Origin of the sequence: Paenarthrobacter nitroguajacolicus, from assembly GCF_031455195.1 — a bacterium.
Lineage (GTDB): Bacteria > Actinomycetota > Actinomycetes > Actinomycetales > Micrococcaceae > Arthrobacter > Arthrobacter nitroguajacolicus_D.
This window is the reverse complement of the sequence record NZ_JAVDSH010000011.1, coordinates 113,180-170,543: the sequence shown is the minus strand read 5'-3', so window position 1 is coordinate 170,543 and position 57,364 is coordinate 113,180. Positions and strand designations below refer to the sequence as shown.

Sequence of the window (57,364 nt, the reverse complement as noted above, 5' to 3'; positions counted from 1 at the left end):
GAGGCAATGTCGCCCAACGCGCCGGAGCCTGCGGTTTCCTTGCGGAGCCGCCAACTCATGGGGGTTTCGGGGTCGGCGAGCCAGTCCTGGAGGTAGGCGGCCCGGATGTGGCGGATGGTGCCGAGGCGGCCTTCGGCGATGAGTTCGCGGGCCAGGCCCAAAGCGGGGACGCGGCGGTAGTTGAAACCGATCATGGACTGGACCCCGCGTTTGCGGGCCTTCGCGGCGGCGGCTGTCATGAGTTCGGCTTCGGCCAGCGTGTTGGCGAGGGGCTTTTCCACCAGGACGTGTTTGCCGGCTTCGAGGGCTGCGATGGCGATTTCGGCGTGCATCCAGCCGGGGGCGCAGATATCGATGATGTCGATGTCTTCGCGTTCAATCACTTCACGCCAGTCGGTGGCGGACTCGGCCCAACCGTACTTACCGGCCGCAAAGGCAACCTGGGTGGCGTCCCGGCCTACGAGCACCTTTTGCTCGAAGGCCGGGACGTCGAAGAAACTTGCCACGTTCCGCCACGCATTCGAGTGGGCTTTGCCCATGAAGGCGTAGCCGATAGCGGCCACACCCAAGGGCCGCGCCGCTGGTGTGTGATTCATGGCTGTCCTAACGGGTGGTTGATGGTGTGGATTCTTACCGGACCCACAAGCCCGGACTTCCGCAATGGCGCATCCGGAAGGAAAATTTCAGACCCAGGTCTTCCGGTGTTGCCCTGCGCGGCGTCACCGGCCAACCTGTTGGACCAGGTGTTGGTGACCTCGATACGGAGACGGTTGACCCCGCTGCGGACGGCATTCGAGGCCCTCACCTGGAAAGGGGACGTCCAAGCTGTGCCCAGGGGTACCTCATTGAGCCAGACTTGGGCGACGTCACGGACTTCGCCCAAGTCGATCACGTACGTCTCCTCAGCGCTGACTGTCGGCAACGCGAAATCGTGGCAATAGCCAGCTGTCCCGGAGAAATACTTGATGTCGCTGTCACCGTGGGTAAACGCGCCTTGGCCGGCCCACGGAGCCACCTGATTCAGGGTCACGGAGCCTGCTTCACGATCGCGGTCAGGAAAGGTCACTTCCCACGGCCCCTGCAGTTCCATTGATGTCAGGAAAGAAGGGGTAGCTCCGGATGCAGGATCGCTGCCAGTTCTGGCATCTTGAGGCCGAAGCAGCACGAAAGCGGAGCCCAACGGAGGCAAATGGATGTCCAACGTCGTGCGGCCTTCCGAGTGGCGTGACGGAAGTGCTGTCCGCACAACTTGGTAGGGGTCCCAGAGTTCTGCGGAACCGGCTCTTGTACGGAAGGAAGCTGTCACTCTTTCAGGACGTTCCAGCTGATTGCTGATGAAATACAATTCCCCGACGGGGGTGGTCCTGTGGATGGTCGGCAAGGAATAGCCGTCGCCGGCGTCAAAGCTCCAGTCAGGGCGCAGGCCGAGTTTCTTCAGAGCGGCAGGCAGCAGGCTGATGTCCTCGAAGGCCCCGCCCTCCAGGAGCCGACTGCGCTTCCCGTTCCAGATTCGGTCCACCGCCTCCCGCCAAGCCAGGGCATCGTCACCATGGCTGGGCGATCCTTCCGGACGCTTTCCGATGACTGTTGCACCGGCGTCGAGCAGTTCCTGTACCCGTCGAAGCATCGCGAGGGTCATCCGCCGGCTGGTACCACCCAGATATAGAACCTTGTAGCGCGTTCCACCGCTGCTGAGCAGCTCGCCCGCAGGTGTAACGTTGATGTGGTTGGTGAGGCCGTCGAGGTTGATGAAGTCGAAGCCATGTCCCTGGGGCACCTCGGCAGGAGAATCACCGAAGACCCCGGTTACGGGCGATTCCTCACCGTAGAAATAGGCGATGTCAGCAACGTAGGTTCCCTGCTGCAGAAGATGGCTGCAGCGTGCCATGTAGTCAATCCACGGACGCGCGGCATGAGCCCAGGTTTCGTTGCGTGAGAAGGACTGACCGAGGTACGGCGCCAAGGTGATCCCCGGTTTCTCCACACCCGCGGGTTGATGAGGGGAAGTATGGATATTGATCAGGTTCACCCCCAAGGCAAACTCCATGTCCACGATCGGCTTGAGAATTCCGGGTGTGTAGCGGAAGGGCTGGCCAAAGGCAGTCATTGACTCCGCGCCCGTCCGCGGCTTGCCGTAAACGTGCGAGACGGAGGCCGCGCCCCTGAGATCCGCAATGAAGGTTTGGCGCGGCCCACTTTCGGGCGTGTAGCACCACATGGCGCCCATGGGGACATCGGCATGCGAGCGCATTTCCAGGTCGTCCCCCAGCTGAGGCCGGTGATCCTCCAGTGCCTCCGCGTAGTAGTCCATTCCGAGCCCGGCGGCAATCGATGCGATGGTTCCATAATGGTTTTCCGCAAGGAGTTCAGAGATGGTCTTCCGGAAGTCCCACAGGAAGTCGTCACTTTCCTGGGTGCCTTCCACCAGAATTCCTGTCAGTGCCGGGAGCCATGGCAGGAGGCTGTACCCGCGGCGGCTTTGGAACTCACTGAGCATGTTCCGCGTCCAGTTTTGGGGCCCGGACTCGATGCTGTCGCTTAGGAGGGCGTCGATTCCCGCCAGGGCCGCCGGTTCTTCGCCCAGTGCGTCCTGGAAAAAGCCGAGGTAGGTGTGCAGGTAGTCGGCAACGTGGCCGGCGTCCAGTTTGTCTACTTCCAAGCCAGTTGCTTCCTCCGGTGCCGGGGCGTTCACATGGCCGGTGAGCGAGTACCCGAGCCTGACCACAGTCCACCGTCCTTCCGCCGGTTCCCAGTTGAGTGTTCCGTTGGCGTCAACGTAGTCAGAGACGTCCACGACCTCGCTGAGGGGCACGGCTCCCTTGGCGTCCGCTGGTTCAGCTTCCAGCGCGTAGTAGTCAGGAACAGGGGCGAAACCGGCTTTCTCTTCAGCCCGGGATACCCGTGAACCACCGAACAACTGGAAGCACGACACCTTGACGCCGGAGCCCGTGCTGGGAAACGTCAAAGGCTTGATGCCTTCGGCGACAGGGGCGCTGCCTGATGGCGGCGTGGTGATCACCAGCCGGAAGTAGCGCGCCTCCTGCGCAGGGAAAGACAAGGAGCGAACAGGAGACTTGGTGCCCTCGAATCTCGTCACTGGCCAGAACGTCGAATTGTCATTGCTCGCTTCGAGTACAGCCTCTGGGAGAGGATTCCCACCGAATCCCACGAACGCTGGAAGTCCTATACGGGCGGATTTGACGACCACAGGCTCCGCATAATCAGCGGTGATGGTAATCCTGGGGCTGGCTTCAATCACCACGGGCGGCCAGAAGGTGCCGTCAGCCAGGTCTTCCAGGTTCGGATCGCCTGTCACCGTTGAGTTGCAAGTGACGGAGGCAGGAATAAGGGACTGGTGGCCCTCCCGGAAAGGGAATGCCAGGACGGCGATGTCCTGGAAGAAGTCCGGTACGTCCGCGGAAACGTGCCGCGTTGCGGCGCAGGGGACATCCTGGAAAGGGCCTGAGGCGGTGGGTGGTGTGGGCAATTGGCAGGGGAAGTGCGCTGATTCGATGACGGTGGTTGACCACACCAGCTTCTTCATCCCGGCTTCCTGTGCGACCCATGGACCACCGGTGGCACTCCATCCGGCTGATGTTGCCACGGACAGTTCCATGCCCAGGAGCTTGGTCTGCGACGCGGCCCTGCGCACCGCTGATTGCCATTCTTTGGAAAGGAATTTCACCGGTTCTTCCACGAGCGGTGCTGCTCCGAAGGATCCGAAAAACATCTGAACGCCGCCAGCGCCTATCCCTTTCAGCCACGCAAGGTCAGCGTCTATCCCGTCCTCATTCACATTGCCGTCCATCCAATGCCACCAAGCCCGGGGACGGGCAGAATCGGGGGGCGTGACGAATGCCTCGAACAAGGGCGCGGGATCCGTGAGCAGTGGGGCGGGTTCGCTGTTTTCGGTGTAGGAACGCCGAGTAAGTGGTGGCGTGGACATAGTGTGGGTCTCCAGGCTCTGAGGCAGAAGCCGTAGCTTTCCTGCCTGGGAAGTGAGATGTAACATATGTTCTACAGGAACAAAAGTGCAGACACAAGCCATCGCAGCTCTGGAGGCCGCCGTGAATACCCAACCGTCCCCGCAGGACGCATTCATCTATGCCCGGCTGGTCAACCTTGTCCGGACAGGGGAAGCGTTGACCCGTCCCGCCCTGGAGCAGGCCACTGGGTTAGGGCGGAAACTGGTGGCCCAGCGTGTCCAGCAAGCGATGGCCGTGGGGCTGCTGGAAGACGGAGAATTTGCGCCCTCCGGCGGTGGCCGCGCGCCGAGGCAACTCCGCTTTAGGTCCGACGCCGGCCACGTTTACGCCGGGCTGATGGGCGCCGGCGAAATCCGGGCTGCTGTTTCGGATCTGGACGGTAAAGCGGTTGCAGCAATGCACCGGGACTGGGACATTTCGGAGGGTCCAGAGGCCACTATGGCCCAGTTGCAGGACATGTTCGAGCGCTTGGCCAAGCGGACCAAGACGCGGCCGTGGTCCATAGGGGTGGGAGTCCCAGGGCCGGTCAACTTTGGCACCGGACAACTGGTGGCCCCGCCAATCATGCCGGGCTGGGACGGCTTCAGTGTCCGCTCCTGGCTGCGGGAACGCTACGACGCGCCTGTCTGGGTCGATAACGACGTTAACCTCATGGCGTTGGGCGAATGGCACCGCGGCCATCCTTCTGATCGGCGCGACCTTCTGTACGTCAAAGTGGGCACGGGCATTGGTTCCGGGCTGGTTTCCGGCGGGTCTGTTTATCGCGGTGACACGGGTGCTGCCGGCGACATCGGGCACGTCAAGGTCAGCGACGACCCCGGCTTCACCTGCCGATGCGGCGAGACGGGATGCCTGGAAGCGGTGACTGGCGGGTGGGGCCTGGTGCAGCAGTTGACTCCCGTTGCGTCCGACAGCCCGTACCTGTCATCACGGCTGGCTGACCGGGGAAAACTTACCCCTGAGGACATTGGCATCGCCGCGGCCCGGGGGGACGGCCTGGCCTCACGTGCGGTGGTGGACAGCGCCCGGATTGTTGGTGCAACAGTGTCTAGCCTGGTCAACTTCATCAACCCGGGCGTGATTGTGGTGGGCGGCGGCATGCTCCGCAGTGGTGAGCAGGCGTTCGAGGCCCTGGCCGAGACCGTGATGAGGCGGAGTACCAAGCTGGCGACGGAAAAGCTGACGCTGCGCACCGCCTCACTGGACTTCCAGGAAGGTGTGGTGGGGGCCAGCCTCATGGCCGTAGAGCAACTCTTCGCCCAGTCCGCACTGGGTTTGTGGATCGAGCAGGGATCACCATTGGGACAGGCGGCCAACCTTCACCGCCTGGCGGCCGGTCACTGACAATAAAGTGACTATTGACACATATGTTCCTGCGGAACTAAAGTCTGTTGCAGGAGCAAAGCTAACCAGCACCGTTTAGTTGTTCCACCTTTCCTCTACCCCGACAGCCGCCGCCAGAATCATCAGGTGATCAGCGAAGCCAGGGGGTCCTCAGTCCCAATGGAGCAGACATGAAGAGAAGAAATTTCCTGACCTCAGCAGTGGCGGTGTCGATCCTGATCACTGCTTCTGGCTGCAGTGGAGCACAAAGTGGCGGATCGGCTGCCGCCCAGACCGCCTCGCTGTCGCTGGGCGTGGTGCAGGTACCTACATCGTTCGTACCGGGCGAGATGCCTGCCGCAGGACCTGAAAACCACTACTACCAAGCTGTCTATGATTCCCTGCTGAACCTGGATGAGAACGGTGGGCCCGTCCCCAACGTGGCAACCCAGTGGTCCTACGACGATTCCCGCAAGAACCTCACCCTCGCCCTGCGGGATGACGTGAAGTTCACTGACGAGACGCCCTTGGACGGAGAAGCCGTCAAGGCCAACCTCCTCAAGGCAAAGGCCGGCAAGGGCGAGGCCGGGTCGTCGCTGAAAGCCCTGGACACCGTTGAAGTCACCGATGCCACCCATGTGGTCCTCAAGCTCAAGGATCCGGATCCCTCCCTCCTGGCAAGCCTGGGACGTTCCAGCGGATTCATGGCAAGCCCCAAGGCGCTGGACAGCGCGGACCTGAAGACCAACCCTGTGGGCTCCGGGCCGTACGTCCTTGACCAGAGCAAGAGCACCGCTGGAGACAAATATGTGTTCACCCGCAATGCCAATTACTGGCACAAGGACGCTTACCCCTACAACGAAGTTGATATCAAGCTGCTGGACAACGCTGCTGCGGCATTGAACGGACTTCGCGCCGGCCAGCTCCAGGGCGTGTCTGCAGCCACCAACGACCTCGTCAAGGGCGCAAAGGACGCCGGCATGAACGTGGTGTCCTACACCAACGGTTCGGTGCAGGGCATCTGGTTGTGGGACCGCGAAGGTAAAAACACGCCGGCGCTGAGCGATGTGCGCGTGCGCCAGGCCATCAATTACGCCATGGACCGGGATACCATCCTGAAAACCCTGGGCGATGGACGTGGCACCAAGACAGTCCAGATTTTTGGGCCCAACACCGGCGCCTACGATGCCTCACTCGACAACACCTACCCGTACGACGTGGAGAAGGCCAAGAAGCTCATGGCCGACGCCGGCTACGCCTCAGGCTTCACCATGAAGCTCCCCGATTTCTCCCCGGTGTACCCCGGCGCGCAGGCTGCAATGACCGAGGCCATGGCGGCCATCGGGATCACGGTAACTTACGAGCCGATCACTGCCGACCAGGTAGTGGGAAGCGTCATCGGCGCCAAATGGCCCATGAACTTCTTCAGCCTCACCTCGGCCGGAGCCTGGGACTCCACCCAGCTGGCCGTGGCACCGGATGCCCTGTTCAACCCCTACCACGTGAACGATCCCAAGATTGTCCAACTGCTGGACACCGCACGGAAGTCTGACGACGCCGGCCGCGACAACGCCCTGCGTGAATTGAACAAGTACGTGGTGGACCAGGCTTGGTTCGCTCCCTGGTACTTCGAAGAAGGTGCATACGCAACGTCCAAGGACGTCAAGACCTCCGGCCAAGCCAACGTCGCAGTACCGCCCCTCTACAACTTCGCCCCCGCCAAGTAAGCCCCTGGCGCCGAGCTGGCAACAATCACGTCCATCATCACACTGAGAGCCACTCATGATAACGTTCCTGTTCCGCCGGCTCGGCGCCGGCCTCATCCTGGTCTTCGCAGTATCGACACTGACTTTCTTCCTCACCGCCCTGGCGGGCTCCGACCCCGCCCGTCGCATCCTGGGGAACAATGCCACCGCTGCGCAAGTAACGGCCAAAAACGCTGAACTCGGCCTGGACCAGCCGGTCCTCGCCCGCTACTTCGACTGGCTCGGATCGGCCATCACAGGCGATCTTGGAAAGTCCTGGGGCAGCAACCAGCCCGTTATTAAGCTCATTGGGCAAGCACTGCCGGTGTCGCTTTCGGTGGTGATCGCCGCCGTCGTCCTCACTGCAGTGGTCAGCGTCGCCCTGGGCGTCGTGGCGGCCGTCCGCGGCGGGTGGCTGGACAAGGTCCTGCAGACCATCTCCATAGTCGCCTTCGCTGTCCCCAACTTCTTGGTGGGCATCATCCTGGCCCTGGTGTTCGCGGTCCAACTGAAGATCTTCCCGGCCTTGGGATATGTCAGCCCGACCGACGATCCCGGGCAGTGGCTGGCCTCGATCACCCTCCCCGCCTTCGCCTTGGCCATCGGGGCAATCGGAACCGTGGCAACGCAAACCCGCGGGTCCATGATTGACGTTCTTCAAAAGGACTACATCAGGACCCTGCGAAGCCGGGGGCTTCCTTCACGAAGCATCTTGATCAAACACGCGCTCCGGAATGCAGCGCCGGCTTCCCTGACGGTCCTGTCACTTCAGTTCATCGCCCTGTTGGGCGGCGCGGTCATCATCGAGAAGGTCTTCGCCCTGACAGGTATCGGCAACCGCGCGGCCTCAGCGGCCGGGCAAGGTGACGTGCCGGTGGTCCTGGGAGTTGTGGTGGTGATGGTGATCCTGGTGGTCATCGTGAACCTGCTGGTGGACATCTTGCTGGGCTTCCTCAATCCGAAAGTGCGGACATCATGACTGTGACCAACATCCAAGCCGGAGGTCCGGTAGGAATCCCGAAACCGGCGCACGGAGCACCTCGCACGGGCGTTCTGCGGCGGCTTCTCAAAGACCCGATCGCTGTGGCCTGTGCCGCCTTCCTGCTGCTTGTGGTCATGGTGAGCATTGCGGCGCCGTTGTTGACATCCGCAAGCCCTACCGCCTCACAGATAGCCAATGCCCTGGCTCCGGCGGGGCCCAGCTCCCCGCTGGGAACGGACGGGGTGGGACGCGACGTCTTTGCGCAGTTGCTTTATGGCGGCCGCACCAGCTTGACGGGTTCCCTGATTGTTGCCGGCGTGGCAGTGGTCCTGGGCCTGCCGGCCGGCCTGATCGCCGGGTATTACAAGGGCTGGTTTGATGGAGTGGCGAACTGGTTCAGTAGCTTGCTGATGGCCGCCCCCGCAATCGTTGTCCTCCTGGTGGTGCTGGCCCAGTTCGGGCGCAGCACTGAACTGGCCATGACAGTTTTTGGCGTGCTGATTGCTCCTGCGGTTTTTAGGCTGGTGCGATCATCCGTCAAAGCCGTACGCGAGGAACTTTACGTCGACGCCGCGCGGGTTTCGGGCCTGAGCGACGGACGGATCATGGCCCGCCACGTGCTGCCGGTGGTAATCGCCCCCACGATCATCCAAATCTCACAGTTGGCCGGGATAGCGGTAGCCATCCAGGCAGGCTTGGACTTCCTTGGTCTCGGCTCGGCAAACCAGGCCAGCTGGGGCGGCATGCTCAGCGACGCTTTCCAGAACATCTACACCAGCCCGCAGCTGCTGCTGTGGCCCTCTGTCGCCATTATTTGTACGGTTACGGCCTTCAGCCTCCTGGGGAACTCATTGCGTGACGCCATGGAGGGTGGGTCCCGGGGTACCAATGCCCGACGGCGGCGCCAGGCCGCGGAGGTCAGCGGAGGTACCGCTCTGGTTGAGGCGGCCCCGGATAGTCAGAAAGGCAACGCTGACGGCAACGCACTGCTGACGGTCCAAGGCCTGAAAGTGAGCTACCCGCAACCCGATGGCTCAGAAACTACCGTGGTGCATGGGGTTGACTTGTCGGTGCGGCGCGGCGAGATCCTGGCGATTGTGGGGGAGTCCGGCTCGGGTAAGTCCCAGACCGCATTCTCTGTCTTGGGGTTGCTTCCCGTGAACGCCCGGACATCTGCCGTCACCATGACCTTTGATGGGAAGGACCTGCGCGGCCTCGGTTCCGGCGCAATGAACGCGTTGCGCGGCAAGAGGATCGGGTACATCCCCCAAGAGCCCATGTCCAACCTCGACCCCACCTTCCGGGTTGGCGCGCAGCTCACCGAACCCATGCGGCACCACTTGGGTTTGTCCCGGGCCGCCGCGAAAGCCGAGGCACTGGCTCTCCTGGAACGCGTGGGAATCGCGAACCCGCAACGCGTGTTCGACTCCTACCCGCACCAGATCTCCGGTGGCATGGCGCAGCGCGTCCTGATCGCGGGAGCTGTCAGCTGCAAGCCCGACCTCCTGATTGCCGATGAACCCACCACGGCCTTGGATGTGACCGTTCAAGCCGAAGTTCTGGACTTGATCCGGGAACTTCAATCGGAAGGCAACATGGGAGTCATCCTGGTGACCCACAACTTCGGTGTGGTCGCAGACCTCGCCGACCGGGTGGCCGTCATGCGGTCGGGACTCATTGTAGAAACGTCCAGCGCGGAACAACTCTTCGACAATCCCCGCCACGAATATACCCGTGAGCTCCTGGCGGCATCGCTGGAGGACACTACGCCTACCGACGCCGTGACCAGCGATTTCGCGTCCCAGGAAGCCGTCACGCCGGCACTTCAGAAGGAGCCCCAGCCATGAGCGAACACCTGGCATCAGCAGAACCAGCGGTCCTGCTGAACATTGAGAATCTGGTGGTGGAGTACCCGTCCAGGACGTGGCGCGGGCGCGCCTTCCGGGCACTGGACGGAGTTTCGCTCACAGTGGGCCGTGGAGAGACCGTGGGACTGGTGGGCGAATCCGGTTCGGGGAAATCCACCCTGGGACGAGCTGTTTTGGGTTTGGCTCCGGTAACAAAGGGCACCATCACGTTCGAGGGCCGCGTCATTTCCGGCTTGGATAAACGTGCACGTCGACAACTCAGCAAAGACATCCAGGTGGTCTTCCAGGACCCTTACACTTCCCTGAACCCGGCCATGGTGGTGGGGGACATCCTGACGGAACCCCTGCTGGTGGCTGGAACGTCCAAAGCGGAGGCGGAAAGGAAAGTGGGCGAGCTCCTGGAAAGGGTGCACCTTCCTGCTGATTCCGGCCGACGGCTGGCACGGGAGTTTTCCGGCGGACAACGGCAACGCATCGCCATCGCACGTGCGCTGTCACGGGATCCCAAGCTGATCGTCTGTGATGAACCCGTGAGCGCCCTGGACCTGTCCACCCAGTCGCGGGTATTGGAGCTCTTCAGCGAGATCCAGCAATCAACGGGTGTGGCGTACCTCTTCATTACCCACGACCTCGCCGTCGTCAGGCACATCAGCCAACGGGTCGCCGTCATGAACCGCGGCGGAATCGTAGAGCAGGGTCCGTCCGCCCAGGTGACGTCCACCCCGAAGCATCCGTATACCCAGCAGCTCCTTTTGGCAGCGCCGGTTCCCAATCCCCGCCGCCAGGCCGAGCGTCGGGCTGCACGCAAAAAACTGGCAGAGTTCATGCGGGCCGCCTAGAGGGCGGGCCAGGGCTCCGAGGCGAATGCGCCTCGAGCCTTCTGCTCACGCACCCTTCATCTGCCTTCCACAGCAGCGACGAACACCCTTGGGGTTGATTCAGTGCGCTCAAAATACCCAGGAAAGACCAGCTCATGACCAGAGAATTCCCCTCACACGTGGATGTTGCCATAGTGGGCAGCGGCCCCACGGGCGCAGCATATGCGCGCATCATCAGTGAAGAGTCCCCGCAAACGCGCATTGCCTCCTTTGAAGTTGGTCCCCAACTGACGGAGCGTCCGGGCTTGCACGTCAAGAACATTGCAGACCTCGAAGAACGCGCCTCGGCCCAACGCCGATCCCAGGGGTTGGAGCCGTCCCTGCTGGGTGCGCGGTCCGAGGAACTGGATGGTCCGCCCCGGCTTGTCCGGCCCGGAACATACCTCCTGGGCTCCGGGTACCGCCAGCCGGGACAGGATGGCCTGCCGGCCGCGGCCATGTCCAGCAATGTTGGCGGCATGGGTGCGCACTGGACGGCAGCATGCCCACGTCCCGGTGGCCAGGAACGGATCTCCTTTATTCCTGACCTGGATGATCTGCTGACTGAAGGTGAAAGGCTCCTTAAGGTCAGCACCAGGGCATTCGCAGGCGCGCCCTTGGCCGATGAAGTCCGGCGCCGGTTGTCCGAAGCCTTGGACCAGGGCAGGCCCGCTGACCGCAAGGTGGGCGTCATGCCCCTGGCTGTGGAAACAGGCGACGACGGTTCGGTCACCTGGGCGGGATCGGACGTGGTGTACGGGGAGGCCACCAGGTCCAACCCCAACCACTCCCTCTACGCTGATGCCCTGGTGACGCGCGTCCTGGTGGAAGACGGCCGGGCCCACGGAGTCTTGATCCGCGACATGCTTTCCGGGGACGAACATACGGTCCACGCCGATTACGTTGTGGTGGCTGGCGACAGCCTGCGCACACCCCAGCTGTTGTGGGCCTCCGGAGTCCGGCCCGAGGCTTTGGGCCGGTACCTCAACGACCAACCCCAGACCGTCTTTGCGGTCCGGCTGAGGGACATCCCGGAGGCAGCGGTGACCCCGACGCCGTCGAGCGGTACCGCCATCACTCCCCAGAGCGGGGTCAGCTGGGTCCCTTATACCGATGAAGAACCATTCCACGGCCAGGTGATGCAGCTGGATGCCTCGCCGGTACCGCTGGCCTCGGCTGATGTGCCGACGCCGGGATCCATTGTTGGTTTGGGCTGGTTCTGCGCGAAAGACATCCAAGCCTCTGACCGCGTTACGTTCGACGACGATCGTCTGGACGCCTACGGCATGCCCGCCATGAGCATCCATTACCAACTGACAGACCGCGACAAGGAGTCGATAGCTGCTGCCGCGAGGTCGGTCAGGCGCGCGGCTGCGGCACTGGGGGAGCCCCTGAATGAGGACCCCATGACCCTCCCTGCCGGGGCGTCCTTGCACTACCAGGGAACAGTCCGGATGGGTCAGACCCCTGATGGGACCTCTGTTTGCTCGCCCGATTCCCGCGTCTGGGACATTGCAGGGCTCTATGTTGCCGGCAACGGAGTTATCCCCACCCCGACAGCCTGCAACCCGACGCTCACCTCTGTAGCTCTGGCCATCCGGGGTGCACGGGACATTGTCCGTGCCCTCCACGCCGAAAGGAATTAGCACCATGTTGGAACGAAGCATCATTCAAGGCCGTGGATTCAAGAACGTTGAAGAGAACGGGCGCATCACCGGCTTCCAGATTGTCCTGCGCAATCCGAACTATCGGGGCACGGCCGCCAGCCTGCTGGACGGCGTGGACGTAACAGTGGATGGCGAGCACTGGGAGTCGCACGTGCCGCTGTGGACGCTCCAGGGGAAAACCCATACTTTGGAATCCCTGAGGGCAACCACTGATGTTCGGTGGCAGTTGGACGAATACGCCACCATCACGGTACCCAAGCCGGGAGGCCTATCAGCCGGCGTCCACACAATCGAGGTCACCGTCTACCTCCGCCGGCCCTACTTCCCGCCGGCAGTCTCCCGTTCCGCCTTCCCCGCTTCCGCGAAAGCCACGATCGTCCCGCCCGTTCCGGCCGGCGGAATCCGCCACGCAGTGTCCACGTACAGCTATTCCGGTGACATCTACACGTCCATGAGCATGGAAGACGTGATGGCGGATATCGCTGACATGGGTGCCACCGGTATCGAGATCCTGGGCGAAGGGAACATCCCGGGATACCCCACGCCGGATCCCGCGTGGATCGACAACTGGCACGCCATGCTGGAGCGCTACTCCCTAACTCCAACAAACTATGGATCCTGGATCGACACTGCCATGTGGCACGACAGGGACCTGACCGAGGATGAGGGAGCCGCGCAGCTGCAACTGGACCTCAGGCTGGCCTCGCAGCTGGGCTTCAGCTCCATCCGTCCCAAGTTCGGGGTGACCTCCTTCCAGCTCGATCCGCATCCCATCTGGGAAGGTGTGGTTGAACGCTCATTGGACTTGGCGGAGGAACTGGACATCGTCATCTGCCCGGAGATCCACAGCCCCACCCCCATCAAACATCCGGTGACGCAGGGCTACATTGACTTCATTGAGCGGACCGGCTCAAAGCACTTCAAACTGCTGGTGGACACCGGCATCTTCCAGACTGCTGCGGTAGACGACGGGCATGAAGGTATTGAAGTTGAAGACGGCAAACGGCCGGCTTTCCTGGAGCCCCTGGCCGTCCCCATGGCTGACCTGGCTGAGGTCCTTCCCCACGTCCACTTCATCCAGGCCAAGTTCTTTGAAATCGATGAGAACCTGCATGACCTTCACGTGCCGTGGGAAGACATTGTGAAGACCCTACAGGACGCAGGATGGGAAGGGTGGCTGTCAAGCGAATACGAAGGCAGGCGTGAGCCCTACCGCGGACGTGAGCAGGTGCGTCGCCAGCACGCCCTGGTCCGGCAACTGCAGGCCAAGCATGGGTGATTCTCTCCTGAGGTGGGGGCTGGCCGGCACGGGAGGGATCGCCCACCAATTCGCGGGCGCCCTCGCCGGACTGGACGGCAGCGTCATCGCCGGAGTGGCCTCCCGCAATTCCGGCGCCTCTGCCGGGCTGCGTGACCTCCACGAGGTTGGAAAGTCCCACGGATCCCTGGCGGACCTCGCAGCGGATCCCGATATTGACGTGGTGTACATTTCCACGCCGGCCGGTCTCCACAAGGAACACGCCATCATGTTCCTTGAAGTCGGGAAGCATGTGCTGATCGAGAAGCCTTTCGCCCTCAACCACGCCGAAGCATTGGCAATCGTGGAGACAGCCCGGCGCCGGGGCCTCTTTGCGATGGAAGCCATGTGGTCGCGGTTTCTGCCCGCCTACGTCAAGCTCCGGCAGCTGGTGGACAGCGGGGCCATCGGGGAGGTGCGTGGGGTTGAGGCCACCTTCGGCTTTCCCATGCCGTCGGAGGGACCTGGCCGGATCAGCCGGGTGCACGACGCCCGCTTGGGCGGGGGAAGCCTCCTGGAGCTGGGCGTCTATCCTGTCCAACTGGCCCACTGGATGCTGGGCCGCGTCACGGATGTTGCGGCCATCAGCCAGGTCAACCATTCGGGGGCGGACATGGACACGTCGGCTCTTCTGTCGTTCTCCCGCGGCACCGCAATGATCCGATCATCCGTGACGAATCCCTTGCCCAACGAGGCCAGGATCCTGGGTTCCACGGGCTACATCAGCTTGCCCGCACCGCACCAGTGCCCCCAGGAGGTGGGCCTCTCCATATACAACACCCATGGACCGGGCACTGTAGAGGAACACCTCTACAAGACGCCGATTGCGAGGCCGGCATTGCGCTACGAAATCCTGGAAGTTGATCGACAACTTCGCGCCGGGAAACAAGAGAGCCCCGTCATGCCATGGCAAGACACGTTGGACATCATGGAAACCATGGACAGGATCCGGGCAAGCAGCGCGCTGCGGAACACCTCCGGAACCACTAATGGAGCGATTGAGCGATGACGAAAAAGACCAGCGTGGTCCACACGACCTATGGGCAGGTACAAGGTTTTTGGCGGGATGGCTCCGCTTCATTCCTGAACCTTCCGTACGCCCAGGACCCGGTAGGTGACCTGAGGTTCGAGGCCCCGGTTCCTCCAGAGAGTTGGAGCGGCATCCGCCCTGCCCTGGAGTACGGTCCCACACCCCAGCGCAGGACGCTCTCGGCGGTAACCACCATTCCTGAGCCCAGCATCCCCGGTACCGGAACGCTGAACCTGAACGTCTTCACCCCCACCGTCCCTACCGGCCCCGGAGACGGAGTGCTCAAGCCGGTCCTGGTGTGGATCCACGGTGGCGGTTTCGTTGCTGGTTCCCCGGCAAGCCCCTGGTACGACGGCGCCGCATTCAATCGTGACGGGGTGGTGGTTGTGACCATCTCCTACCGCTTGGGTTTTGAGGGTTTCGGCTGGTTGCCTGACGCACCCCTGAACCGTGGCATGTTGGATTGGATTGCTGCCCTGAAATGGGTCAGGAGCAACATTGCGGCGTTCGGAGGTAACCCGGAAAAGGTCACCATTGGCGGGCAATCCGCAGGAGGCGGGGCGGTCATTTCGCTCAGGAGTTCTCCGTTGGCTGCAGGGCTCTTTTCCCAGGCACTGATCATGTCCGGCGCTCCGTTGACTGTGGATGAAGAGACCGCCAGGGCCACCACAGCGCGGATTGCTGCTGAGCTGAACGTGCCTGTGAGTAAGGCCGGTTTCCAAAGTGTCACGGAGGAAGCCCTGTTGGACGCACAAATGGCCCCCTTTCCGGCCTTTGCGGGCAGCGCTGCGGAGCAAGCGTTGGACAGGGCGCGCTTTGTCACGTCCGGCCTCGCCCTCGGCCCCATCACCGAGGACGTTGATGCGGTCCTGGACGGTGGAGCATCCGTCACCACCCTCCTGGGAACCACCCGGGATGAATTCGCCGGGTTCATTCGCCCCGCGGCCAAGGCAGTGGACGTCCTGCCGGCTACCAGCGCCCTGGAGCGCGTTGGGGCCAGCCCGGACGTGGCAGCGGAGTATGCGGAGCGCTCAGCAGGAACGCCGACCTCCCGGACCGTGGAGAACTACCTCAGTGATCTGACTTTCCGCCGCTTTGTTCCGCAAGTTGCCGGGCAGGCCACCGCGCCGGTGTGGACGTACCAGTTCCAGTGGGAGCCTCCGGCTTCGGGATACTCCGGGCACTGCGTTGACCTGCCGTTCGCTTTTGGACTGCTCGAGGCCGACGGGGTGGAAGCTGCGCTGGGGGCGAACCCGCCCGTAGCCCTCGCTGAATCCATGCACGCCGGGATCGTGGCCTTCTGCAAGGACGGCAACCCGGGCTGGACGCAGTACGGCGAGCACCGGACCACCATGATCTTTGATGACGTTTCGGGGGAAGCATCATCGGATCCGTACTCACTCTCGCGGTTGTTGGCAACTGACGCCCTCGGCCGGACATCATCCACTGCTGGAGCCAGGGCAAACCAATGAAGGACCGGACCATGACGAAACAACAAGCAAGCCCGGAGCAGATCCTTGCGGCCATGACCTTCGAGGAAAAGCTGTCTCAGCTCCAGATCGTCTGGAAACCCAAAGACGAAGATTCCCAGCACTTGGCAAGGACGGGGGCCGGAGCTCTTTTTTGGCCTGCAGATGCGGCGAAGACCAATGAACTCCAACGGATCGCGGTGCAGGAAAGCCCCCACGGCATTCCGCTCCTGATCGCCTTGGACATTGTCCACGGCCAGTTCACGATTTTCCCCACACCCCTTGCCCAGGCTGCAAGCTTTGACCCGGACGTGGCCGAAGTGGATGCCCGCGTTTCAGCGGCGGAAGCCCGGGCCACCGGCGTGAACTGGACGTTCTCTCCCATGATTGACGTCTCCCGTGATCCGCGATGGGGAAGGGTGGTGGAAGGCTTCGGTGAGGACCCCTACCTCACCGGCGTCCTTGGAGCAGCGAAGATCAGGGGGTACCAAGGTGAGGACCTGTCCTCAACGACGTCCATTGCAGCTTGCGCCAAGCACTTTGTGGGCTACAGTGCGGCTGAAGGTGGACGGGATTACAACACCACCGATGTTTCCATCCAACGGCTCAGGAACGTCTACCTTGAGCCATTCCTCGCCGCGGTGAAGAACAACGTTGCCTCGGTGATGGCCAGCTTTAATGCCCTCTCCGGTGTGCCCATGCACGCAAACAAGCAGCTGCTGACGGACGTTCTGAAAGAGGAATGGAAGCACCAGGGAATAGTGGTTGCCGACGCCGGCGGCGTGGGTGAACTGGTGGAGCATGGTGTTGCTGAGGACATTTCGGATGCGGGACGCCTGGCCTTGTCGGCAGGACTCGACGTCGAGATGGGCGGAGCGCTGTTCAATGGGGAAATGCCCATCATCAGGGAAGGCGACGTCGACCCCGGGAGGATAGACGACGCCGTGCTGCGGGTCCTGAAAATCAAGCAGGATCTGGGGCTGTTCAACAATCCCTATGTGGATGAGAATGCTGCGCCCGTGACAGCGGGAGAAGAGCAACGCGAAAAGGCCCGGGAGGCCGCCGCGCGCTGCACAGTGCTCTTGAAGAACGATGGACAGGTCCTCCCGCTGAAGAAGCAGGCCGGCCGTGTGTTGGTTGTTGGTCCCTACGCTGACAGCAAGGATCATTTGGGCGCATGGGTCCAGTACTTTGCAACGCCTGCAGGCAAGTCCATTGTGGAGTCGCTGGGGGACGCGCTCCCGGATGCGGAGATCACGACCCTACGGGGCGCTGACTTTTACACGAGCGACCCCGCACGTCAGGAAGAGGCGGCACGGGCTGCCAAGGATGCGGACCTAGTGATCGTTGCAGTGGGCGAGCCGAGCGCGCTCTCCGGTGAAGCGAGTTCCCGCAGCGACATCACGTTGCCGGGTGACCAGACGGCATTGATTCACCGGATCGCTGAAACAGGCACTCCCTTCGCAGTGGTGCTGATGACCGGACGACCACTGATTCTCAGCGACTGGATTGACCAGTGTCCTGCCGTACTCCTGGCCTGGCATCTTGGGACCGAAGCCGGTCCGGCCATTGCGGACGTCCTCACGGGCACGGCAAACCCAGGCGGCAAGCTCCCCATGTCCTTCCCGCGGTCCGTGGGGCAGATTCCGGTGTATTACAACCACGATTCCACTGGCCGGCCCGCCCGGCATGGTGGGACCCTCACCAGCGAGCAACCTGATGTGGGGCTGACGGGTCCCAACAACACGGATGACTTCTACAAGTCCAAGTACTTGGACCTCGATCTGGGTCCGCTGTTCGACTTCGGGTTTGGTCTCAGCTATTCCACGTTCCGCGTGGAGGGCAAAGCTGACGGGCCGGCCACTGTGAGCTTGTCATCCCTGAAAGAGGGCGGCAGCGTGGGCTTCACCGCCTCAGTCAGCAACGCCAGCGACGTGGGCGGTGACGAAGTGGTTCAGCTTTACATTACGGACGTCCGTGCCTCCATCACGCAGCCGGTGCGCCGGCTCCGCCGGTTCAACCGGGTCCATGTCCCTGCGGGTCAGAGCCGGAACATCGCCTTCTCCCTGTATGCCGATGACCTGGGTTTCTGGACCAACAAGGAAGCTGGCGAGTTTGTACTGGAACCGGGGGAGTTCCGGGTCACCGTGGGAGATGGTTCCACCTTCCAGGCGATGGCTTTCACTGTGACGGATAACTGACCGCTGACGGAATAGGCCACCGCCACCCACGGTTGTGCGAAGGATGAAGGCAATCACTTACAGCGAATATGGCAACCCCGACGTCCTGGAACTCACCGATCAGCCCATGCCCAAAGTTGGCCCGGGCATGGTGCTGGTGAAGATCAAAGCCACCTCCGTAAACCCGGTGGACTGGAAGATCATGGGCGGGCACCTGGACCCCCTTATGGACATCCAGTTCCCCGCCATCCCGGGCTGGGACGTCGCCGGCGTGGTGGAATCAGTGGGCATTGACGCCCACAAGTTCCAACCCGGTGATGAAGTGATCTCCTACGCCCGCAAGGACTATGTCCACGGCGGAAGCTTTGCCGAGTACGTCGCCCTCCCGGAGCGCGTCCTGGCCCGCAAACCCACCACGTTGGACTGGAATGAGTCCGCAGGCCTTCCGCTGACCGGACTCACGGCCTTCCAGGTCCTCAACCGGTTGGATGTCAAGAGCGGTGAAACGCTGCTAATCCACGGCGGCTCGGGTGGCGTCGGTTCCCTTGCGATCCAGATCGCGTCAGCGCGCGGCATTAGGGTTATTGCCACCGCCTCGGAGAAGAACCACGAGTTCCTGCGTTCCCTCGGCGCCGAGGCCGTCACCTACGGTGACGGGCTGGCCGAACGCGTCAAGGCCATAGAGCCCGACGGCGTGGACGTCGTTGCCGATTTTGCCGGCGGCAACCTTGAAGCCACCTTGGCCGTGCTGAGGGACGGCGGCCGGCACGCCTCCATCGCGGATGGCGAGGTGGAAAAGCGCGGCGGAACCTGGATGTGGGTCACCCCGGTCGGTGCAGAGCTTCAGGAGCTGTCCGAACTGGTGGACCAGCACAAGCTGAAGGTGGAGGTGGCCGAAACTTTCCCGCTGGCCCAGGCAGCTGAGGCCTTCCGCCTCAACATGGAGGGCCACACCCGCGGCAAGGTTGTGGTGACGGTCAGCTAGCCGGCCTTTCCACCAATGGTCGTTCCGGCCACCACCATCCCTTGGGTGGTGGCGGGAAAGACGGTGTGCAGCTGTGAGCACGCCCGCTGCACCACGGACCTGAGCCATACGCTGGCCGGGTCTTCCGTTTGTGAAGGGTGCCAGTACATTGCTTCCACCAGCTCGGCTTCCAGGTCCTGGTGGAACTCCAGCACGGCTATGTCCGCGCCGCGCTGGCTCCTTGCCGCCAGCATCTTGGGAACCAAAGCCACCAGGTCCGTTCCCTCAACCAGCAGCGGCAGGGAGAGGAAGCCCGCCACCACTGCCGCCACCCGCCGTCGGACGCCTTTGGTCTCAAAGATCTTGTCCGCCGGGGTGCTGATGCCCTCGCCAAAGTAGCCCACCGCGTGGGGTGCTGTCACCAGATCGTCCAGGCTGGGGGAGGCCAGTTCCAGGATCGGGTTGCCGCCGTCCACCACGGCCACAAAGCTGTCCCTGAAGAGCTGCTTGGAGTCACCCGGCATGCTGTAGCCTTGCGGCCCCACCAGGAGATCGATTTTGGAGAACTCCGCCAGGGTACCTTCAAGTCCGGGAGTGGGGACGAAATCGACGACGACGTGCGGCGCCTCCCGCTGCAGGATGCCTCTCAGGGACCTCACCATGAGGACGGCCGCGTAGTCAGAGGCGGCGATGATGAACTCGCGCTCGCTGGTTGAAGGGTCGAAGCGGGAGCGGACACGCGCTGCACGTTGAACGTGCTCCATGGCTTCGTCCACCAGCGGTACGAGTGATTGCGCGAAGGGGCTGAGGTGGTAGTTCCGGCCGTTGCGCACCAGCAGTTCGTCGTCGAAATGGCGGCGAAGGCGCGCCAACGCAGCGCTGGTGGCAGGTTGGCTGAGCTGCAGCCTCTCGGCTGCGCGCGAAACGTTTCTCAGTTCCAGCAGCACCTGCAGTTGGGGGAGCAGGTTGAGGTCCAGGTTCTTCATTCTTTCAGGGTAGCGAACCATTCACGGGACAGATAGTTCCTATCTGTAAGTAGCTCTTCTCCGAATACGTGATCTGCATCATTGTTGTCTATAGACGCTGCAGTCCGTTGACAGTCATCAGCACGTACAAAGGAATTCACCGTGGAAACTCCGCTCTCCCACCTTGCCCACCTCGAAATCACCACCCCGGATGTTGAAGCCTCCGCACGGTTCTACGAGGAAAAGTTCGGCATGCGCATCGTCGACCGCGTGGATGGCAACGTCTACCTGCGCTGCTGGGGCGACTACTACCGCTACAGCCTGGTCATCACGGAAGGCCCCGAAGCCACTCTGGGTCGCATGGCCTGGCGCACCAACTCCCAGGACGCACTGGAAGCCGCAGCGGCTCGCGTTGAAGCCAGCGGTGTTCAGGGGACGTGGACTGCCGGCGGCCACGGCTTCGGCAAGGCCTACGAATTCACCGGCCCCTACGGCCATCACATGCGCCTCTTCTACGAGGTAGAGAAGTTCGTGGCCGAGCCCGGCTTCGAATCCAACTACCCGGACCGCCCGGAGCGCCGCAGCAGCCACGCCGCCGCACCCCGCTTCCTGGACCACGTCACGGTAGCAAGCTCTGATGTCCGTGGATTCGCCAAATGGCACAACGAAGCCCTGGGCTTCCGCATCATGGCATTCGTGGACCTGGACGAAGCTCCCATCACGGTTTTCTCCGTCCTGACCACCAACGAGAAATCCCACGACCTCGGCGTCGTGGCGGACACCTCCAGTCGCCCGGGCCGCGTCAACCACATCGCTTTCTGGGTGGACGCCACCGAGGACCTGCTCCGCACCGCGGACGTCATGATGGAAAACGGCACCCCCATGGAATACGGACCCTCCATCCACGGCGTTGGCGAGCAGAACTTCCTGTACTTCCGTGACCCGTCCGGCATGCGCGTTGAGCTCAACTCCGGTGGCTACCGCAACTACGTTCCGGACTGGGAAGCCAACACGTGGAAGCCGTCCGAGGGCTCCAACAACTTCTACAAGAACGGTGCCATGCCGCACTCCATGACCGAGTCCTTCCCTCACGCGGAGGGTTTCACAGCCACTGAAGAAGGCGCTTCTCCTGAAATGAAGGAAGCCCTCCTCAACCCCTACGCCAAGCACGGCCGCGGCTGATGACTGAGGCAACATACTCCCTAGTCCGCTTCCTGGAAGCCAGCTCGGACAAAGCCCGCGTTGGCCTTCTGGTGAGTGAACGCGTCCTGCCGCTGGACTCTGATATCAATTCCCTGATCCAGCACTGGGACAGCATGGAAGCAGAGCTGGACACGCTGGCAGCCTCGGCTGGCGAGGACACCGGCTTGGACCGTGCCGCCGTCGAAATTCTTGCGCCCGTTGAGCCGGCGCAGGTCCTGCAGACCGGTGCCAACTACCGCAAGCACGTCGTTGACCTTGCGGTGGCACACCGCGATGACGGGCAGGATGCGGAGGAAGTCCGGGCCAAGACCGCCGCGATGATGGATCAGCGCGCTGGTCAGGGAACGCCGTACTTCTTCATCGGACTCCCGACGGCGATCGCTTCCGCCACGGACCCCCTCACCTTGCCGTCCTACAGCACATCGGACGATTGGGAACTGGAACTGGCGGCCGTGATCGGCAAAGAGGCTTTCCGGGTCACCCCGGAGGAAGCCCTGGAGCACGTTTTCGGTTACACCATGGTCAACGACATCACCACTCGGGAATTCGTGTTCCGCAAGGACATGCCGGCCATTGGTTCGGACTGGTACCGTGCCAAAAACGCACCTGGCTTCCTGCCTACCGGCCCGTTGCTGGTTCCCGCCAAGTTCTTCGGCGATCCGCAGAACGTCCAGGTGACCTTGAAACTCAACGGCAAAGCAATGCAGGACGAGTCCACCCAGGACATGATCTTCGGTGTGGCCAAGCTGGTCAGCGAAGCTTCCCAGATCATGCCGCTGCGTCCGGGCGACCTGGTCCTGACCGGAAGCCCGGCCGGAAACGGCCAGCACTGGGGCCGCTTCCTCCAGGACGGCGACGTCATGGAAGCCACCATCACGGGCCTGGGCACACAGCTCATCCACTGCCAGGACGAGAAGTGACGTCCAACCAGGTGGAGGTGCCGGTGATCCAACGCAACGATCCTTTGGCCAGCATCACGGCCGCAGCGGAGCAGTACAACAACTGGGGCCGTTGGGGCGAAGCGGACGTGCTGGGGACGCTGAACTTCATTGATGCCGGAAAGCGCATTGAGGCAGCAGCGTTGGTCACCTCCGGTGAGGCGTTCTCCCTTTCGCAGCCGTTCGACACCAACGGTCCCCAAAAGGGCTGGCGGCGCCGCACCAACCCGGTGCACACCATGACGGACACCGGGGTTGACGCCGAACGTGGAAACCAAGGCTTCCCGCACGGTTTCGGCGGCGCCGATGACGTGATTGCCATGCCCCTCCAATGTTCCACGCAGTGGGACGGGTTGGGGCACATCTTCGACCGCGGCAAGGCCTGGAACGGCAGGGCAGCGGGCGACGTCGTCACCTCCGAAGGCGATTTGGTCACCGGAATTGAGACTGCAGCAGCAAAGATCGTCACCCGTGGCGTGTTGCTGGATGTGGGGCGCGTCCTGGGAGTCCATGGGGAATTGCCTGACGGCTTTGCCATCACCCCGGAATACCTTGAGCAGACCGTCCAGGCCCAAGGCGCCAGTTCGCAGGTACGGCGGGGGGACATCGTGATCATCCGCACCGGCCAGTACAGCCGTGTACGCCGCGAAGGGTGGGGCGAGTACGCAGGCGGCTCCGCTCCAGGCCTGTCCTTCACCACAGCACCGTGGCTTCACGCTTCCGAGATCGCGGGTATCGCAACGGATACGTGGGGTTTCGAGGTCCGGCCCAACGAATTCGAGGGCGCTTTCCAGCCGCTCCACCAGATCGCCATCCCCAACCTAGGCCTGTTCCTGGGCGAAATGTGGGATCCGGATGCCCTGGCAGAGGCTTGCGCCCTGGACGGCAGGTATGACTTCATGTTGACCGCAGCCCCGCTTCCCATCACGGGTGCAGTGGGATCACCGGTCAACCCGATCGCCGTCAGGTAGTCCGCCCGGGTTCCAGAACCGGGCAACAAAGCAGTAATCGCCGTCCCAACAAAGGAGTCAACGATGGCAGCAGTACAGACAGTGGGAATAGCCGGAGCCGGAGCCGCGGGTCTGGCTGCTGCCATCCTCCTCGCCGACGCCGGGGTCGACGTCGAAATCATGGAGAAAGCCAACGAGCCGCAGGTTCTGGGATCGGGCATCACTCTGCAAGGGAACGCCCTGCGGATCCTTCGCCAGCTGGGCGTCTGGGACCAGGTGGAAGCCAAGGGGTATTCCTTCAGCAACCTAGGCCTCCGCGCTCCGGACCCCGCCGGGACGGTCATCGCGGTTCTGGAAGACATCCGGACAGGCGGCGATGACCTTCCGGCGACTCTGGGCATGTACCGCCCGGACCTCACGGCGATCCTCCGCGAACGCGCCCTTCAGGCCGGCGCCAGGATCTCCTACGGCAGGGCGGTCACCGAGGTCATTGACGACGGCGGCAGCGTCACCGTCCGTACGGCCGACGGCGACAGCTCACGCCATGACCTGCTCATCGGTGCTGACGGGCTGCACTCCTCGGTCCGCAAGGCCCTGGGAATTGAGGGGGAACCCGCCCCGACTGGCATGGGCATCTGGCGTGCTTTTGTTCCCCGGCCCGCCGAGGTTGTCCGCACGGACCTGACGTACGGCGGACCTTGCTACATAGCCGGCTACTGCCCCACGGGCGAGGACAGCATTTATGCCTACCTGGTGGAGAAGGCGCAGGAGCGCAACCCGGAGGACGGTCCGCAGATCATGTCCGCGCTCGCCGCAGCCTATGGCGGGCCGTGGCGGGAGATCCGCGAAAACCTGGATCACAGTGCCCGGATCAACTACACCTGGTTCACTTCGCACCTTGTTGAAGGGCCGTGGAACCGGGGGCGGAGCGTTATCATCGGCGATGCTGCGCACAGTTGCCCGCCCACGGTGGCCCAGGGTGCAGCCATGGCCTTGGAAGACGCAGCCGTTCTGGCTGAACTCCTGATCGCTGCCGACCACGTGACTGAAACCCTGTGGAAGGAATTCGCGGACCGCCGTCAGGACAGGGCAGCGGCAGTTGTCACCTCCTCGGTCCAGCTGGGCCAATGGATGCTGGACGGCGTCCGTGACGCTGACGTGCCCGGCCTGATGAACTCGCTCTCCACCATGTTGAAGGAACGCGCATGAACCCCCAGACTTCGATTTCCGGCCAGCCCGTAGTAGACGTGCACGCACACGTCCTGCTTCCCGCCCTCCAGGAGTTGGTTTCAGCCAGCGATCCGGACGGCTTTGCGGCGCTGCAGGCGCTGGAGGTTAAGAGGAACGGCCCGGAGTCCATGGCTGCCTCGGGCCGCATGATCAAGGAGCGGTGGCCCAAGCTGACGGACGTGTCCCGACGCTTGGCGGACATGGACGCCCAAGGGGTGGATGTTCAGCTCGTTTCGCCGTCGCCGTCGCACTTCTACTACTTCGCCAATGAAGACTTGTCGCTGGAGTTGGCCCGGCAGGCGAATATTGCCGTGCGGGACTACGTGGACCAGGTGCCGCAGCGGCTCAACGGCCTTGGACTGGTGCCCCTGCAGCACCCGCACCTCATGGTGGAAGCCCTTGAGCATGCCGTGGTGGAGTGTGGACTGCTGGGCGTGGAGATCGGGTCTTTCGCGGGCACACCATCAGATTCGGAACGCACTACGGTGGAACTCTCTGATCCGCGCTTGGAGTCCTTCTGGGCCAGGGCAGCAGAACTGCAAGCAGTGGTGTTCCTCCACCCGTTCGGATGTTCCCTGGACGAACGCCTGGATCGCTTCTACCTGGCCAACACCGTGTCGCAGCCTGCGGAGAACGCGGTGGCGCTTTCCCACCTGATTTTCAGCGGAGTGCTGGACCGGCACCCGGACCTGAAAATCCTGGCAGCCCACGGCGGGGGATACCTTCCCACCACCATAGGGCGTTCGGATCGGGCCTGGAAAGTGCGGCCGGAGGCGCGGACCTGCGCCGAACCGCCGTCGAGCTACCTGCGGAAAATCTTCTTCGACTCCCTGGTCCACACCCCGGAAGAGCTCAAGTCGCTTGTCCACATCTCGGGTGCCGGGCAAGTGCTGCTGGGCTCGGATTACCCGTTCGATATGGGTTCGGACGATCCCGTAGGTGAGATCCGGACTGCTGCACTGGACAGCAGCGCCGAGCAGCAGGTTCTTTCAGGTAACGCAGGCAAACTGGGCATCACCGCCGCAGCCGACCACGCCACCGTTTAGGACAACCACCATGGTCAAGATCGCGCGCTGGAATCACGACGGCGAAACGTATGCAGGATTCGTCGACAGCGGGAACTGCTACGCGCTCCCGGCCGGACAGACTGTTTCCACGCTGCTGGAAGCGGGGCTGGCAGCAACCCTGGCCCAGGCCGGGGAAACCTTCCGTTCCGCGACGCCGGTGGCCTTGGAGGACGTGAAACTCCTGGCTCCGCTGAAGCCCTCCACCATCCGCGACTTCGTTGCCTTCGAAGAGCACGTGGAAGGCGTGCGGAAAAGCATCGACGGGGTGGCCGGCGTGGTGGCCGAGTGGTACCAGGCACCCACGTTCTACTTCACCAATCCGCACACCGTCAGCGGCACCGGCGAGGTGATCGGAATTCCGGCAGGCTGCGAGGAGTTGGACTTCGAGACTGAAGTAGCGGCCGTCGTCGGGAGTGTTCCCGGCAGCGACGGACGCAACCTCACTGCCGAGGAAGCCCACCGGCACATCTTTGGCTACACCATCCTCAATGACTGGTCTGCCCGGGACCTGCAACGCCGCGAAATGAAGGTCAGCCTGGGTCCGTGCAAGGGCAAGGATTTCGCCAATACCCTGGGGCCGTGGATTGTCACCTCCGATGAGTTCGAGGATCTTCACGACGCTGAAGGATTCTTGCCCATCTCCATGTCGGTAGAGGTCAACGGGGAGGCCATCGGCAAGGATCTGCTCTCCAATATGGGCTGGCCTTTCGCGGAATTGGTTGCCTACGCGTCGCAGGACTCCGTGGTCCGGCCGGGGGATGTGCTGGGCTCCGGGACCTGCGGCAGCGGCTGCCTGGCGGAACTGTGGGGCCGGAACGGGGAAAAAACACCGCCGGCGCTGCGGACCGGGGACACAGTGACCATGACGGTTGAGGGCATCGGATCCATCCGCAACACCGTGGGCGCCCAGCGGCAAGCGCAGACCCGGGTGGCTGCCCGGCCGCGTCCACGCAACCGCTGACTTTCCGGTCAACGCACGACGGCGGCAGGTAACCTGCCGCCGTCGGGCGTTAATGCTTGTACTTACTTAGCCAGGAACCCCAGCAGGATCTCGTTGATTTCTGCGCCGTGCGTCCAGAGGAACCCGTGCGGTGCGTCTTCGATTTCGACGTACTCGGCGGAGGGGAGTCGCTTGGTGAACTCGCGCCCGGTGGAGTCGATGGGCAGGATGCGGTCGCCGGTGCCGTGGACGATCAGGGACGGGACGGTGACCTTTTCGATGTCGGCGCGGAAATCGGTCAGCCAGGTGTCAACCACGGCGAACGACGCGTACCAGGACGAGCTGGCGGCCACGTTCCAGGAGTTCCGCAGCGCTTCTTCGCTGAGCCTGTTTCCAAGGAAGTTGTCCGTGTTGTAGAAGTCGTTGTAGAAGTTGGTGAACCATGAGTAGCGGTCCTCGATGGCGGCGTTGCGGATGCCGTCGAACACGGAAGACGGTACGCCGGAGGGGTTGTCGTCGGTCTGGAGAAGGAAGGGCTCCAGCGACGCCAGGAACACGGCTTTGGCGACGCGGGCTTCGCCGTAAGTGCCGATGTAGCGGCCAACTTCGCCGGTGCCCATGGAGAATCCGACCAGCACGGCATCCTGCAGGTCCAGGGTTTCGAGGACTGTGTTGAGGTCTGCCGCGAACGTGTCGTAGTCATAGCCGGTGGTGACCTTGCTGGACTTGCCGAAGCCGCGGCGGTCGTAGGTAATGACGCGGTAGCCGGCGTTCAGGAGCGCGGCGGTCTGCTTCTCCCAGGAGGCGCCGTCGAGGGGGTAGCCGTGGATCAGGACAACAGGCTGGCCCGAGCCGTGGTCCTCGTAGTAGAGCTCGATGTCCGTGGTGTTTTCAGTTCCGACTTTGATGAAGCCCATGATTCTGTTCCCTTTTCTCGAAGTAGAGAACGATCGTTCTCTCTCTGGTCCAAATACTATAGAACGATCGTTCTCAATACAAGTAGTATGGGTACATGGATATCTCGGAAGTCCGAAGCCGCATCATCGCCACAGCTGACGGGCTCTACAACGCCAAGGGCATCCAGTCCGTTGGCATGGATGAGCTGCGCACGGCTGCCGGGGTATCCCTCAAAAAGTTGTACCAGGAGTTCCCGTCAAAAGGCAGCATCGTGATGGCCGTGCTGGAACGCCGCCATCAGTCCTGGACTGAAGGACTGGATGCCACGGTGCGCCAGGCCGCGGATCCGCGGGCCAAGCTCCTCGCCATCTTCGACTACCTGGCTGGGTGGTTCTGCCAGGACTCCTTCCGCGGGTGCGGCTTCATCAACAGCTTCGCCGAGCTGGGAGCCGTCAGCCCTGACGTGGCCGAGTATGCGCGGAAGCACAAAGAGTCATTCCAGGAGTATGTCGCAGCCCTGGCGGCTGACGCCGGCGCTCCACCGTACTTGGCCCCGCAGCTTTCCATCCTCGCTGAGGGAGCGCAAACGACGGCGGCCATCGCCGGCACCCCCGACGCTGCCGGGCAGGCGAGGCAAGCCGCCGAAGTCCTGATTGAGGCAGCCTTGCTTGCTGCCCGGGCTGGATCCGGCTTAGCAGGATCGGCCGGATAGCAGAACAGCGCTGCCGGGACTAGGCTTCTGGGATGCGCCGAACGGCGCGTCAGGAAGAGGACCATCCGTGTTTGAAGTCCCCAGCATCTTGTTCCTCTCGGGAGGCGTTGCGGTGTTGGCCGCTGCTGTCTTGCCGAAGTTGTTGCAACGGACGCCGCTGTCCATGCCTATGGTCTTTTTGGGCAGCGGGATTCTCGCGTTCACTTTGCTTCCCGAACTGCCGGACCCGGACCCCGTTCAGTACGGCGAGTTCACCACCCACCTGACCGAGATCTGCGTCATCACCTCCCTCATGGGTGCCGGTTTGGCGTTGGACCGTCCGTTCCGTTGGCGTGGATGGTCCACCACGTGGCGCTTGCTCGGTATTGTCATGCCCTTGTGCATCCTGGTGATGACGCTCCTGGGGTTGTGGGTCCTGGGCTTGGGGCTCGCCGCAGCCATCCTCGTGGCGGCCGCGATCGCGCCCACGGACCCCGTGCTGGCTTCGGAAGTGCAGGTAGGCAGGCCTGCGGACAGCGAAGAGGACCCGGACGAAGACGAGGTTCGTTTCGCCCTGACATCCGAGGCGGGATTGAACGACGGCCTCGCCTTCCCCTTCGTTTATCTGGCCATCCTCATCAGCCTGGTGGGGGCCTCCCCGGCCGGCTGGTTGGGGGAGTGGGTTGCGGTGGATGTTCTGTGGCGAACTGTTGCAGGCGTGCTGATTGGGTTCGGTACGGGCAAGTTGCTGAGCTTGGTCTTTTTCGCTGCCAAGCGCAAGAGTTTTCGGCTGTCCGAGCATTCTGAAGGTTTTGTGGCCCTGGCGGCGACCTTCCTGGCATACGGTGCAACGGAGATGGTGTCGGGTTATGGGTTCGTCGCAGTATTCGTTTGCGCCCTGACCATTCGATCCGCCGAACGCAACCATGCGTACCACCAGGTGCTGCACAGCTATGTGGAGCAGTTGGAACGCCTTATGACAGTAGTGATCCTGGTCCTCCTTGGAGGTGCCATAGCCCGCGGCCTGCTGGAGGGGATCGGCTGGACGGAGCTGCTGGTAGCCTTGGCGTTCCTCTTGCTTGTCCGCCCCGTGGCCGGCTGGATCGGGCTCATGCGCGGAAAGACCGGCCCGCGCGAACGTCTGGCCATTTCCTATTTCGGAATTCGCGGGATTGGGTCACTGTTCTACGTAGCCTTCGCGCTGAGTCATGGAAACTTCGACGGCGAGGCGCGCGAGTTGTGGGCGATGGTCGGCTTGGTTGTGGCTTTGTCGATCGTCGTGCATGGGGCCACCACTGCGCCCTTGATGAATCGACTGGACCGCTTGCGCGTTGCCGAAGCACGCAAACAGCATGGTGACGAGGGTCGCGCACCGACCACGGCCGTGTAGGCCGAGGGCAGCAGGAGGGCCGAATTGGCTCTATTGTAAAAATTTTGGATAAATTATTCGACTACTTGTGATTCTTCCTCGACAGTCTATTTATCAGCATGCTGATGGTCTGAACAGGCACGATGCTCTTCCAGCACTTCCTATGACCGCCCACCGGGGTGCCACCGCCCTTCACGCCGGACTTCTTCCGGCCTCAAGGCCCTCTAGGCACACCATATTTGTGCGCGTACAGTCCGCTACATAGCTCCCCCACAATCTGTCGGGCAGTTGCTTTGGGGCGTTTGCCCTGCTGGGGAAGGAACTGCCATGCGCCATAGCTCTGCGCAAAAAGACCCACGTGTTCGAACCGCTGGATCGGGTCGGCGCCGAACAGGAACCGCGATTGGAGCTGCATCAGGAGTTCTTCTCCTTGCAGGAGCCATCATGTTGCAACAGGTTCCTGCTTTCGCGGCCACGACTGTCCAGCTGGGCACCGCATCGCCGTATTCAGTGTTGGCCGCCACCACTGTGACCAACACGGGTCCGAGCACACTCCAAGGAAACCTGGGCCTTAGCCCCGGCACTGCCATCACCGGATTTCCACCAGGCATCGCCGCCGGGACTACACACGCAGCGGACGCCGTCGCATTACAGGCACAGTCAGATCTGACGACCGCTTACAACAATGCTGCGGGCCGCCCGCTCACGGCCAGCGTGTCCGGAGATCTGGTAGGCCAAACCTTGACGGAGGGCGTGTACAAGTCAACGTCTTCTTTGGCGCTCAGCGGACAGTTGACCTTGGATGGCCAGGGCAATCCGGCCTCCGTGTTCGTTTTTCAGGTGGCCTCGACTCTGATCACAGCGTCAGCCAGCAGCGTTGTCCTCATCAACGGCGCCCAAGCCTGCAACGTGTTTTGGCAGGTGGGCAGCTCAGCAACACTGGGCACCGCCTCAACGTTCAAGGGCTCTGTTCTCGCCCTGACGTCCATCACAGCGCAAACCGGTGCGCGGGTTGAGGGGCGGCTCCTGGCCCGGAATGGGCAGGTGGCCCTCGACACCAACGTGATCACTACCCCGGCCTGCGCCACGACTCCCACGACGTCAGCACCCCCGGCGACCGAGACGGCGACAGCGACAGCGACCCCGACGGAGACGGCGACCGAAACAGCGACTGCGACAGCGACTGCGACCGAGACGCCGACAGCGACTGCGACTGCGACTGAGACGGCGACCGAAACAGCGACGGCGACCCCGACGGAGACGGCGACCGAAACAGCGACAGCGACTGCGACTGCGACGGAAACGGCAACCCAGACGGCGACAGCGACAGCGACTGCGACGGAAACGGCAACCCAGACGGCGACTGCGACTGCGGCCGCGACGGAAACGGCCACCCAGACTGCGAAAGCGACTCAAATCAGCCGACCGACGCGAACAGCGACCGCCACCAGGACGGCACCTGTGACAGGGCCTTCCGATACGGCCACCACCCAGACCACGGATCAGGCGGTTCCCTTGGCTGGAACCGGCGGAAGGAACCAGGGCACGAACGTGGACACCGCCACTGTTTCCCGGGCCAGCTCCCTCAGCCGGACCACAGTACTTGGAACAACCTTCGTAGGCCTCGGCGGGGCGGGCATCCTCTTCCTGGCGGTCCGGCTGCTGATGAACGGGCGCGGACGAAGCCAGGAGAAATAGGGGCTTGCGGCGACAACACGGCCAACGCGGGAGGCATCGCCGCAGGTATGTTCCGGCGTTGATCGCCCGGAAGCGGGTGGGGAAGGTGGCGCTGGCCACCTTCCTCACCGTGGCCCTCCTGGCGCTGCTGCTCCCTTGGTGGTGGTCAGCCCAGTCAACCTCGGCCCATCGCGAACCCGGAACTGTCACGGCAGATGTCCCGGCTTCGACGGCTGCAGGCCCTTTAAACGCGAAGCCCCCAGCAGTGACACCACCACTATCGTCCGGACCGTCCAAAGGGCCGACGCAGAGCAGCGGGGTGAAGGACGGTTCTCCGCCACTGCACATCACCTATGAAGCTGTGGGACTGGACCAGGCCGTGGTGCCTTTGACTCCGACTGCGGAGGAACTCCAACTCGGCGCGATCGTCCCGCCGCACACTTCAGATGCCTATTGGCTCAGCCCCTATGGGATGCCGGGCGGGGGCTCCACGAACACCACCTACATTGTTGGCCACAGCCTGGAAGGTCAGCCTTCTCCCTTCAATAACATCAGCGAGCGCGCAAGGCCGGGCGATCTGCTCACCGTCACCACCGCGGAAGGGCAGCTGGGTTACAGGATTGCTGCGGTCACCACCGAGTACAAGGACACCCTGAAGGACAGCGCGATCTGGGACAAGCAGCCAGGGCGCCTGATGGTCATCACTTGCTACACGGCTGATCTTTGGGGGAAAAACATCGTCGTTCAGGCGAATCCTTTGCCATCGCAATAGTCAGGGGCACGTGCATGCCGGACTGCGGTTAAGCATGAGGCCGTGGAAGACTGGACGCATGCCTTTCCGTCCCGTGAGATCGCGCCCGGAGTCCGACGCCGCTAAAAGCCTGAAGCAGTCAAAGGAGCAGGCGCGCCATATCGCAATGCGGCTCGACGATGCGTGGCTAAGGTTCCAGACCAAACTGGCCATCCGACGTGGTCGGGTGGAAACCGTCATCCCCTACACCGGCTACGGCAGCACCTCCTGGATCAGGGTCCTCGCGCGCGTGGTCCGCAGCGACCCACGCGATGCGGCCGGCCATGCCAACCCTTTGCAGGAAAGCATGCGCGGATGGCGCAACTTCACGAGTGCACCTGTTGCAAACGCGGCCGTGCAAGTCACTGTCGCCGGCGAGGTGCACCATGTTGTTGCCGACCGTGGCGGCGTTGTGGACGCACGTATTCCGGTAGCTCTGGGTGCCGGCTGGCACACGATCACCCTGAAGTCAGGGGAATCCCGCACGGTGGAAGCCCCCGTCGAGGTGGTGGCGGACGATGCCGACTTTGGCGTGGTCTCCGACATCGACGACACCGTCATGGTGACCGCACTGCCGCGCCCCTTCCTGGCGGCCTGGAACACTTTCGTCCTCAACGAGCATGCAAGGACTCCCACCCCGGGGATGGCTGTGCTCTACGAGCGGATCGCTCGAACAGCCCCTTCCGCGCCGGTGCTGTACTTGTCCACCGGTGCCTGGAATGTTGCCCCCACGCTGTCCCGGTTCCTCTCCCGCAACCTCTACCCCGCCGGCCCCAAGCTCCTGACCGACTGGGGTCCCACCCCTGACCGCTGGTTCCGCAGCGGACAGGAACACAAGAAGAACTCCCTGGAACGCCTCGCGGACGAATTCCCCACCATCAAATGGTTGTTGGTTGGCGACGATGGACAACACGACGAAGCCATCTACTCCGAGTTCGCCCAGCGCCACCCCGAAAACGTCAAGGCAATCGCCATCCGCCAACTTTCCCCGGGAGAAGCCGTCCTCGCCGGTGGCAGGTCCAAGACCGGTGGCCAACCCACCCCCGGCGTCCCCTGGATCTACGCCCCGGACGGTGCCGGCATGTCCGCGCGACTCGAGGAATTGGGCATTATCCGGGGCGAAGTCAGGTCCGCGGACGATCCCGAGGAAGGCGACGTGGCCAAGGAGACAGCCTAGGCGGTCATGCGACGTCGATGAACACTGGGTTCGCGTAGAACCAGGTGTCCGCCCACGGATCGGCGTCGCCGAGGTTGTCGCCATGGCGGATAGGTCCCGCGGGATCCACGGGAGCACCGTAGTAGCCTGCGCCGTGTCGGTTGCCGTCGCTGCCCCGGAGGCGGAAATAGCAGGACTTTTGGACGTCCTCGATGACGTGTTTGATGGTAAACGTTCCAGTCCGACCCGACACGTCGATCTGTTTCCACACGCTGGTTCCGGGAGCCCTCAGGGTGTCGCGGTCACCTGCTGCGCCGGTGATGGCGCCGCCGATCACGTCCACGTGTGCGAGCTTGGGCAGGATCCCCGCAAAGTTGCGGTAGCCCGTCGTCGTAATGGTGATGGAAATTTCGACGTCGGCACCTCGCCGCACCTGCAGACGGGAACCGAGGGTGACGCCGTTGCGGCCCTTGCTGTTGCCTGCGCTGTTACCGCGCACTTCGCGGACCCGAACATCGAGCCCCTGGAGCAGATGGCCATGGTCCACCCACATGCGGCCGTTGCGCATTGCTTCCAGGACGCCGGTGTAGGAGTGCTTGGTGACCCCGGTGTGGAGGCGACTGAATTGTCCGGGCCAGTAGTCACTTCCACCCTGCTTTTCCCCTGAGTCGAAGGGGTCGGGGCGCTTGCCGGTGACGGACCAGCGGTCGAATTCGTTGGGGAGGCTGAGGTAGGGCTCCTCGGCCGGGTAGGCTCCGGTCTTCCACGTGTCCTTGACCGTGAGGTGGTTGTCCGAGTTGGACGTGATCCAGAACGGCAGCCCTTCGGCGAGCATGGAATCCCATACGCCCCCCACCGTTGCCGTGGCCCAGTCAAAGCCTCCATAGGGTCGGAACGCGTCCGCCGGGTAGCCGGGGAAGCTGTACTGCGTGGGGTTGTTGGTGTACTCGCCGCGCTGGTCGCCGGGCCTGGAGAACTGGCTGACTCCGGAGCCTTGTGCGCCGGGAGCCCCTTCCATGCCGATCATCACGTCGCGGGCGGCGTCACGCCATGCCCGGAGCTCGTGCGGGGAGTCGATGCCCAGGCGCATGGGGTGGTTTGCCAAAGCTACGACGTCGTCGATGTAGCCTGAGCGCTTCTGGTTGGCCAACCAGGCGATGGCTTCTACGGCTTTCCGCTCGAACGTTTCCACTTGGGCCGTTCCTGGGGTTGGCTTCTCCCACTGGTTGAGCTTGCCGTCCCACACGAGCTCGAAGGTGCGCAGGAGGTTCACTTCATTGGGACCCGGGGCCACCAGGACCGAGGCGTGTTCTGCTCCCGGGATGTACCACTCCAGTCCCTGGAAGATCAAAAGATCGGGACGGGCAGCGCGCTGTGCCTGGATTTCCTTGTTCGCATTGACTGCACCGCCGTTGTTGGCATGGCCAAAGTTGCTGTGCTCCGTCAACGCCAGCCAATCGACGCCGTAGGACTGGGCTGCGTCCAGTTGCTGTTTGATCAGGTACTTCGCGTCGTGGCTGTATTGGGTGTGGATGTGGTGGTCGCCCACAAGCCACTTCAACTGGGGGTCGTTCCCGCCGGGGTTCGCCAGAGCCGGACGCGCCAAGGCGGCCGACGCGGCGGTGCCCGCGGCCAGGATTCCGACCGATTTAAGGATGCGCCGGCGGCTCAACCCCATGGTTTTCAGCTCAGCATCGGCACGTTTTACGCTTCGGCTGTGGGCAATGGTCTGTTCTTCTGCGGTGCACATGGCCGTTCCCTCTGTCGATTCCGATCCCCCCAGCGGGATCACAGTAGGGAAGGAGGATGGCGCAGAGGTTAACCGGCCGGTAATGGCTGGGAACTTTCAGCCGCCTGCCTGGCTAAGCACGTCCGCGGTACGGGGAGCCCCTACGGAGCCTCGCCTGATCAGCCTGGCCACCAACTCCGGACTGGGTGCGCCGGCCTTCCTGCCTTCGATCTGGCGGATGAGCGCCGAGGCAGCGGCCTGGCCCATCTCGTACACGGGCTGGGCAATGACCGTAAGCGGGGGAGTGGTCAGGCGCGTCCAGGCGAAATCGTCGTACATGAGGAAAGAGACATCTTCGGGGATAGACAGGCCGGAGCTCTGGATCGCTTCCACTACGCTCAACGCGATAAGGCCGTCCGAGGCAATGATGGCAGTAGCGCGATCCTTCCCGCGCAGCAGCTCGCGGGTAATCCGCATGATGGAGTCGGCGTCCCCGGCGTTGAGACGGATAAGGTCCGTCGGCTGCGGAAGGCCTGCCTCGTTGAACGCCCGGTGGATTCCGTCCAGGCGGTCCGAAATTTGGGATGAGTCCAGCTTCATCCCCGCAAAATAGGGAGCGTTGGTGCGAACTGTGGAGACGAAAGCGATCCTTCGGTGCCCGGCCTCGATGAGGTGCTTGGTGGACTCGTAGGAGATGCCGCCCATGTCCACAGCGAAGGTCTCCGCGTCCACCCCTTCGGCGGCACGGTCCAGGAGGACCAGGGGGCGTCCCGACTCGCGGACCTGCCGCAGGTGTGCCGTTTCAATGGACGACGCCGGGGCAACGATGAGGCCGTCAACCCGCTTGTCCAGGAGCACCCGGACAGCGTCCACTTCCGCGGCCTGTTCTTCGTCCGTGTTGATGAGGACGACGTTGTAGCCCCCTTTCTTGGCGGTGTCGGTAATGCCCCTCATGGCGAGCCCGAAGTGCGGATTTTCGATATCCCCCACCACCACGCCCAGGGTGTTCGATTTGCCGGTGTTCATGCTCCGGGCAAGCTCGTTGGGCCGGTACTCAAGCTCTTCGGCCGCTGCGAGGACGCGTTCGCGGACGTCATCGCTGACGGCGCCGTAGTTGCCTAACGCCCGGGCGGCCTGTGCCTTGGACACTTGCGCGGCTTTGGCGACGTCGGCAACCGTTACGTCCCGCCGTCGGGATCCGTCAGTGCTCATGTTCACCTTTCTGAAGGGGTGTTGACGCGGCTTTGTGAGTTCCGCTACATTTCTAATCAATCGATGTGAGTCCGGTCTCAATCCTAGGCACTGAGACCGGACTCAGCAAGACTCCGCATCGAGCAATATCTCCAGCGGCTCCTGACAGCACCGCTTTCCCTCCCACGATTGGACAACGCTGTGATCAAACTGAACTTCCGCCCGGCAGCGCTCGCAGCAGCTGCCTTGGCCGCCATCCTCGCCCTCTCCGGTTGCGGTGGATCATCCGCCGGAACCGCCCCCTCTGCCGACAATCCTTATGGCCTGATCGAGGCGGGCACCATCCGCGTCGCCAGCCTGGGCGACTCCAAGCCCTACACGTTCACGGACGGCTCGGGAAACTTCACCGGCTTTGACGTGGAACTCTTCAAAGACGTGGCCCACCGCGCCGGCGTCGACAACGTTGTCTTCACAGGACAGGACTTCTCCGGCCTGTTGGCAGCGGTGGCCAATGGCCAATTCGACGTCGGTGTAGCAGCGATTGGCATCACGGACAAGCGCAAGCAAACCGTGGACTTCTCCGATGGTTACCTCGCGGGATACCTGACGGTCATCACCACCAAGACTTCGGGAATTACCGACGCCGACGGCCTGAACGGCAAGCGCCTTGGCGTGGTTCAGGGAACCCTGCAGGAGGCCTACGCAGTCAAAAACTTCACCTCCGCCCAGCTGGTCCGCTTCCCCGACAACAACACCGCGATTTCCGCGGTCAACAGCGGCTCCGTGGACGCCCACTTCCTGGACTACGAGGCAGCCAAGGAATACCAGCAGCAGTTCGGGCTGGTCAGTGCCGCCGACATCCCATCGTTCGACGCTCCCGCCGGATTCGCCATCGCCAAGGACAAAACCGCCTTCAAGGAAGCCCTGAACAAGGGCCTGGCTGCAGCCATGGAAGACGGTACGTGGAAGAAGCTCTACCAAAAGTGGTTCCCGGGCTCGCCGATGCCGGAACAGTACCTCCCCAAGGCCGAGCAGACCTCCAGCCCGTCGCCGACCGCCAGTAAGTAAGCCACCAACAACTATCGTCTGAGAGCACCCAATGGATTGGCTCAATACCATCAGCCGCACGTTCCTCGACTTTGATGCCATGGTCGAAGTGCTGCCACAACTCCTCGGAGTTGGCCTCCTCAACACCCTGATCATCTCCATCGCAGCAACCATCCTCGGCGTAGTGATGGGCATGGTGGTAGCGGTCATGGGAATCTCGCGGTCCAAATGGCTGCGAATCCCGGCCAGGATCTATACGGACCTCTTCCGCGGGCTCCCCGCGATCCTCACCATCCTGCTGATCGGCCAGGGTTTTGCCCGGCTGAGCCAGTCCGTGTTCGGCCCTTCCCCTTACCCGCTGGGAATCATCGCGCTGAGCCTCATCGCCAGTGCCTACATCGGAGAGATCTTCCGCGCCGGCATCCTTAGCGTGGACAAGGGCCAGGGCGAAGCGTGCCGCGCCCTGGGAATGAGCTACACCAAGTCCATGGCACTGGTGGTGGTTCCGCAAGGTGTGCGCCGCGTGCTGCCTGCCCTGGTGAACCAGTTCATTGCCATCGTCAAGGATTCCTCACTGGTCTACTTCCTGGGGCTCCTTGTCAGCGAGCGTGAACTGTTCCGCGTGGGGCAGGACGCAGCTGTTCTGTCCGGAAACCTCTCACCGCTGGTCATGGCAGGCATCTTCTACCTGATCATCACCGTTCCCTTGACCCACCTGGTCAACTACTTCGACAACAAGTTCCGCACTGGTCGCCGTCGTCCCACCGCGCCCACCAGCGGGCTGAAGGAAGTCAAGGAACTCGACGCGGCCTCGCCGCTCATCACCGGGAGCAACACGTGAACCTCACCAGCAGCAACCCCACCAGTCCCAGCAAGACGCACCTGGACATCGAGAAGTTCCACGGCTCAAGCCTTGAACTGCAGAACCTGACTATGGCCTATGGGGACGTCGAGGTGCTCCGCAACGTCAGCCTCAGCGTGGCCCCGGGAACCACCACCTGCATTATCGGCCCGTCCGGATCTGGGAAGTCCACTCTCCTGCGTGGGGTCAATCGGCTCCACGAACCCAAGAGCGGTGACGTGCTGTTGGCCGGTGAAAGTGCCCTCAAGGTCAAGCCGGATATCCTGCGCGCCCGCATCGGGATGGTGTTCCAGCACTTCAACCTCTTCCCGGACCACACCGCCCTGGAAAACGTGGCGCTCGCCCTGTGGAGCGTCAAGGGTATGTCCAAGGCCGAGGCCCGTGAACGCGCCCGGCGCAGGCTCGCCGAAGTGGGGCTCGCCGAACGCGCAGACCACCGGCCGCGGGACCTCTCCGGCGGCCAGCAGCAACGCGTCGCCATTGCCCGTGCGCTCGCCATGGAGCCCGAAGTCATGCTGTTCGACGAAGCCACCAGCGCCCTGGATCCCGAACTCGTCAAAGGTGTCCTTAACCTGATGGCCGGACTTGGCCGACGCGGGATGACCATGTTGGTTGTTACCCACGAGATGGGCTTCGCCCGCAAGGTAGCGGACCAAGTGGTGTTCATGGACGAAGGTGAAGTAGTGGAGATCGGCACGCCCACCGAGCTCTTTGACAACCCGCGCAGTGAACGACTGCAACGGTTCCTTTCGGAAGTCCTGTGATGGGCGGGCTTGGAGCGGCACCCATCCGGACCGCCGTCGTCGGTTTTGGCGTCTCCGGCAAAGTTTTCCACGCCCCGCTGATCGCAGCGGACCCAAACTATTCGTTGGACGTCATTGTGACGGCGGACCCGGAGCGTGCCGCGGTGGCAGCGCGGCTCTACCCGGAGGCCCGGATTGTGCCCACCCCGGAGGACATGTTCAGCCTCGCCGGCGACCTGGACCTGGTGGTCCTGGGAACTCCGCCGCTGACTCACCTCGAGCTGGGTGCCGCGGCGATCGGCCGGGGCCTCAACGTTGTGGTGGACAAGCCTTTCGTCACCACGGTGGCCCACGGTGAGGAGTTGGTTGCCCGCGCTTCCGACGCCGGTGTGCAACTGACGGTCTTCCAGAACCGCCGGTGGGACGCCGACTTCCTGACGCTGCGAAAGCTGCTGCGGGACGGCGCCTTGGGTGAGGTGCGGACGTTTGAGTCGCGCTTCGAATGGTGGCGCCCGGAGGGCTTCGGCAACTGGCGCGACTCCGCAACGCTGAGCGAAGGCGGAGGCATACTCCACGACCTCGGAGCCCACCTGATCGACCAAGCCATCCAACTCTTCGGACCCGTGGCGGAGAGCTACGGCGAGACCGCCAACCACGGACCGCACCCGGAAGCGGCGGACACTGAGGCTTTCGTGTCTTTGCTCCACGAATCGGGTGTTCGGTCACGGCTGTGGATGAACGGTATGGCCGCCCAGGTTGGCCCGCGCTTCCACGTCCTGGGCTCCAAGGCCGGGTACACCAAGTGGGGGCTCGACGGACAGGAACCCGCGCTGGCAGCCGGAGTCACGCCGTCGGACCCCTCCTACGGCCACGAACCGCAACAGTCGTGGGGCCTGCTGGGAGTTGACGGAACAGCTATGCCAGTCCCTGCCGAACGAGGCGACTATCCCCGGTTCTATAGGGAGCTCGCTGCTTCACTCAGGGGCAACGGACCACTACCTGTTCAGCCGGGGGAAGCACTGGAAACCCTCACAATCATCGAAAAAATCCACGCCTTCGTGTAGGCAGCTTCACACGCGCCTCAGCATCCAGAACCTGAAAGAGAGATCACGCATGTCCTCCACTGCTATTAAGCATGTCGCCGTCATTGGCGGCGGCATCCTGGGCGTCTCCACCGCCGTCCACCTGCTCCGCCAAGGCGCAACAGTCACCCTCTTGACCGAACAGGGCCTCGCCAGCGAAGCCACGGGCCGGTCCTTGTCCTGGCTCAACTCCGCCGGGGAACGCTCCACTCCCTATCACCAGCTGCGCATCGCTGGCGTTGACCGGTACCGCACGCTGTTCGCCGCCGATCCCAGCCGGGAATGGTTGCAGTTCGGGGGCGGGCTCATGTGGAACGCCGCCGGGGAAAGTGAGGTCACCAAAGCCCGGCACGCCTACGAGAAGTCCATCGGCTACGACTCCCAACTGCTGGCCCCTGAAGAAATCGGCTCGGTCACGCCAGGCATCGACGCCAGTGCCGTCCCGGAGAACGCAATCTTCAATCCTGGCGAGGGCTGGGTCAGCCTGCCGGACCTGGTGAACTTCCTGATGGAGGAATTCCACGCCATGGGCGGCCAGTTGGTCCTCAACGCAGGTAAAGCCTCGGTGATGGTGGAGGGCGGCCGGGCTACCGGCGTCGAAACCGCCACCGGTGAAACCTACCCCGCGGACGCCGTTCTCGTAGCCTGCGGTGCCGCGACGCCCGCCGTCGTAAAACCGCTCGGGGTCGAGATACCGAACGGTTCCCCGGTCTCCATGCTGGTTGTTACCAAGCCCGTGGAGCACCAGGTCGAGGCAGTGATGAATACGCCGCGCGCTGCCGTGCGACCCAATCCGGGTAACACTTTTGCCTTGGATCACGACTGGTATGAAGGGCACATCACTGAGCACCCGGACGGTTCGTTCACCATCCCGGATGACGTCGTCCAGGAATTGGCGGATGAATCATCCAAGCTGATCGCAGGAAACCCCGAGCTCAAGCCGGCATCGTGGAAGATCGGGTACAAGCCAATCCCGGGCGACGGCGAACCAGTCTTCGGGGAGCTCGGCCAGGTGCCGGGCTGTTTCGTAGCCTTCACCCACTCAGGTGCCACGCTGGGCCTCATCGCAGGCGAGTTGCTCTCCGGGGAGATCCTGACGGGGGACAAGCACCCCATGTTCGCCACGTTCCGGCCGGGCCGGTTCTCCTAGCCCGAACGCAAAAGGCCAACGGCCCCGATACGCCATCTGCATAAGCGTGTCGGGGCCGTTGGAGTGTGTGGGCGAATGCCGGGTCAGCAGGTCAAGGTGCCCTTGAGGACCTTGCCCGTCCAGACATTGCTGGTGCCCGGAACCTTGTAATAACCGCGGATTTCGTAGGTCCAGGTTCCGATCACTTCGTAGCCCGAGGTGTAGGTCTTGCCGCTGGCCTTGCTGAGGTCGCCGGTGAACTCGAGGTTGCCGGAGCGGTCGAAGATCTTGATGTCGTGGTAGTTCGCGTTGGTTACTGCCCCGAAGGAATTGACCGTGACCGTTGCCCGGATACCGAACGAGCAGCTCATGGACACGTTCGCGGTTGCCGGGGCGGCGAGGCTGGCGGTGGAGAACTGCGGGGCGCTGTGCTCGGTGTCGGTGAATGCGGCAAATGCCGCTGTTGGTGCTGTGACGAGGCCAAGAAGCACGACGGCGGCGATCACCAGGCTGCGCAGGACGCTGTTCCGCGTGGTCATGGTGGTCATCCTCCTTTTGGTGTTTCGCACCGGGCCTGATCGGGCTGGGGTTGGAGAATCCGATCAGGCCCGGCGGGGCTTGGGAACAACATTGCCAAGCCACCCTCAAGAAGCACTCCTGCAAACCCGCAACGGTTCCTCAGGAAAACCTCAAGACTGCCGCATCGGCAAGCGAGCAGGATCGGAGAAGCAGCGGGTGCGCCCGGCTCCTACCGTTGAGGTATCCGCACAATGTCCAACAAATAAGGGGGCCGCAATGGCTGGGACAGGAACAGCTGACAGGACCAAGTCCTACGACGGATTCAGCGATGATGAACGCTCGGCAATGAAGGAGCGCGCGCAGGAACTGAAGAAGACCTCCAGGAAGAAGTCGTCCGACGCGGACGGGGAGGCGGACGTCCAGGCAAAGATCGCCGAAATGCCTGAGTCGGACCAGGCAATGGCCAAGCGCCTCCACGCCCTCGTCAAGGAACACGCGCCGGAACTGACACCCAAAACCTGGTACGGCATGCCGGCCTACGCCAAAGACGGGAAGAACATCGTCTTCTTCAAGAGCGCCGACAAATTCAAGAGCCGTTACGCGACGCTCGGCTTCGAAGAGAATGCCGCCCTGGACGACGGACCCATGTGGCCCACGTCTTTTGCCCTGAAGGAAATCACCCCGGACGTGGAAGCAAGGATCGTTGACCTCATCAAGAGGGCTGTCGCCTAAGGCGACTTAAACCCCGACGGCGGCTGGTTGCCCACACAGGCAACCAGCCGCCGTCGCACTTAATCCAAGTCGTGCTTAGTCCAGGAAGTCAGTAAGTGGGGTCCGGGTTTGGGTGCGGCGGCACGGGACCTGGGTCAGGAGTGGGCGTCGGGCCAGGTGTGGGATTGGGGTCCGGGATGGGGCTTGGCGGGAACGGGGTGGTGGGATCCGGCGGTGGCGGAACGGGTCCGGGATCCGGGGGAAACGGTTCGGGCTCGTGGGTTGGAGGAAGTGTCATGAACTCTCCTTTGCCTACTCAGGGGTATTGCTCCGGCAGATAAGTGCAGCCTACTCCGGGTTGCTCAGCGGCTACAGGTCCACCCGCCGAGATTTATAGGTCAAATGACCTATAGTGAATGTATGAATGATTCCCTAGAACTTGATATCGGCGGTCCAGTGCTGATCGTGGGCGGCTACGGAACGGTGGGCACGGCACTGACCCGGCTCGCCCCGAAAGAATGGACCCTGCTCCTCACAGGAAGAAACCCGGACCGCGGCAGCCACTTGGCCAGCGCGAACGTGACGGTCAGGAAGTGGGACCTCAATCAACCGGAACCCTTCGCGGCCAAGGTCAGGGCGGTGATCAGCACCGTAAACGACCCCGACGACAGGGTCCTTCGCGCAGCCATCAGTGCCGGGATTCCCTACGTGGATGTCACGCGTTGGACCAGCCGGGTCACCAGGGCAGTCACCCAGGCGACCCTGCTCCAGCCAACGGCCCCCGTATTGCTTAGTTCCGGATGGATGGGCGGGGTCACCAACATCGTCGCAGCAGCCCTGGCCCAGGAGACCGGTGGCGCGGACCAGATCGACGTCGCCATCCGTTACGACATTAACGACCAAGCCGGAGCCGACTCCGTGGACTTCATGGACCGGCTGGGACTGGACTTCGAAGTACGCAAACGCGGCCAAGCCGCCGTCGTCAGCCCATTGACGGACGCGCGCTGGGTGGACATTGCCGGGCACCGCACCAAAGTGGCGCGGCTGGACACCCCGGAGCAGTTCACCCTGCCGCTGACTATCGGTGCGGGCTCGGTGGCAACCAGAATCGGGTTCAGTTCAAACGCATCGACGACGGCGTTGCTCGCCGCCCGCGCGGTGGGACTGTTCCGCTGGGGAAGCGGAGAGCGGTGGGCGCCGATGCGTCGCTCCCTGCTGTATTCGCCCGGTGCAGGCGGAACCGCGCACATCCGCGTGGACGTGGAGGGGCCCAGCGGAACGCGAACTGCCGTCATATCCGACCCCCAGGGGCAAGCGCACCTCACCGCGTTGGGCGGCTTGCTGGGCTTGAAGACAGTGCTTGCCGACGCCGCCCGGCCCGGCGTTTCCTTCCCGGAATCAGCGCCAGATCCGGCCTCCCTCCTGGCCGAGATGGAGTCACGCGGTGTGACAATATTGAGGTCATGACCGAAAGCAAGGGCGCCCTGCGGAAAGCGGCGCTGCTGGACGCTGCTGAAGAAGTCCTGGTCACCAAGGGCAATGCCAACGCCGCGATGCGGGACTTTGCCGCTGCCGCCGGCGTACGGATCGGGCACCTGCAGCACTACTTTCCCACCCGGGCCGACCTCATTCGGGCTGTCCTCGAGAGGACACTCGAACGCTCTCTGCAGAGGCTAGCCGAGACGGCCGGAATTGAGCTCGGTCCCGCGGCAGGTGGCGGCCTGACCCGTGACGATTCCCACCGTCTCTTGACTGCGCTGCTCCACGAACATTCGGGTTTAGCTGACGTCAAGATGCACCTCGAGATCTGGGCTCTTGCTGCCTCGGATGAGCAGGCCGCCACCGCACTCAGGGCCTTCTACCAGCAGTACGGGGGTCACGTGCAGGGAGTGGTGCGACGAGGGCGGCCCGAGCTCCCGGAGCCAGAGGTGGAGGGGGTTGCTGCGGCCATCGTCAGCCTTTTCGAGGGTGCTGCGGTCACGCGCTCGGACATTGCAGGTCTTCGAACGGAGGCCGGCGACCAAGCCATCATTCGCGCGGCACAGTGGATGATCCACGGACAGGGGACTGACTGACCAACGTCGTGCCCAGCCTGGTGGCTCTATTTTGTCTGTGCCTGCTGCTTCCGCAGTGCTTGCGGCAGGCCCTGACCGTGGGCCAGAGGGCACGGTCAGTGGTGATCTGGTCCGGCAGTTGCGGGTGCTGGAGGAAATGAAGTCGGCCATCTCGAGTTTGCAGGCCAAGATCGCTGTGGCTTTTGATGTGGCCCAGCGACAGGAACAAGCCCGGAACGGTGTCCCGGCTTCGGAGCGGGGCAAGGGCGTGGCGGCGCAGGTGGCGTTGGCCCGGCGGGAATCCCCCAACAAAGGCTCCCGGCTCCTGGGCCTGGCCAAAGCCTTGGTCACGGAGATGCCGCACACCATGGCCGCCCTGGAGTCAGGTCAGTTGAACGAGTGGCGGGCAACTCTGCTGGTCAAGGAAACGGCGTGCTTGTCCGTGGAGGACCGGGGAGCGGTGGATGCCGAACTCGCCCCCGACACCGGGACCTTCGACGGTGCAGGAGACAAAGCCATCACCGCCGCCGTCAAAGCCGCGGCGTACCGGCGTGATCCCCGAACGGTCACCGAACGCGCAGCGCACGCCGCCTCAGAACGGTATGTCAGCCTCCGCCCGGCGCCGGACACCGGTGAACTGCTCGCATCCGACTCACGCGCACGCTTCTTCCCACCCGGAATACGACGCTTCATCGAAACACGAGACAACACCTGCCGCACCCCCTACTGCGACGCACCCATCCTGCACCTGGACCACATCGTCCCGTGGCACTCAGACGGTCCCACCACCGTTCACAACGGGGCCGGGCTCTGCCAAGCCTGCAACCACACCAAAGAAATCCCCGGCTGGAAGTCCACACCCGAAGCAGGAAACCGGCACACGCTCAAAATCACCACACCCACCGGCCACAGCTACCAATCACAAGCAGCACCACTGCCCGGATACCGGCCTGGCAAACCCCCTCAGAAAATTCCTTAAAAAGATCCGTACCCCGCGTAACCCTTTGGCGTGCCCCGACGATTACGTCATTGAAAGGGCCGAGCTGGAATTTGTCCCCCATCATGTTCCAGCTCGGCTCTTCTTTGTCCGGGGGAGTTTTCCTCAGGCAAAGCGGGTCTTCCCTACGGATGGTCCGGCAGAGCAGTTACCCTTGGTGGGGTTGCCCGTCGAGCAAAGGCGGGAGACCTGGCTCCACAACCACGGACCTGCCGCCGATCGAAAGTCCCAAATCCTGTGACCGACGCATTGACCGACGAAGCGCTTCACGCACTCAAGGACAATAACGCGGAACTGTTCAGCGCCATCTACCAGGCCTATGCGGGCCAGGTGCTCGGATACCTGACAGCTAAAGGCGTGCCCGATCCCGAGGCAGTCACGCAGGATGTGTTCCTGGCTGTCCTGCCTCGACTGGATGACTTGAGCGGAGGCGTCAACGGCCTGCGGACTTTCATTTTCTCGGTAGCCCACGCACGCATGGTGGACGAGCACCGGAAGAAACTCCGGGCGCCCGATCACCACGAGTTCGAGCCCGATCGGGATACCCGCGAATCGAGTTCGGCGGAGGCGGAGGCCTTGGACCGGCTGGCGCCGTACGAGGTCATGGCGCTGTTGGACCACCTCGGCGAGGATCAACGGGAAGTCCTGACGCTGCGCATCGTGGCTGGCCTGACGGTGGAGCAGGTGGCCGACATCATGGGGAAATCCGCTGGGGCAGTGAAACAGCTGCAACGACGGGCACTTATTACGCTCCGTGAGCACTCGGCAGTAAAGGAATACGTGGCGCCATGACATACAGGGATACAGAACGCGAAGCTATCGTGGACGGGCTCATGCTCGACGCCGAGCTCTCTGACGCGTCGGACCTCCGGCACGCGCTCTTTTCACTGGGTTTATTCGCCAACGTCCCGGCTCCTGCCCCTGGCGCCGAGCTCGCCGCGATGCTGGCTGGTCCGCACGACGAACTCTCCAAGCGCCGGTGGCGCCACAAACACCGCACCGCCGTCGTCAGTGTTGCCGTGGTGGCTGCGATGGGACTGGGCGTCAGCGGCGTAGCCGCCGCGAGTTCGGGCTTCACCCGCAGCCCTTCCTTTGATGGGCTCCTGGGCAACTTTGCGCCGCGCTGGTCCGCATCCACGCCCGTGCTGCCCGCCCCGGATGCGCCCAAGATCAGTACCAAGCCAGCGCCTGCGATGGATCCTGCGGCGCTCCCGCCCGCGACAACTGTTCCGTCGATTCCCGTGCCCTTGCCTGCCGCACCCGACGCAGCGATGGGGCCCGCGCAGGATGCGGCGAACGCACCAGCGCAGGCCCCCGTCCAGGACGTTCGCTCTCCCCAGGCCCCCGGTGCGGCCGGGAACAGGCCCGAGTCCGGGACCAGGCCGGAGCCCGCGAAGGATCCGCAGGAAAAGCCAACCCCATTCAGCCCAAACCAGGACAAGCCGCAGCGTCCTGACGCGCCAAAGCCCGATATGTCCAAGTCTGAGGCGGACAAACCGGACAAGCAGCCGCCCGCCAAGTCCGCGAACAAAGGCCAGGCACTGCCGTCCTACCCGAAGCAGTGGTCCGGGGAGCAGGTCAACGAGATCACGGACAAACTGAAGCAGTGGAAAAAGCACGGCGGCAGCAGCTGGACCCGCTAGCGCCGGGCACTTAGGCGAGGACCCGCTTAGGCGAGGACCTGGCGCTTGGAAGAAATGACTCCGGTGTCGAAACCAGCAAGGTGTAGTCCGCCGTGGAAGCGGGCATGCTCGATCTTCACGCAGCGGTCCATGACCACATTGAGGCCCGCGGCCTCGGCATCGCGTGCAACATCCTCGTGCCACGAACCCAGCTGAAGCCACAGGGTTTTGGCCCCGGCTGCGACGGCTTCGTCCATGACCCCGGGGAGGTCGTCGTGTTTGCGGAAGACGTCAACGATGTCCGGGGACTCGGGTAGATCGGCCAACGAAGCGTATGTCGGCTGGCCCAGGATTTCCTTGACCACGGGGTTCACGAAGTACACCTTGTAGCGCGTGGACGACTGCAGGTAGGTGGCCACGAAGTAACTGGCGCGGGACGGCTTGTCCGAGGCGCCAACGATCGCGATGGACTTGGCCTGGCGCAGGAGCGACAAGCGCTCGGGAGCAGATGGCCCGTCCCATGTACGTTCGGTGTTGCTCATGCTTTTGCTCCTACTACTGATGGGACTTCAGCAGCTGCTTGCGCCTCGGTGAGTGCCTGGTCAAGGTCCCAAAGGATGTCATCCAGGTCCTCCAAACCCACGGAGATCCGGACCAGGTCCTCCGGAACGCCCGCGGATTCGAGCTGTTCGGCACTGAGCTGCTGGTGAGTGGTGGAGCCCGGGTGGATGACAAGCGTCCGTGAATCACCGACATTGGCCAGGTGGGAAGCCAACTGCAGGGACTCGATGAACTTTTGCCCGGCGGCGCGACCTCCGGCAACACCGAACGAGAACACCGAACCAGGCCCCTTGGGCAGGTACTTCCGTGCGCGCTCGAAGTGGGGGTGTGACGGCAGGCCGGAATAGTTCACGTAAGCCACGCGGGGATCTGCGTCGAGCCATTCGGCCACGGCCTGTGCGTTCTTCAAGTGCTCGTCCAAACGCTGGGGGAGTGTCTCCACACCCTGCAGGAGCTGGAAAGCGGAGAGCGGGGAGAGTGCCGGGCCAATGTCGCGGAGGTGCTCGCAGCGCAGCTTGGTCAGGAAGCCGTATTCCCCGAAGTTGCCCCACCAGGAGACGTTTCCGTAGGAGGGCACGGGGTCGGTCATCATGGGGAACTTGCCGTTGCCCCAGTTGAACCGGCCGCTCTCCACGATCACCCCGCCCAGGGTGGTGCCGTGGCCGCCAATGAACTTGGTGGCCGAGTGGATCACGATGTCCGCACCGTGCTCGATCGGCCGCACGAGGTAAGGCGTGCTCAAGGTGGCATCGACCACCAGGGGGATACCGGCGTCGTGCGCTACCTTGGCCAGCCCCGCAAGGTCCTGGACTTCCGACGACGGGTTCGCCACCACCTCGACGAACAGCGCCTTGGTGTTCTCCTGGATGGCCGCGGCATAGTCTGCCGGGTCCGTTCCGGGCACGAAGGTGGTGTCGACGCCGAAGCGGCGCAACGATACATCCAACTGGGTGACGGTGCCGCCGTAGAGCTGGGATGCGGCGACGATGTGGTCGCCGGACTGGGTCAGCGCTGCGAACGTGATGAACTCGGCTGCCATGCCCGACGACGTCGCGACAGCCCCGATCCCGCCCTCAAGGGAAGCGATGCGCTCCTCAAAAGCGGCGACCGTGGGGTTGCCGATGCGGGAGTAGATGTTGCCGTACTTCTGCAGGGCGAAGAGGTTTGCAGCGTCGTTGGTGTCCTTGAACACGAAGGACGTGGTCTGGTAGATAGGCACAGCGCGGGCACCGTGTTCGGCGTCGGGGGTGCCTCCAGCGTGCAGGGCGCGGGTGCGGAACCCGAAAGTGCGGTCGGCCATCAGACTGCCACCGACTCAGCAACCGGTGTGGAGGAAAGGTCTAACTCAATGCCGTTCTTGCGGGCGAGGTCTGCCTCGAGTTCGCGGACGATCGGGAGGATGTCCTGGCCGAACGCAGCGATCTCTTCCTGGAAGTGCAGGTAGCCGGTGAGGAACAGGTTCACGCCGATCTTCTTGTATTCCACGATCCGCTCGGCGATCTGCTCCGGGGTGCCGATGAGCTGGGTCTTGAAACCATCGTTGTACTGGACCAGGTCCTCGAACGTGGAGTCCGCCCACATGCCCTTGCCGTCCTTGGTGGACGCTCCGGCTTCCTGCACGGCGTCGCGGAATCCCTGGACTGCGGGCTTGTGTGCCTTCTCCACGATCTCGCGGAGGGTGTCGCGGGCCTCCTTTTCGGAGTCGCGGGCAATGACGAAACCGTTGAGGCCGAAGCGCGGAGCAGCAAGCGCACCCTCGGAGCCGCGGTTCGTTTCACCGGCCGCAGCAACGACACCGGCAATGTTCTCCTTGAAACCCTCAAGGTCCTTACCGTTGGAGAAGTACCAGTCGGCAACGCGGCCCGCGGTGGCCTGGGCCGCCGTCGAGTTTCCACCGAAGAAGATCTCCGGGTGCGCCCGGCCGGGAACGTCCACCGGCGCCGGGTTCAGGGTGAAATCGGTGATGTTGTAGTACTTGCCGCCCTGGCTGTAGCCCTGCTCGGTCCACAGTCCGCGGAGGACGTTGATGAATTCCTCGGTGCGGACGTAGCGTTCATCATGCTCCAGCCATTCGAGGCCGAAATTGGTGAACTCGTTCTTGAGCCAGCCGGACACAATATTGACGGCGGCCCGGCCGTTGGAGATGTGGTCAGCCGTGATGATGTACTTCGCCAGCACGCCAGGGTGCCACATGCCCGGGTGGACGGCGGCGATGACCTTGAGTCGCTCTGTCGCAGCCAGCAGGGCCAGGCTGAAGGACGTGGCTTCGTGCTGCTTGTCTGCGCCGTACGAAGCGGCGTAACGGGTCTGTGTGAGGGCGTATTCAAAGCCGGAGTTCTCCGCGATCCGGGCGAGCTTCTTGTTGTAGTCGAAGTCCCAGCCGGTGCGTTGCTCGATGGTGGACACCACCAGGCCGCCGGAAACGTTGGGAACCCAGTAGGCGAACTTGAGCGGCTCGGAGAGTCGTGCGACGTTGCTGATCTCGGTCATGAATTTTCCTTCACTCGGGCCCGCTCGCGCAGGACGTCCTGGATTCCGGCGATTGCCGGTTCGTTTTGGAGTGAGGTGGTGTCGCCCAAGGCGGTCCCCTCAAAGAGTTGGGTCAACAGCCGGCGCATGATCTTGCCGCTGCGGGTCTTGGGTACGTCTGCCACCACGACGACGTCGCGCGGCTTGGCGATGGGGCCGATCTCCTTGGCAACGTGGTTGCGCAGGTTGTGGGCGACTTCCGCTTCCCGGTCACCTGAGCCGCTTCGGAGGACGACAAACGCTACGACGGCGTGCCCGGTGGTGGTATCGGCAACGGGACAGACTCCGGCCTCCACCACGTCCGGGTGCGAGACCAGCGCGGACTCGATCTCAATGGTGGACAGCAGATGTCCTGAGACATTGAGGGTGTCGTCCACGCGCCCAAGGATCCAAATGTCGCCGTCGGAATCGTATTTGGCGCCGTCGCCGGCGAGGAACCAGCCCTGCTTGGCGTACTGGCTCCAGTAGGAGTCGAAGTAGCGCCGCGGGTTGCCCCACACGGTCCGCGCGATGGCGGGGCCGGGACGGTCCACCACGATGAAGCCTTGCTCGCCGGGCCCAGTGAGCCGACCGGCTTCATCCACCACGCGTGTGCTCACGCCGGGAAGGGCGCGAGCCGCGCAGCCCGGCTTGAACTCAGTGTCCGTGGGCGAAGGGGACATGATGGTGGCACCAGTTTCGGACTGCCACCAGGTGTCCACCATGGGTGCCGTGCCACCGCCGATGTTGTCGCGCAGCCACCGCCAGGCCTCGGGATTCACGGCCTCGCCCACGGTACCCAGCACCCGGATCGACGAGAAATCGTAGCTGTCCGGCACGCCGTCCGGGAACCATCCCATGAGGGAGCGGACCAGTGTGGGCGCCGTGTAGTACTGGGTGACCTTGTAGCGTTCAATGATCTCGAAGTGCCGGCCGGGGTGCGGGGTGTTGGGCGTGCCCTCGAAGATCACCTGGGTGGCGCCGTTGGAGAGCGGACCGTAGATCTCGTAGGTGTGGGCGGTGACCCAGGCCAAGTCCGCGGTGCACCAATGGACGTCCTGGTCCCGCAGCGACGCATCAGGGTTACTGAACAGGTACTCGAAACTCCACGATGCCTGCGTCAGATAGCCTCCGGCAGTGTGGACCAGGCCCTTTGGCTTCCCCGTGGTCCCGGAGGTGTACATGATGAACAGCGGAGTCTCAGCGTCGAAGGCCTTGGGCTCGTGGACCTCGGAGGCAGTATCAACGACGTCGTGCCACCAGACGTCCCGACCCTCTGTCATGGCCACGTTCGCGAGTTCGCCGGCTGGTGTGGTCCGGTTGATGACCAGCACGTGCTCAATGGCGTTATCACCGGAGACGGCGGCGTCGGCGTTGTCCTTGACCGCTACGGCAACCCCGCGGCGGAACTGGCCGTCCGTGGTGACCAGGAGTTTCGCCTGGGTGTCCTCCACCCGGAACCGCAATGCCTCGGCCGAGAACCCACCGAAGACCAGGGAGTGGATCGCACCGATGCGAGCCACGGCCAGCGTGATGATCACGGTTTCCGGAATAACCGGGAGATAGATGACAACGCGGTCGCCCTTGGTGATGCCAAGACCCAGCAGCGCGTTCGCGGCCTTGGACACCTCGCGTTGCAGTTCCGCGTAGGTGATGGCTCGGCGGTCACCGGGTTCACCTTCGAAGTAGAGGGCAACCTTGTCACCCTTTCCGGCGAGCACGTGCCGGTCCACGCAGTTGTACGCAACGTTCAGCTTGCCGCCGTCGAACCATGAGATCTCCGGGCCCCGGCCCGCTTCAACATCAACAGGAGTCCAAGTGTGCGCGGTGTGCCAAGGGGCTGCCCAGTGCAGGCGGCGGGCCTGCTCTTCCCAGAAGCCAACGGCTGACCCGTTCCGGTCAAAACTGCCGTCAAAACTGCCGTGACGCGCCCGCTCGCCGAGATCGGCGCCGTGCACTGCGCCGTCCTTTGGCTCAGTCGAGGACCATCCCGAAGAGCCGTGAAGGGAGCCGGGCGCGTCAAGCAGCCCTGCTTCAGAGGCCGTCGCGTCCGAAGTGGTGTGTGAAATTTTGGGGGTGGGTACGGCAGAAGTCATGGTTGCTCCTTGCCCGGAAGTGCAGGCTCAGTGCGAAGATGCGAAGCAAGGGATGGTCGCCCTCGTCCGCGGGGATGGTCACTCCTCACTAAAGCCGATGGTCCATTTGGCTCAAAACCAGCGGTAGTGGTGCGTAATATTCGCCTGGACGGCCTGAGGTCCGCAAAATATGCAGATTATTCGGCAGACCGCTGGGTTGAGCGTCAGGAGTAGGCTTAGGCCATGATGCATGTCAACGATCCAGCCGTCGTGGAGCGGTTGATGCGAACAAAGGGCACGTGGGCCATCGTGGGCCTCAGCACCAACCAGTGGCGCTCCGCCTACGATGTTTCGCTCTACGTCCGGGACAAGATGGGCATGGAGATCATCCCCATCAACCTCAAGGGCGAGGACGTGCATGGTGAAAAGGGGTATAAGTCCTTGGCTGATATTCCGCAGGCCAAGCATCCCATCGACGTGGTGGATTGCTTCGTGAACTCGCAACGCGTGGGGGCTGTGATCGACCAGGCGATTGCGATCGGTGCCAAGGCCGTTTGGCTGCAACTGGGCGTCTTTGACGACGAGGCAACGCAACGCGCCAGGGAAGCAGGACTCGAAGTGGTGGTGAACTCCTGCCCGGCGCGTGAAGGCTGGCATTACGGCCTATGATCCCGGGACGGGTTCCTCTGCTAGATTGCTGCTGACTCATCTCTTTAGCCCCGGGGGACAGCCATGACTGGCGCCACTCTGCAATGCCATTTTCCTTGCCCAGTAGGCGGGCCCTCCTCGGTGTTGTGGGCGCCTCGGTGGTGGCCGGGCTCACGGCTTGCACTCCCGCTGAAGGGGCAGAAAGTACGACGACGGCGCTGCCGCCAAGTGCCGCCGTCGGCTCGCCGGAGGCCCCGGCTGCTACGGCTGCTACGGTGACGCCGACTCCGACGCCAACTCTTGCGGCGACGAAGCGAATCCGCCGGAGTTTCATCCCGGACTACCAGTTGCCGCCGATTGTTGGCGGACTCGCGCCGGTTATCACCAAGATCCCCACCAAGCACCCGATCGTGTTCCTGACCATCGACGACGGGAACATCAAGACCCCGGAATCGGTGAAGCTCATGGCGGAGTACGACTATCCTGCATCACTGTTCCTCACCAGGAACACCATTGCGGACAACCCGGCGTTCTTCAACGCTTTCAAGGCCCAGGGCAGCCTGGTGGAAAACCACACGGTGACACACAACATCAACATGGTGCGGCAGTGGGGCTATCAACAGCAGCTGGACGACATAGTGGGGATGCAGGAGTACGCGGTTCAACAGTATGGCCGCAAGCCCACATTGTTCCGGCCACCCGGCGGTGCTTACTCAAACGCGATGCGGCAGGCCGTGGCAGCTGCGGGCCTGAAAGCGGTGGTTACGTGGGAGGCAAAGGCAAACGCCGGAAAGATGGACTACCAAGTAGGGAACTCGTTGCGCCCCGGGGATATTGTCCTAATGCATTTCCGGGCCGAGTTTGCTGCAGACCTTGCTGCGTTCCGCGCTGCCCAGCTGGCGGCAGGGCTGGAAGTGGTGCTGCTGGAGGATTTCCTGGGCGTGGCGTAGGGCTCGACCCCTAAGCTGCCCCCCAAGTAGGCTCACGTCCATGGATGTTTCCGGCTTGCGCGAGATTTGCCTGGGCTTCCCCGGCGCCTTCGAAGACTTTCCCTTCGGTCCGGAGACATCTGTCTTCAAGGTCCGGGCGGCCGTGGCCGGCGGTGCACGGCACGAGGCCAAAATGTTCGCACTCTCCGCGATGGACCCGGGCAACTGGTCTGTCAGCCTCAAATGCGAGCCGGCGCTGGCCGAGCAGCTTCGGGCTGCCCATCCGGAAATTACCGGTGCCTGGCATATGAACAAGACCCACTGGAATGGCGTTCGGCTTGATGGCGCCCTGCCGGACGACATGATCAGGGACATGGTGGAGGACTCCTACGACCTGGTGGTGGCCACCCTCAGCCGCAAGCAACAGGAACGACTTGGGTGGGCCAGGCTGGCCGCTCCGCGAGGGAAGTAACACCCTCATAACGCCCCTCCCCATGGCGCTGACAGGGGGATAGATTGATACTGCATACCTAGAGACCACAGCCTTGGGCTGGTCAGGAGCGGTTTGATGCTGGATCAGAAGACACTGGACCAATTGTGGAACTTTGGCGATCCGGCGGCTTCCGAAGCCCGGTTCCGTGCCGCCATGGTTGAGGAAATGTACGACGTCGACGAGCAGGCCGAGCTCGCCACCCAACTTGGGCGGGCCATCGGCCTGCAGGGCCGCTTCGAGGAAGCTGACGCGCTCCTGGATGGAATCGACGACGACGAGCCCACCGTTGGCGTGCGGATCCTCCTGGAGCGCGGGCGCGTCCTCAATGCGGGTGGCCGAGCCGCCATGGCCGTGCCGCTCCTTGAGCAGGCAGCAGAGTTGGCGGATCACCTTGGTGAGGAATTCCTGGCGGTCGATGCGCTCCATATGCTCTCCATCGCGGACGCCGGGAACGCGGAGGTTTGGATGCGGAGTGGCCTGGAATATGCGTCCTCCGCCCACGATGAGCGAACCAAGCGCTGGATGATTGCTTTGCACGCGGGCCTGGGGTCGTTTCTGCGCGGTAAAAACCGGCTCACGGAGGCCATGGTGGAGTTCCAATTGGCCGAACAATGGGCGGAACGACTGGGAACTGAGCGGCAGAAGGCGTTGGCGCGGGACGCGATCACCGAGTGCGGGAAGGCCCTCGCTGAAGGTCCGTAGAAAGATCACGCTTTGACAAATGTTGATCGAAACTGCCGCGAAATATTGATTTTCGATCATTCGTGGTGAATTATGTCACAGAAGGTTGGTGCTGCCAGAGCGCCAACCCAGACTGTCTGACTGAACGGTTTCTGCCGCAACAGTCGACACTACGAGTCACTGGAGGGTTTAGAAATGAACGTTCAGCACCAGTCCGTTGGTCGCCGTGGATTCCTGCGCGGAGCACTCGCCGCAGCTGTCCTCGTTCCTATGGGGGGAACCATTGCTTCCTGTGCTGCGGGCGGCGGTGGAACATCCGCCGGTCCTACAGGAACGGTCTCAGACACCAACCCGTTCGGCATGGCTGACAAGGCCACCCTGGACGCCGTCATCTTCAAGGGCGGCTACGGCATCGACTACGTCGAGTTCGCAGGCAAGCTCTTCGAGAAGAACCACTCAGGTTCCACCGCCAAGATTGCGCCGTCCACCGACATCGCCCAGGAGCTGCAGCCGCGCTTCGTTGGCGGCAACCCGCCGGACCTGATCGACAACTCCGGCGCGAAAGCCATCGGCTTCAGCACCATCCTCAGCCAGCTCGAGGACCTCACGCCGCTGGTTGAGGCCAAGAACCTCGAGGGCAAGGTCATCAAGGACACCCTGTACACCGGCGTACTGGCTCCAGGCACCTTCGATGGCAAGCTTGCTGCCCTGAACTACGTCCTGACGGTCTACGCTGTGTGGTACTCCGACTCCCTCCTGAAGGAAAACGGTTGGACCGTTCCGAAGACCTGGGATGAGATGTACACCCTCGGCGAGCAGGCCAAGGCCAAGGGCAAGTACCTCTTCGTCTGGGGCAAGGAAGCGGCCACGTACTACCAGGAACTGGCCATCGCGTCCGCCATCAAGGAAGGCGGCGACGAGGTCCGCCTCGCCCTGGAGAACCTCAAAGCCGATTGCTGGTCACACCCGGCCATCCAGTCCGTCTTCACTGCCCTGGACAAGATCGTCAAGGCCGGCTTCTTCAAGCCTGGCGGTTCCGGCACGCAGTTCACCGCTGCCCAGGCACAGTGGAGCAACGCGCAGGAAGCCGTGTTCTACCCCTCGGGTTCCTGGATCGAAAACGAAATGAAGGACCAGACCAAGGCCGGCTTCAACATGATGGGCACCCCAGCCCCGTCCGTGAGCGCAAGCCCCAAGATGCCGCAGACCGCACTTCACAGTGCTGCAGGCGAACCGTTCATTGTGCCTTCCCAGGGCAAGAACGCCGCCGGTGGCAAGGAACTGCTCCGCATCATGCTCTCCAAGGAAGCAGCCACCAACTTCGCCAAGACCAAGCTGGCTCCCACCATCGTCAAGGACACTGTTCCGGCCGATGGCTTCGGTTCAACCGCCCTGGTTTCGCAGACGAAGATGCTCAGCGATGCCGGTGAGAACATCTACACCTGGAACTTCATCGACCTGTACGGCACCAACAAGGACCAGCTGGTTGTTTGGAACACCTTCCTGGATGGCAAGTCCGACGTCGCGACATTGACGTCCGCGCTCCAGAACATCACCGACAAGGTCCGTAACGACAGCTCGGTCAAGAAGATCGAAGTGAAGTGACTTCAGTGAAAACTCAGCAGAGCCGGAACGACGACGGCCTGGCCGCCGTCGTTCCGGCGACCGCCCCACAGCAGGTGATCAAGCGGCGGCGGAAGCCGTTGACGTGGGACAAGGTCAGTTTCTTCGCGGTCTTCCTCGGACTGCCGCTGGCGATCTACCTGTTGTTCGTGATTTGGCCCTTTATCCAGGCTTTTGGCTACTCGTTGACGGACTGGTCGGGATTCTCGCCCAACCAGAACTTCATCGGACTTGAGAACTACGCCAAGATCTTCACGGACGACATCTTCATGAAGGCCATGGGGAACAACATCCTCCTGGTCATCTTCCTGCCGATCATTACCATCATCCTGAGCCTGGTTCTTGCCTCCCTGGTCACGGTTGGCGGCAGCAGCAAAGGCCAAATCAAGGGCCTGCGTAACTCCAGCTTCTACCGCGTGGTCTCGTTCTTCCCGTACACAATCCCCGCTATCGCGATCGGCATTATGTGGGGGCAAATCTACGATCCCTCGGGAGGCCTGCTGAATGGCATCCTCACCGGAGTGGGCCTGGACCAGTTCAAGGACTTCGCCTGGTTGGGCGATAAGAACACCGCCATGATAGCCACCATGTTCGTGATCGTTTGGGGCTTCGTGGGCTTCTACATGGTGCTGTTCGTGGCAGGCATCAAGGGCATCCCCGCCGAGCTTTTCGAAGCCGCGAGGATCGATGGCGCCGGTAGGTTCCGCACCGCTGTGTCCATCACCATCCCGCTGATCCGCGACAACATCCAGACGGCCTACATCTACATGGGCATCCTGGCTTTGGATGCGTTCGTTTACATGGCCGCGCTGAACTCCGGCGGCGGTCCGGACAACTCCACGCTGGTGATGGCGCAGCAACTGTTCTTCACCGCCTTCAGCAAGGGGCAGTTCGGACTCGCAAGCGCCATGGGCGTTGT

Annotated in this window: 51 protein-coding genes (2 of these 51 cut by a window edge); 39 read left to right on the top strand and 12 right to left on the bottom strand. The window is 63.0% G+C overall.

Annotated features, from left to right (window positions below; all coding sequences use genetic code 11):
- Positions 1 to 596, bottom strand: partial view of a Gfo/Idh/MocA family protein gene (locus J2Y68_RS19855; RefSeq protein ID WP_309996098.1) — the 5' portion only. 580 nt of this gene lie to the left of the window's left edge; 596 of the gene's 1,176 nt are visible here — the first part of the coding sequence; it begins with the start codon at positions 594 to 596; its stop codon lies beyond the left edge, outside the window.
- Complete coding sequence (locus tag J2Y68_RS19850) at positions 593 to 3,946, bottom strand: glycosyl hydrolase (RefSeq protein ID WP_309996095.1); 3,354 nt, start codon at positions 3,944 to 3,946, stop codon at positions 593 to 595. Before J2Y68_RS19850 ends, J2Y68_RS19855 begins: the two co-directional genes overlap by 4 nt.
- An 85-nt stretch (positions 3,947 to 4,031) precedes the next feature.
- Here J2Y68_RS19850 and J2Y68_RS19845 point away from each other — a divergent pair, with 85 nt between their 5' ends.
- The 11 genes from J2Y68_RS19845 (at position 4,032) to J2Y68_RS19795 (ending at position 19,389) form a co-directional block, all read left to right on the top strand.
- A complete protein-coding gene (locus J2Y68_RS19845) occupies positions 4,032 to 5,330 on the top strand; it encodes an ROK family protein (RefSeq protein ID WP_309996092.1) in 1,299 nt (432 codons plus the stop codon).
- A gap of 170 nt (positions 5,331 to 5,500) precedes the next feature.
- Complete coding sequence (locus J2Y68_RS19840) at positions 5,501 to 7,036, top strand: ABC transporter substrate-binding protein (protein ID WP_309996091.1); 1,536 nt, start codon at positions 5,501 to 5,503, stop codon at positions 7,034 to 7,036.
- Between the two features lie 55 nt (positions 7,037 to 7,091).
- Positions 7,092 to 8,033 carry an ABC transporter permease gene (locus J2Y68_RS19835; RefSeq protein WP_309996089.1) on the top strand — a complete coding sequence of 314 codons (942 nt, stop codon included), beginning with the start codon at positions 7,092 to 7,094 and terminating at the stop codon, positions 8,031 to 8,033.
- On the top strand, positions 8,030 to 9,883 hold the full coding sequence (locus tag J2Y68_RS19830; RefSeq protein WP_309996086.1) for a dipeptide/oligopeptide/nickel ABC transporter permease/ATP-binding protein: 1,854 nt from the start codon (positions 8,030 to 8,032) through the stop codon (positions 9,881 to 9,883). The genes J2Y68_RS19835 and J2Y68_RS19830 overlap by 4 nt, the downstream gene beginning before the upstream one ends.
- Entirely contained in the window at positions 9,880 to 10,743 is an 864-nt protein-coding gene (locus J2Y68_RS19825) for an ABC transporter ATP-binding protein (RefSeq protein WP_309996083.1), read from the top strand. The genes J2Y68_RS19830 and J2Y68_RS19825 overlap by 4 nt, the downstream gene beginning before the upstream one ends.
- 134 nt (positions 10,744 to 10,877) lie before the next feature.
- Positions 10,878 to 12,407 carry a GMC oxidoreductase gene (locus J2Y68_RS19820; protein ID WP_309996081.1) on the top strand — a complete coding sequence of 510 codons (1,530 nt, stop codon included), beginning with the start codon at positions 10,878 to 10,880 and terminating at the stop codon, positions 12,405 to 12,407.
- Between the two features lie 4 nt (positions 12,408 to 12,411).
- Complete coding sequence (locus J2Y68_RS19815; RefSeq protein ID WP_309996078.1) at positions 12,412 to 13,707, top strand: C-glycoside deglycosidase beta subunit domain-containing protein; 1,296 nt, start codon at positions 12,412 to 12,414, stop codon at positions 13,705 to 13,707.
- A complete protein-coding gene (locus J2Y68_RS19810) occupies positions 13,700 to 14,734 on the top strand; it encodes a Gfo/Idh/MocA family protein (protein ID WP_309996076.1) in 1,035 nt (344 codons plus the stop codon). Before J2Y68_RS19815 ends, J2Y68_RS19810 begins: the two co-directional genes overlap by 8 nt.
- Positions 14,731 to 16,227 carry a carboxylesterase/lipase family protein gene (locus J2Y68_RS19805; RefSeq protein ID WP_309996073.1) on the top strand — a complete coding sequence of 499 codons (1,497 nt, stop codon included), beginning with the start codon at positions 14,731 to 14,733 and terminating at the stop codon, positions 16,225 to 16,227. The genes J2Y68_RS19810 and J2Y68_RS19805 overlap by 4 nt, the downstream gene beginning before the upstream one ends.
- Positions 16,228 to 16,238: 11 nt before the next feature.
- Positions 16,239 to 18,425 (top strand): glycoside hydrolase family 3 N-terminal domain-containing protein, encoded by a 2,187-nt coding sequence (locus J2Y68_RS19800; protein ID WP_309996070.1) that lies wholly within the window; start codon positions 16,239 to 16,241, stop codon positions 18,423 to 18,425.
- Between the two features lie 43 nt (positions 18,426 to 18,468).
- Entirely contained in the window at positions 18,469 to 19,389 is a 921-nt protein-coding gene (locus tag J2Y68_RS19795; RefSeq protein WP_309996067.1) for an NADP-dependent oxidoreductase, read from the top strand.
- Here the strand turns inward: J2Y68_RS19795 and J2Y68_RS19790 are convergent.
- Positions 19,386 to 20,354: a LysR family transcriptional regulator gene (locus J2Y68_RS19790; protein WP_309996065.1), complete on the bottom strand. Its 969-nt coding sequence runs from the start codon at positions 20,352 to 20,354 to the stop codon at positions 19,386 to 19,388. The two genes, J2Y68_RS19795 and J2Y68_RS19790, sit on opposite strands and share 4 nt — an antisense overlap.
- A gap of 141 nt (positions 20,355 to 20,495) precedes the next feature.
- On the opposite strand from J2Y68_RS19790, the gene J2Y68_RS19785 reads away from it, so the two are divergent.
- The 6 genes from J2Y68_RS19785 to J2Y68_RS19760 all read left to right on the top strand — a co-directional run bounded on the left by J2Y68_RS19785 (position 20,496) and on the right by J2Y68_RS19760 (position 26,682).
- Entirely contained in the window at positions 20,496 to 21,515 is a 1,020-nt protein-coding gene (locus J2Y68_RS19785; protein ID WP_309996063.1) for a VOC family protein, read from the top strand.
- Positions 21,515 to 22,456, top strand: a complete 942-nt coding sequence (locus J2Y68_RS19780) for a fumarylacetoacetate hydrolase family protein (RefSeq protein WP_309996060.1) — start codon at positions 21,515 to 21,517, stop codon at positions 22,454 to 22,456. The genes J2Y68_RS19785 and J2Y68_RS19780 overlap by 1 nt, the downstream gene beginning before the upstream one ends.
- Positions 22,453 to 23,445, top strand: coding sequence for a cyclase family protein (locus J2Y68_RS19775; protein WP_309996058.1), 993 nt, complete (start codon positions 22,453 to 22,455; stop codon positions 23,443 to 23,445). The genes J2Y68_RS19780 and J2Y68_RS19775 overlap by 4 nt, the downstream gene beginning before the upstream one ends.
- A gap of 63 nt (positions 23,446 to 23,508) precedes the next feature.
- A complete protein-coding gene (locus J2Y68_RS19770) occupies positions 23,509 to 24,633 on the top strand; it encodes an FAD-dependent monooxygenase (RefSeq protein WP_309996056.1) in 1,125 nt (374 codons plus the stop codon).
- Complete coding sequence (locus J2Y68_RS19765) at positions 24,630 to 25,700, top strand: amidohydrolase family protein (protein WP_309996054.1); 1,071 nt, start codon at positions 24,630 to 24,632, stop codon at positions 25,698 to 25,700. The genes J2Y68_RS19770 and J2Y68_RS19765 overlap by 4 nt, the downstream gene beginning before the upstream one ends.
- A gap of 10 nt (positions 25,701 to 25,710) precedes the next feature.
- Positions 25,711 to 26,682 carry a fumarylacetoacetate hydrolase family protein gene (locus J2Y68_RS19760; RefSeq protein WP_309996051.1) on the top strand — a complete coding sequence of 324 codons (972 nt, stop codon included), beginning with the start codon at positions 25,711 to 25,713 and terminating at the stop codon, positions 26,680 to 26,682.
- A gap of 62 nt (positions 26,683 to 26,744) precedes the next feature.
- Here J2Y68_RS19760 and J2Y68_RS19755 read toward each other — a convergent pair whose 3' ends face one another.
- A complete protein-coding gene (locus tag J2Y68_RS19755; RefSeq protein ID WP_309996048.1) occupies positions 26,745 to 27,578 on the bottom strand; it encodes an alpha/beta fold hydrolase in 834 nt (277 codons plus the stop codon).
- Positions 27,579 to 27,673: 95 nt separating this feature from the next.
- Here J2Y68_RS19755 and J2Y68_RS19750 point away from each other — a divergent pair, with 95 nt between their 5' ends.
- The 5 genes from J2Y68_RS19750 to J2Y68_RS19730 all read left to right on the top strand — a co-directional run bounded on the left by J2Y68_RS19750 (position 27,674) and on the right by J2Y68_RS19730 (position 33,262).
- On the top strand, positions 27,674 to 28,270 hold the full coding sequence (locus tag J2Y68_RS19750; RefSeq protein WP_309996045.1) for a TetR/AcrR family transcriptional regulator: 597 nt from the start codon (positions 27,674 to 27,676) through the stop codon (positions 28,268 to 28,270).
- A 67-nt stretch (positions 28,271 to 28,337) separates the two neighbouring features.
- Positions 28,338 to 29,639, top strand: coding sequence for a cation:proton antiporter (locus tag J2Y68_RS19745; RefSeq protein WP_309996042.1), 1,302 nt, complete (start codon positions 28,338 to 28,340; stop codon positions 29,637 to 29,639).
- Positions 29,640 to 30,062: 423 nt separating this feature from the next.
- On the top strand, positions 30,063 to 31,316 hold the full coding sequence (locus J2Y68_RS19740; RefSeq protein ID WP_309996041.1) for an ice-binding family protein: 1,254 nt from the start codon (positions 30,063 to 30,065) through the stop codon (positions 31,314 to 31,316).
- 298 nt (positions 31,317 to 31,614) lie between these two features.
- Positions 31,615 to 32,067 carry a class F sortase gene (locus J2Y68_RS19735; RefSeq protein WP_309996040.1) on the top strand — a complete coding sequence of 151 codons (453 nt, stop codon included), beginning with the start codon at positions 31,615 to 31,617 and terminating at the stop codon, positions 32,065 to 32,067.
- A gap of 58 nt (positions 32,068 to 32,125) precedes the next feature.
- Positions 32,126 to 33,262, top strand: coding sequence for an App1 family protein (locus tag J2Y68_RS19730; protein WP_309996039.1), 1,137 nt, complete (start codon positions 32,126 to 32,128; stop codon positions 33,260 to 33,262).
- A 4-nt stretch (positions 33,263 to 33,266) separates the two neighbouring features.
- Here J2Y68_RS19730 and J2Y68_RS19725 read toward each other — a convergent pair whose 3' ends face one another.
- Positions 33,267 to 34,991: a PHP domain-containing protein gene (locus J2Y68_RS19725; protein WP_309996037.1), complete on the bottom strand. Its 1,725-nt coding sequence runs from the start codon at positions 34,989 to 34,991 to the stop codon at positions 33,267 to 33,269.
- A 96-nt stretch (positions 34,992 to 35,087) separates the two neighbouring features.
- Positions 35,088 to 36,182 (bottom strand): LacI family DNA-binding transcriptional regulator, encoded by a 1,095-nt coding sequence (locus J2Y68_RS19720; protein WP_309996035.1) that lies wholly within the window; start codon positions 36,180 to 36,182, stop codon positions 35,088 to 35,090.
- A gap of 180 nt (positions 36,183 to 36,362) precedes the next feature.
- On the opposite strand from J2Y68_RS19720, the gene J2Y68_RS19715 reads away from it, so the two are divergent.
- The 5 genes from J2Y68_RS19715 to J2Y68_RS19695 are packed head-to-tail and all read left to right on the top strand — an operon-like array spanning position 36,363 to position 41,045.
- Positions 36,363 to 37,229: an ABC transporter substrate-binding protein gene (locus J2Y68_RS19715; protein ID WP_309996032.1), complete on the top strand. Its 867-nt coding sequence runs from the start codon at positions 36,363 to 36,365 to the stop codon at positions 37,227 to 37,229.
- A gap of 31 nt (positions 37,230 to 37,260) precedes the next feature.
- Positions 37,261 to 38,049, top strand: coding sequence for an amino acid ABC transporter permease (locus J2Y68_RS19710; RefSeq protein ID WP_211714012.1), 789 nt, complete (start codon positions 37,261 to 37,263; stop codon positions 38,047 to 38,049).
- Complete coding sequence (locus J2Y68_RS19705; protein ID WP_309996029.1) at positions 38,046 to 38,834, top strand: amino acid ABC transporter ATP-binding protein; 789 nt, start codon at positions 38,046 to 38,048, stop codon at positions 38,832 to 38,834. The genes J2Y68_RS19710 and J2Y68_RS19705 overlap by 4 nt, the downstream gene beginning before the upstream one ends.
- Entirely contained in the window at positions 38,834 to 39,877 is a 1,044-nt protein-coding gene (locus tag J2Y68_RS19700) for a Gfo/Idh/MocA family protein (protein WP_309996027.1), read from the top strand. The genes J2Y68_RS19705 and J2Y68_RS19700 overlap by 1 nt, the downstream gene beginning before the upstream one ends.
- Before the next feature lie 49 nt (positions 39,878 to 39,926).
- A complete protein-coding gene (locus J2Y68_RS19695; protein ID WP_309996024.1) occupies positions 39,927 to 41,045 on the top strand; it encodes an NAD(P)/FAD-dependent oxidoreductase in 1,119 nt (372 codons plus the stop codon).
- A gap of 83 nt (positions 41,046 to 41,128) precedes the next feature.
- On the opposite strand, the gene J2Y68_RS19690 is transcribed toward J2Y68_RS19695, so the two are convergent.
- A complete protein-coding gene (locus J2Y68_RS19690) occupies positions 41,129 to 41,563 on the bottom strand; it encodes a hypothetical protein (RefSeq protein WP_309996020.1) in 435 nt (144 codons plus the stop codon).
- A 256-nt stretch (positions 41,564 to 41,819) separates the two neighbouring features.
- On the opposite strand from J2Y68_RS19690, the gene J2Y68_RS19685 reads away from it, so the two are divergent.
- A complete protein-coding gene (locus J2Y68_RS19685; protein ID WP_309996017.1) occupies positions 41,820 to 42,275 on the top strand; it encodes an iron chaperone in 456 nt (151 codons plus the stop codon).
- 88 nt (positions 42,276 to 42,363) lie between these two features.
- On the opposite strand, the gene J2Y68_RS19680 is transcribed toward J2Y68_RS19685, so the two are convergent.
- Positions 42,364 to 42,552: a hypothetical protein gene (locus J2Y68_RS19680; RefSeq protein WP_309996013.1), complete on the bottom strand. Its 189-nt coding sequence runs from the start codon at positions 42,550 to 42,552 to the stop codon at positions 42,364 to 42,366.
- Between the two features lie 122 nt (positions 42,553 to 42,674).
- On the opposite strand from J2Y68_RS19680, the gene J2Y68_RS19675 reads away from it, so the two are divergent.
- From J2Y68_RS19675 to J2Y68_RS19655, 5 genes are all read left to right on the top strand, one after another.
- Positions 42,675 to 43,721: a saccharopine dehydrogenase family protein gene (locus J2Y68_RS19675; RefSeq protein WP_309996011.1), complete on the top strand. Its 1,047-nt coding sequence runs from the start codon at positions 42,675 to 42,677 to the stop codon at positions 43,719 to 43,721.
- Complete coding sequence (locus tag J2Y68_RS19670) at positions 43,718 to 44,329, top strand: TetR/AcrR family transcriptional regulator (protein ID WP_309996009.1); 612 nt, start codon at positions 43,718 to 43,720, stop codon at positions 44,327 to 44,329. The genes J2Y68_RS19675 and J2Y68_RS19670 overlap by 4 nt, the downstream gene beginning before the upstream one ends.
- Before the next feature lie 37 nt (positions 44,330 to 44,366).
- Positions 44,367 to 45,287: an HNH endonuclease gene (locus J2Y68_RS19665; RefSeq protein ID WP_397335418.1), complete on the top strand. Its 921-nt coding sequence runs from the start codon at positions 44,367 to 44,369 to the stop codon at positions 45,285 to 45,287.
- Positions 45,288 to 45,542: 255 nt separating this feature from the next.
- Positions 45,543 to 46,097 carry an RNA polymerase sigma factor gene (locus J2Y68_RS19660; protein ID WP_284985250.1) on the top strand — a complete coding sequence of 185 codons (555 nt, stop codon included), beginning with the start codon at positions 45,543 to 45,545 and terminating at the stop codon, positions 46,095 to 46,097.
- Complete coding sequence (locus tag J2Y68_RS19655; protein WP_309996005.1) at positions 46,094 to 46,948, top strand: hypothetical protein; 855 nt, start codon at positions 46,094 to 46,096, stop codon at positions 46,946 to 46,948. Before J2Y68_RS19660 ends, J2Y68_RS19655 begins: the two co-directional genes overlap by 4 nt.
- Positions 46,949 to 46,974: 26 nt before the next feature.
- Here the strand turns inward: J2Y68_RS19655 and J2Y68_RS19650 are convergent, their stop codons facing one another.
- From J2Y68_RS19650 to acs, 4 genes are read right to left on the bottom strand one after another with little or no spacing between them, the layout of a single operon-like run.
- Positions 46,975 to 47,469 (bottom strand): CoA-binding protein, encoded by a 495-nt coding sequence (locus J2Y68_RS19650; protein ID WP_309996002.1) that lies wholly within the window; start codon positions 47,467 to 47,469, stop codon positions 46,975 to 46,977.
- Positions 47,466 to 48,788, bottom strand: a complete 1,323-nt coding sequence (locus J2Y68_RS19645; protein ID WP_309995999.1) for an O-acetylhomoserine aminocarboxypropyltransferase/cysteine synthase family protein — start codon at positions 48,786 to 48,788, stop codon at positions 47,466 to 47,468. The genes J2Y68_RS19650 and J2Y68_RS19645 overlap by 4 nt, the downstream gene beginning before the upstream one ends.
- On the bottom strand, positions 48,788 to 49,978 hold the full coding sequence (gene sfnG, locus J2Y68_RS19640) for a dimethylsulfone monooxygenase SfnG (protein ID WP_309995997.1): 1,191 nt from the start codon (positions 49,976 to 49,978) through the stop codon (positions 48,788 to 48,790). The genes J2Y68_RS19645 and sfnG overlap by 1 nt, the downstream gene beginning before the upstream one ends.
- Positions 49,975 to 52,092, bottom strand: coding sequence for an acetate--CoA ligase (acs, locus tag J2Y68_RS19635; RefSeq protein WP_309995996.1), 2,118 nt, complete (start codon positions 52,090 to 52,092; stop codon positions 49,975 to 49,977). Before acs ends, sfnG begins: the two co-directional genes overlap by 4 nt.
- 222 nt (positions 52,093 to 52,314) lie before the next feature.
- Here acs and J2Y68_RS19630 point away from each other — a divergent pair, with 222 nt between their 5' ends.
- From J2Y68_RS19630 to J2Y68_RS19605, 6 genes are all read left to right on the top strand, one after another.
- A complete protein-coding gene (locus J2Y68_RS19630; protein ID WP_309995994.1) occupies positions 52,315 to 52,740 on the top strand; it encodes a CoA-binding protein in 426 nt (141 codons plus the stop codon).
- Between the two features lie 95 nt (positions 52,741 to 52,835).
- Complete coding sequence (locus J2Y68_RS19625) at positions 52,836 to 53,669, top strand: polysaccharide deacetylase family protein (protein ID WP_309995992.1); 834 nt, start codon at positions 52,836 to 52,838, stop codon at positions 53,667 to 53,669.
- 40 nt (positions 53,670 to 53,709) lie between these two features.
- Positions 53,710 to 54,120, top strand: coding sequence for an MmcQ/YjbR family DNA-binding protein (locus J2Y68_RS19620; protein ID WP_309995989.1), 411 nt, complete (start codon positions 53,710 to 53,712; stop codon positions 54,118 to 54,120).
- 96 nt (positions 54,121 to 54,216) lie between these two features.
- A complete protein-coding gene (locus tag J2Y68_RS19615) occupies positions 54,217 to 54,843 on the top strand; it encodes a hypothetical protein (protein WP_309995986.1) in 627 nt (208 codons plus the stop codon).
- A 174-nt stretch (positions 54,844 to 55,017) separates the two neighbouring features.
- Complete coding sequence (gene ngcE, locus J2Y68_RS19610; RefSeq protein WP_309995983.1) at positions 55,018 to 56,427, top strand: N-acetylglucosamine/diacetylchitobiose ABC transporter substrate-binding protein; 1,410 nt, start codon at positions 55,018 to 55,020, stop codon at positions 56,425 to 56,427.
- Between the two features lie 5 nt (positions 56,428 to 56,432).
- On the top strand, positions 56,433 to 57,364 hold the 5' portion of the coding sequence (locus tag J2Y68_RS19605; protein WP_307843849.1) for a carbohydrate ABC transporter permease. Its footprint extends 85 nt past the window's final position; only the first 932 of its 1,017 coding nucleotides appear in the window; it begins with the start codon at positions 56,433 to 56,435; its stop codon lies beyond the right edge, outside the window.

Bases quoted from the DNA above. Each gene is read 5' to 3' on its own strand.
- J2Y68_RS19645 (WP_309995999.1), bottom strand. From the start codon at position 48,788: ATGGCCGACCGCACTTTCGGGTTCCGCACCCGCGCCCTGCACGCTGGA.
- J2Y68_RS19830 (WP_309996086.1), top strand. From the start codon at position 8,030: ATGACTGTGACCAACATCCAAGCCGGAGGTCCGGTAGGAATCCCGAAA.
- J2Y68_RS19740 (WP_309996041.1), top strand. From the start codon at position 30,063: ATGTTGCAACAGGTTCCTGCTTTCGCGGCCACGACTGTCCAGCTGGGC.
- J2Y68_RS19685 (WP_309996017.1), top strand. From the start codon at position 41,820: ATGGCTGGGACAGGAACAGCTGACAGGACCAAGTCCTACGACGGATTC.
- J2Y68_RS19750 (WP_309996045.1), top strand. From the start codon at position 27,674: ATGGATATCTCGGAAGTCCGAAGCCGCATCATCGCCACAGCTGACGGG.
- J2Y68_RS19835 (WP_309996089.1), top strand. From the start codon at position 7,092: ATGATAACGTTCCTGTTCCGCCGGCTCGGCGCCGGCCTCATCCTGGTC.
- J2Y68_RS19800 (WP_309996070.1), top strand. From the start codon at position 16,239: ATGACGAAACAACAAGCAAGCCCGGAGCAGATCCTTGCGGCCATGACC.
- J2Y68_RS19850 (WP_309996095.1), bottom strand. From the start codon at position 3,946: ATGTCCACGCCACCACTTACTCGGCGTTCCTACACCGAAAACAGCGAA.
- J2Y68_RS19810 (WP_309996076.1), top strand. From the start codon at position 13,700: ATGGGTGATTCTCTCCTGAGGTGGGGGCTGGCCGGCACGGGAGGGATC.
- J2Y68_RS19650 (WP_309996002.1), bottom strand. From the start codon at position 47,469: ATGAGCAACACCGAACGTACATGGGACGGGCCATCTGCTCCCGAGCGC.
- J2Y68_RS19720 (WP_309996035.1), bottom strand. From the start codon at position 36,182: ATGAGCACTGACGGATCCCGACGGCGGGACGTAACGGTTGCCGACGTC.
- J2Y68_RS19840 (WP_309996091.1), top strand. From the start codon at position 5,501: ATGAAGAGAAGAAATTTCCTGACCTCAGCAGTGGCGGTGTCGATCCTG.
- acs (WP_309995996.1), bottom strand. From the start codon at position 52,092: ATGACTTCTGCCGTACCCACCCCCAAAATTTCACACACCACTTCGGAC.
- J2Y68_RS19725 (WP_309996037.1), bottom strand. From the start codon at position 34,991: ATGTGCACCGCAGAAGAACAGACCATTGCCCACAGCCGAAGCGTAAAA.
- J2Y68_RS19755 (WP_309996048.1), bottom strand. From the start codon at position 27,578: ATGGGCTTCATCAAAGTCGGAACTGAAAACACCACGGACATCGAGCTC.
- J2Y68_RS19730 (WP_309996039.1), top strand. From the start codon at position 32,126: ATGCCTTTCCGTCCCGTGAGATCGCGCCCGGAGTCCGACGCCGCTAAA.
- J2Y68_RS19790 (WP_309996065.1), bottom strand. From the start codon at position 20,354: ATGAAGAACCTGGACCTCAACCTGCTCCCCCAACTGCAGGTGCTGCTG.
- J2Y68_RS19760 (WP_309996051.1), top strand. From the start codon at position 25,711: ATGGTCAAGATCGCGCGCTGGAATCACGACGGCGAAACGTATGCAGGA.
- J2Y68_RS19820 (WP_309996081.1), top strand. From the start codon at position 10,878: ATGACCAGAGAATTCCCCTCACACGTGGATGTTGCCATAGTGGGCAGC.
- J2Y68_RS19825 (WP_309996083.1), top strand. From the start codon at position 9,880: ATGAGCGAACACCTGGCATCAGCAGAACCAGCGGTCCTGCTGAACATT.
- J2Y68_RS19710 (WP_211714012.1), top strand. From the start codon at position 37,261: ATGGATTGGCTCAATACCATCAGCCGCACGTTCCTCGACTTTGATGCC.
- J2Y68_RS19680 (WP_309996013.1), bottom strand. From the start codon at position 42,552: ATGACACTTCCTCCAACCCACGAGCCCGAACCGTTTCCCCCGGATCCC.
- J2Y68_RS19670 (WP_309996009.1), top strand. From the start codon at position 43,718: ATGACCGAAAGCAAGGGCGCCCTGCGGAAAGCGGCGCTGCTGGACGCT.
- sfnG (WP_309995997.1), bottom strand. From the start codon at position 49,978: ATGACCGAGATCAGCAACGTCGCACGACTCTCCGAGCCGCTCAAGTTC.
- J2Y68_RS19620 (WP_309995989.1), top strand. From the start codon at position 53,710: ATGGATGTTTCCGGCTTGCGCGAGATTTGCCTGGGCTTCCCCGGCGCC.
- J2Y68_RS19770 (WP_309996056.1), top strand. From the start codon at position 23,509: ATGGCAGCAGTACAGACAGTGGGAATAGCCGGAGCCGGAGCCGCGGGT.
- J2Y68_RS19795 (WP_309996067.1), top strand. From the start codon at position 18,469: ATGAAGGCAATCACTTACAGCGAATATGGCAACCCCGACGTCCTGGAA.
- J2Y68_RS19690 (WP_309996020.1), bottom strand. From the start codon at position 41,563: ATGACCACGCGGAACAGCGTCCTGCGCAGCCTGGTGATCGCCGCCGTC.
- J2Y68_RS19815 (WP_309996078.1), top strand. From the start codon at position 12,412: ATGTTGGAACGAAGCATCATTCAAGGCCGTGGATTCAAGAACGTTGAA.
- J2Y68_RS19700 (WP_309996027.1), top strand. From the start codon at position 38,834: ATGGGCGGGCTTGGAGCGGCACCCATCCGGACCGCCGTCGTCGGTTTT.
- J2Y68_RS19805 (WP_309996073.1), top strand. From the start codon at position 14,731: ATGACGAAAAAGACCAGCGTGGTCCACACGACCTATGGGCAGGTACAA.
- J2Y68_RS19615 (WP_309995986.1), top strand. From the start codon at position 54,217: ATGCTGGATCAGAAGACACTGGACCAATTGTGGAACTTTGGCGATCCG.
- ngcE (WP_309995983.1), top strand. From the start codon at position 55,018: ATGAACGTTCAGCACCAGTCCGTTGGTCGCCGTGGATTCCTGCGCGGA.
- J2Y68_RS19695 (WP_309996024.1), top strand. From the start codon at position 39,927: ATGTCCTCCACTGCTATTAAGCATGTCGCCGTCATTGGCGGCGGCATC.
- J2Y68_RS19655 (WP_309996005.1), top strand. From the start codon at position 46,094: ATGACATACAGGGATACAGAACGCGAAGCTATCGTGGACGGGCTCATG.
- J2Y68_RS19630 (WP_309995994.1), top strand. From the start codon at position 52,315: ATGATGCATGTCAACGATCCAGCCGTCGTGGAGCGGTTGATGCGAACA.
- J2Y68_RS19765 (WP_309996054.1), top strand. From the start codon at position 24,630: ATGAACCCCCAGACTTCGATTTCCGGCCAGCCCGTAGTAGACGTGCAC.
- J2Y68_RS19780 (WP_309996060.1), top strand. From the start codon at position 21,515: ATGACTGAGGCAACATACTCCCTAGTCCGCTTCCTGGAAGCCAGCTCG.
- J2Y68_RS19675 (WP_309996011.1), top strand. From the start codon at position 42,675: ATGAATGATTCCCTAGAACTTGATATCGGCGGTCCAGTGCTGATCGTG.